Consider the following 57,671-nt stretch of genomic DNA (forward strand, 5'->3'; position numbering starts at 1 on the left):
GCGGCAACGCGTGGAGCTGACGAATACTAATCGGTCGAGGACTTATCCACACAAATCCTTTAGCACATATGCATATCCAGTTTTGAAGGCGCGAAGCTGCATGAATTGCGTTAGTGCCTTTATCATTGTTCCTCGGTAGCTCAGTTGGTAGAGCAATCGGCTGTTAACCGATCGGTCGGGGGTTCGAGTCCCTCCCGAGGAGCCATATGGATGGATGTCCGAGCGGCCGAAGGAGCACGATTGGAAATCGTGTAGACGGGGATAACTCGTCTCGTGGGTTCAAATCCCACTCCATCCGCCATCATGGCCCGTTGGTGAAGCGGTTTAACACAGCAGCCTTTCACGCTGTCATACAGGGGTTCGAATCCCCTACGGGTCACCATACAAGTGCTTCGCAAATTGTCGGGTAACATCCGGAGCTTTGCGAAGGATTCTGGAGGCTTAGCTCAGCTGGGAGAGCATCTGCCTTACAAGCAGAGGGTCGGCGGTTCGATCCCGTCAGCCTCCACCATATACTTCGTTCATAGGCATCGGCTACGGGGATCTCTCCGTACCGGTTCACCCTCATCGTCGCGGGATGGAGCAGTCTGGCAGCTCGTCGGGCTCATAACCCGAAGGTCGCAGGTTCAAATCCTGCTCCCGCAACCAAATTTTCTACTTGATCCTCGTTTGTACATACCATTGCTCAAGTAGATTGGCAGCAGTTTTTCAAGTGCAGCCAAATGTAATCTTATAATGCATGGAGCTGTGGTGAAGTTGGAGTTCACGCCGGTCTGTCACACCGGAGGTCGCGGGTTCGAGTCCCGTCAGCTCCGCCATTTTTGTTATAATGGCAAATATAATTTGGCTCGGTAGCTCAGTCGGTAGAGCAGAGGACTGAAAATCCTCGTGTCGGCGGTTCGATTCCGTCCCGAGCCACCATGTAGGGGCATAGTTTAACGGTAGAACGAAGGTCTCCAAAACCTTTGGTGTGGGTTCGATTCCTACTGCCCCTGCCAACTATGTGGCGGTCGTGGCGAAGTGGTTAACGCATCGGATTGTGGCTCCGACACTCGTGGGTTCGATTCCCATCGATCGCCCCATTTTCAATCACATATTGGGGCATAGCCAAGCGGTAAGGCAACGGACTTTGACTCCGTCATGCCTAGGTTCGAATCCTAGTGCCCCAGCCACTTTGCGGACGTAGCTCAATTGGTAGAGCGTCGCCTTGCCAAGGCGAAGGTCGCGGGTTCGAGCCCCGTCGTCCGCTCCATTGAAACCATAACAGAATTTTATTTATGAAGCATCATTTTGATGCATAATACGGAGGCATAGCCAAGTGGTAAGGCACGGGTCTGCAAAACCCTTATCCCCGGTTCAAATCCGGGTGCCTCCTCCATAGAACAGTGCCGGTATGGCGGAATTGGCAGACGCGCGCGACTCAAAATCGTGAGGGAAACCGTGGGGGTTCAAGTCCCTCTACCGGCACCATATGCTTGACCAAGGAGGAATCCATTATGGGTTCCTCTTTTTTATGTTTCATGATAACTATCACCTGATAACAAAACCTGCGGCAGAGCGGAAACCGTACACTCCGATACAAAAGTATTTTTACACACTTTACTTTGCGTAACGAAACAGCAAAGGGAACCGTCTTTAAAATGAATACGAAATAGGAAAAGAATGGGGTAACACATGGGGAAAGAAAAGAGAAGCGCGTTACGTTTCAAGAACCTGCTCATGGTTGGTTTGTCTCTCGCAGCAGTGGGATGTTCCACTGGGCCACAGGCAGCATTGCATACGGAAAAGCCTGGCGAGATTACCGCAGCTGCAGCAGCTATTTTGAATGATTCACCTGTTCAAAAGGAGGACGCAGCTGAAAAACTGCCCGCTTCGTTTATGATTGAAGCAGGCCAAGTATCGTTTCAAGGCAAAACTGGAGAGACGATCACTTCGCTTCCGCTAAAAGTGATTAAGGCTGAATTTTACATCGATGGGGACCAGCCGCAGACTGTTGGGCCCAAAAAGCCATACCCGGTGATTCCATTATCGATTCCGCAATCAAGCAAGGATGAGCTTGGTGCGTATTGGATGGATGTGTTGGGGGGAGGAAGCGTATTTTTTATCGGACCGCGGGATTGGACCTTAGGGCAAGCTGGTATTGGCGCAAATGGATCGATTGGCATCGAACTGGTTAATCCGCATGATCCGAACCAGAAGCTCAACTACTCCGACAACGCCGGAGGATGCCAAGGATGCGCGATTACCTCGATTGGAACATACTTCCCGGACAAGGAGAAGTGGGCAGAGGAACAAGGATTTCCGATCTCTGCGAAAGTTGCATTTAAAGAAAGGACGCTGGTCTCCCCAACAACCGTACAATATCTCCTCGCCGATTCTCCAGACGGTTATCACATCTCTGGTGTGGCGCATCACCTTTCCCAAGAAGGAAGCCAGAGGTTTTTGAAAATGGAAATTTCCTGCCAAGCGGAACAAGCAAAAACGGCAAAAGATATTCTCGATTTATTTGTGACTACAGGTGCTTCAGCCGCTTCCTTGTTAGAATAAAGCCAAGCAAATGAGCATAATCGCCTTCCTGCAAAATGTGGTCGGGAGCAGATTCACAGATACACATTTCGTCCTCTTATGTTAAAATAACTAGGTCACGAAAAGGATTCCCTGACGCTCTTCAGTGAATGCTATCCTTATTGAAGGCATAGACAAAACGCACGCTTACCATGGCGTGCTTTCTCTTTTCTTTTGAAGGATCGTCGACGCCGTAAGAGTAGGATTCTGCGATGTGATTCAGCAGATGGGAATCGAGAGTAGAGGTGTGAGAAGTGGGATATGGGTTACATGAGAAGCCTCCATTTGGAACGACCATTCTGTCAGCTTTGCAATGGATGATCGTCACTGTCTCCAGCAGTGTCGCCGTACCGTTGGCGATTGGAGACATTTACGGACTTACCCCTGATGAGGTCGGCCTCCTGATGCAGCAGACCATGTTTTTCGTCGGACTGGCGTCCTTCCTGCAAGTATGGATCGGCCATCGATATCCGATGATCGAAGGGCCGGCAGGGCTATGGTGGGGAATCTTTATCATTTTGGCGCAAATCGGAACCAGTGTGGGTATCGCTCCGCGGGAAATCGGGCAGTCGTTCCAGCTTGGGCTGCTGTTGGCCGGTGCGATGTTCTTTTTGTTTGGCCTGCTCGGGTGGATCGGAAAAATCCAACGCTGGTTTACTCCTCTTGTTTCAGGCACATACATGGTGCTTCTGGCAGTGTCCTTATGCAGCAGCATCGTATCGGGCATGCTGGGTATTGGCTATCAGCACGCGAAAGAAGTAAGTCCCGGGATCGCCCTGGTTTCCGTATTAATCGTTGCTCTGGTCCTGATATTTTTGCGAACGAAGCGGTTTGCCAGCTTTGCCGTGCTGCTCGGGATGGCGGCCGGCTGGATCTTGTTTGCTGTGCTAGGCTGGACGGAACCGGTACGCCATACGGATCAATGGATCGTGATGCCAACCCTGTTTTTCTGGGGTGAACCGAGGTGGGACTGGGGCGTGGTGTTGACCAGTCTGTTGACAGGCTTCGTTCTGCTTACCAACCTGGTAACAAGCATGAATGTGATGGGCAAAGCAACCCAAACACCTCCGACAGTGAGCCAGTACAACCGTGGCGGGGTATTTACGGGCGTTTCCCACATGTTGTCCGGTGTATCCGGTGTTGTCGGAATGATTCCGCTTTCGATCGCCGCAGCAGTGATCGAAACGACCAAAATGGCAGCTCGTCTCCCGTTTTTGGTAGCGATGGCAGGGATGATGCTGATCGGCCTTTTGCCGGCCGTATCTCAGTTCCTGGCTGCATTGCCTACGCCTGTCGCATATGCTGGCATGTTTATTACCTACACGCAGCTCCTTGGCTTCGGCTTGAAGGACATCGCCTCCGTCAAGCTGGACACTCGGGCAATTACCGTGGCAGGCAGTTCAATCCTCGTCGGGATCGGCGTTATGTTCGTTCCGACGACAGCTTGGCAGCATCTTCCGTCCCTGGCCAGCTTCCTGTTTGGAAACGGATTGCTGCTTGGCGTGTTGGTCAGCCTGGTTCTGGAGCATGTCGTGTTTCGGCAAAAACCAGAAGAAATAGCGGAAAAAGACGGCCAGTCCGAGTGACGAGCCGTCTTTTTCCTGAGAGTTGCGGGGAACATATCGTGGGATGTTGCTTCAGATCAGCCGGTGACGATGTACGAGGATGAAACGAGGCCTCCGTTGATTTCCGTGAACATTCTGGCTGTCGTCCCCATGATTTCCTCGCGCTCGGGAAGTGTAAGCTGTTCATGGAAAAAGATGACCTGCATCAGCTGCTTGCTTTCTTCGGAAACCGGGGTGCGCTTTGAGTCAACGATCGGACTGCCGAATGCCCCCAGCTCGTCGGCCAGAACCAATTTGCCTTCCATATGTACTTCTCTGCCGTTTAAGCCCTGGTAAACATCCGTGGCCTGTCCCAAGCGGCAGACGACGTCTCCCTGTATCTGTGCTTCATCATATATACCGTAAGGCAGGGCTTGCAGAATGGAGAAAAAATTGTTTACGTCGACAGCGCTGTTGATCCAAAAGAAGGCATTCCCTTGGAGGAGTCTGCGCAGCAGCGCTTCCGAGGAGGGGCGATAGCGGCCCGGATCTATGCCGAGGCGTTTAAATGCCGAGCGCCAGTGCTGAACCCCTGCGATTTCCGTAATTTGCGACAGCTCGTGCTCCAGACGCAGCGACTCCACAAATAGATTAATCCGTCCCTGAAGCATTTTTGGAGAAGTGCTTACGGTAACGTCTGTATAATGAATAACTCCCAGCGAAAACGAAGGAAGAATCCCGGCTACCTCTTTGGCAAGCCGTACCTTCATGGCGATCACTCCCTGCGTACAGCATTTTTTGGTAGTATAGCAAAAAAATTTTGTGATCGCGACTATCCTTCGATACAATAAGAAGAAGACAGGAGGGATTCCCTGACGATGCGTGAAGTTACGATATATACCGACGGAGCATGTTCCGGCAATCCCGGCCCAGGAGGCTGGGGAGCCGTGTTGATGTATGGTGAACATAAAAAGGAGATGTCCGGTGCCGAGCAGGGAACGACCAACAACCGGATGGAGCTGAAGGCCGCGATCGAGGCATTGTCCGTCCTCAAGGAGCCTTGCAAGGTCACTCTATATAGCGATAGCGCTTATTTGGTAAATTGCTTTCAGCAAGGCTGGTACAAGGGATGGCTGCGAAACGGATGGAAGAACAGCAAGAACCAGCCAGTGGAAAACCAGGATTTGTGGAAGGAATTGCTGCGGCTGATGGAGATTCATACCGTTCAGTACGTCAAGGTAAAAGGGCATGCAGACAATGAATGGAACAACCGCTGCGATGAGCTGGCAACAGGAGCGATCAAGAAGCTGTGAACGAGCGCCAATACTGGGAAGACACAAAGCAGGCCATCATCCGCTATGCCAAGGAAATGGGGATAGACAAGATCGGTTTTGCCAGCGCTGACCCGTTTCTTACCTTGAAGCAGCGTCTCGTAGAGCACCGGGAAAAAGGCTATGAATCCGGCTTTGAAGAGCCGGATTTGGACAAACGAACCGAGCCTTCGCTGAGTTTGGAAGGGGCTCGTTCCATCATCTCGATCGCACTGGCTTATCCATCCAAGCTGAAGAATCCGCCCAAGTCTGAGCCGGGGGCGTATCGAGGAATTATGTGCCGAGCAGCCTGGGGGACCGACTACCACCATGTCCTCCGGGAGAAGCTGGACAAGCTTGCTGATTACATCAGACAACTGGAGCCGCATGCCCGGCTTGAGTCCATGGTCGATACCGGAGCGCTTTCGGATCGGGCGGTCGCCGAAAGAGCCGGCCTCGGCTGGGTGGGAAAAAACTGTGCGCTCATTACCCCTGAATTCGGTTCTTGGGTTTATCTAGGCGAGATGCTGACCAATCTTCCGCTGCCACCGGATACACCGGTAGAAGAAGGCTGCGGCGACTGCAATCTTTGTGTGGAGGCGTGCCCGACCGGGGCGCTTGTTCAGGGAGGACAACTGGACTCGCAGAAATGCGTAGCCTTTTTGACACAGGTAAAGGGTTTTATTCCCGATCAGTACCGAAGCAAGATCGGCAATCGATTGTATGGCTGCGATACTTGCCAGACGGTTTGTCCCAAAAACCGGGGCCTGCATTTTGAGCATCATCCCGAGTTTCAGCCGGACCCGGAGCTGGCCAAACCATTGCTGCTGCCCCTGCTGCAGATGAGCAACAAGGAATTCAAGCAAAAGTTCGGCCACTCCTCCTCTTCATGGCGAGGGAAAAAGCCTATTCAGCGAAATGCGATTCTCGCCTTGGCTCACTTTCGGGATCAATCCGCTGTACCGGATCTGATCCGATTGATGCAAAGCGATCCGCGGGAAGTGATCAGAGGTACAGCGGCATGGGCTCTTGGGAAAATTGGCGGTGAAGCAGCAGCAGAGGCTCTTTACAAGGCAGCAGAACAGGAACAATCGGAAGAAGTTATGGCCGAGATTCGGAAGGGAATCTCGATGCTGCAGCAGGTCCATTCTCTGCGGAAAGGGACTGTTTCCCGGGAAAAAACGGAAGAGATCAGTTAGCACACGTTTACAGGAGAAGAAAAAACGGCAAGGGAGGAATGATAAAGTGGGACAAACGATAGGTTACACCACCATGGACTCACCGATCGGACCGTTGTTATTAGCTTCTACAAAGGAAGGGCTGTGCTATATTGAATTTGGAGACGAGGAATCCGCGCTTCCTCTGCTGCAGCGGTGGGCTCGCAAAACCTTTCTCGGCGCAAATCTGGAGAAAGATGCTGCATTGAATCAGGCTGTGCAAACTGAGCTGGAAGAGTATTTTGCCGGAAAGCGGACGCGGTTTGACGTTCCGATTCTACTGTTCGGGACCCCATTTCAAAAAGCTGTGTGGAATGAGCTTACCCGGATCGGGTATGGGGAAACAAGATCGTACAAGGAGATCGCTTTGGCCATCGGGCAGGCAAAAGCGGTCCGGGCGATTGGCGGGGCGAATAACCGCAACCCGATTCCGATCATCGTTCCTTGCCATCGGGTAATCGGTTCAAATGGAGCGCTTGTCGGTTACGGAGGCGGCTTATCCATTAAAGAGCAACTATTAGCTTTGGAAGGAGCAGGAACCCCCGCTCCTTCCATCGAATCAGCAAAAGCTATCCGCTAGTCCGGATAGCTTTTTTATTGGTTTTGCGAGCATCTGGAACATCGAGAATAGAAAGATCCAAGTGTGACTCGGCTTTCCGGCTGTTCCAAAAACAGCCGCGGAGGAGGGCTCCTGCTGGTATCTTTTTCTTCTGAATCAATGTGTCGGATCATATTTTATCAGCATGGAAGGCATGCATGAAATAAAAGGTATGTGGCAGGACGTACAGGTTTGTGACAAGACGCATTGGAGCCTGAGCCTGAAGAGACAACAGACGCCTGACGAGAGATACAGGCTACCTGACAGGACACACAGTAGCTTTACAGGCAGACAGTAGCTTTACAGGCAGACAGTAGCTTTACAGGCAGACAGTAGCTTTACAGGCAGACAGTAGCTTTACAGGCAGACAGTAGCTTTACAGGCACACAGTAGCTTTACAGAACACCCAGGAGCCCGGCAGGAGACACAGGAGCCTGACAGGACGCACAGGAGCCCGGCAGGACAGACTAGAAAGAGGGGAGGAAGTGCATTGGTGAACCGGCAGGATTCAGCGGCGGCTGTGAATCAAGAAGAATGGCAGCAGTTTCTAAAGGACTATCTGGATGACGTTCACCGCTACGGAGTTGATCAGGGTTACGAACGCATCTGGCCGTTTTGGAAAGAAGGGAAAATACGGGAATCGCTCTTTTGGAGACAGTGGCAGCGCTGGGAAGATCAGCTTCAGGAGAGAGGGGCGGTTACTACCGCTGTTCACGGGCGTGCCATCCCCCTCTTCTGGATGGAAAAGGGCAGAGAAATTCAGCTTTGCATGAGCTGGAACGTCCAGCGATGGTATACATTAAAGGGAGAGAGCAGAGTAGAGGAAGCAGAGAGAATTTTGCGTGTCATCCTGAACCGCGCAGACGGAGGATGGCATGTCGATCATATCGAAGAAATCAAAGGTGACGGAGCCTTGTCTGACGAAACGAAAGAAACGCTGTCAACTCTAGAAGAACCCGAGGATAATCTCCTCCCTACTCTTTTCGTGCACGGAGCAGGAGGATACAATTCGGGTCGGGCTATCGCGTATGCGGAGAGATACTGGAATACAGCCAATCCTGCCTATCCGCTCTTTACTGATAACTGTACGAACTTTATCTCGCAATGCTTGCATGCAGGCGGGATTCCGATGCTTTTTTCCCGGGAACAGGGGAAGGGCTGGTGGATGCGGGGCAGCGGAAAAGGTGCCAACTGGAGCTACAGCTGGACGGTGGCACATAGTTTATATTTGCTCTTAAAGTCTGGCCGGCCGCCGATGCGGGCAGTGGCAGTGCCCTCTGTCGAGCAGTTGGAGCCGGGAGATATCATCTGCTATGATTTTAACGGCGACGGACGATTCCAGCACAATACCATCGTCGTGGCAAAAGACGCGAACAACATGCCTCTGGTCAATGCAAATACAACCAACAGCCGCCTGCGTTACTGGGACTACCGCGATTCGACGGCCTATACCCCGCAAATCCGGTACGCTTTTTTTCGCATCCGTGGAACGTGATCGGATGCGGAGTCTGTTGGCTATCCATAAACAAGACAGGGCCTCTCTGTGCGAGAGGCCTTATTCATTTTGTCCGGCGCAAGAAGACGGTTTTTACAAAGGCAATGAGACGAATGGCGACGACAATTCCGGCTATCCACAAAAAATCGCCCGGAGTATGCGGTTCGCCTTTTATCGAATTCACATAGATGAGGGCGTGAAACACGACCAGGACAAATAACAGGAAATTGCTCATGTGGATGCGTTTCCAGCTGGAGCCGCCAAGCAGCTTCTCTGCATAGCGGGAAGACGTAATCCAGAGACAGAACAGGAGGATAAAAGCAATCAGACCCATGTAGTTGGCTATGCCGGTAAAAGTAAAATTGGGAGACAGTCCGCCGCCGTAGACACTGGCGTCCAGGAAGAAAAGACCGAGCCACCCTTTTGCGGTTATATCGCTTTGCAAAAAATGCAGCTGAGGCCCTTTTTCGAAAATAAACAGGACGAGTGCGACGTGGACCAGTGCACACACGCCGCCGATAATGCCCAAGTCTCTTCGGAGCAACAAAAGCTGGGGGGCAAAGCGCGCAAGCCACTGTTTGATTGGACCGAGCAGCAAAGTGAGGCTGATCAGCAGGAATGCCAAATATCCGGAAATCATACTCAGGGCTTCAGGCGTGCGGAAAAAAGAAAATTGCGGCCACTTGATCCAAAATACAGCAAGGAGAAAAAGCAGACTGACGATAAAGGCAAGGAAACGAAACAAACGCATTTGCAAGGCCACTCCCTTTCGGTGCGATACCCGTTTTCTTTTTGATGCAGGACACCTCTGATTTGTTACAGGAAGTGGCGTCTTCAAAAGCAATGTTCGTTACACGCTTGTTGGAAAGTGAAGGTTATTGCGATTGCAAGAGTGGGCGGATTTCCTCCTTCAGAATCGGCTGGATAGGAATGATCCGATAAGAAGATGATCTCCTAAGAGGATGAGATGAATAGCGGATCTTATGAAAAAGGGATGATAAGAAAAACTTGTTTTATGAAAAAGGCGATACGATACAAAACGGATGAAGCGAATCAGTGTTAAACGCGGAGCCTGTTACAAAGCCATTCCAACGGGGCAAACGGGTGGCCTTCCCTATGTCTGTTTATGTATAATAGAGGATGTTTGAAAGTCCGGTAACCAAGGAGATTTTTGATTATGCCGTTACACATCGTCCTTCATGAGCCGCTCATCCCTGCCAACACGGGAAATATTGCCCGTTCCTGTGCTGCTACGGGTGCGCATTTACACTTGATTCATCCGCTCGGCTTTTCCACAGACGACCGCTATTTAAAGCGGGCAGGTCTTGATTACTGGCACGCGGTACAGGTGCATCACTACGATGATTTCGACCATTTCGTCCGCGAGCAGGGGGAAAACGCCGGTACGTTTTACTTCGTGGAAACGTGGGGAGAAAAGCTTTACACGGAGGTTTCCTTCCGTGATGGCGATTATATCATTTTGGGCAAGGAAACAACCGGTCTTCCGGAGGAGTTGACAGACCGATACCGGGAACAGACGATTCGCATTCCGATGAGCGGCGCCACCCGATCCGTCAATTTGTCCAATTGCGCTGCCATTGTCCTGTTTGAAGGGCTCAGACAGCTGGGCTTCCCCGGACTCAAATAACGAGCATGACCCGTAGCCTGACAATCATCCAAACAAGGGAGAGAACGTACATGAACACGACAACGATCCTATTTGACCTCGATGGAACACTGCTGGAAATGAGGACGGACCCGTTCGTAAAAGGATACCTGAAGGAACTGGGGCAGTATATGGGGGATAACTACGATAGTCAGGCGCTGCTCGGGATCATTTGGGAAGCGACCAAAACGATGATCATGAACCAGGACCCCGAAAAAACGAATGAGCAAGTCTTCATCGAATACTTTGCAGAGCACAGCCCTTGGTCAAAGGAAGAGCTGTGGCCGCTGTTCGACAAGTTTTATCAAGAAGTGTTCCCATCGCTCTCCCATCTGACGCATCCGTCCCCTTGGGCGAAAAAAATTATTGAAGCGGCAAAAGAGCAAGGGTATCGTGTAGCTGTCGCCACGAATCCGGTTTTTCCGCGTGATGCCATTCATAGCCGGTTGGCCTGGATTGAACTGTCTCCGGACGATTTTGAGCTGGTCACAGTCTACGAGGAGTCCCATTTTACCAAGCCGAATCCGGGCTACTTCCAGGAGATCTGCAGCAAGCTGGGAGTCAAGCCTGAGGAATGCGTCATGGTCGGCAACCACATGCAGGAAGATATGGTCGCCAGCAAAGTGGGGATGAAGACGTTCCTCGTGACAAATTGGCTGGAGGATCGCGGAGAGCCGCAATATCCAGTCGATCAACAGGGAACGCTCGAGGAGCTTTATACGGCGATCACGGAGCGGACAGGCCTGTTTGCCAAGTAATGCTGAAGGCAGCGATTTATACTGAAAGATTGAGCAGGTACCAGGTGCCTGCTCTTTTTGTGGTGGTTGGACCACCGCCATACTGCGCCGCAATTTAACTCAGAATTGGAGCACGTTCAGATTGCGCCGGCGACGTAGGTCGGAAGGGACGCATGTTCAGATCGCATGGCGAGAAAATCCGAGAGACACACGTACGGTTTTCACCCAGCGACGTACGCCGTAGGAGAAGCGCATGCTCAGATTGCGTATATTGCTGCTGCAGCAGACAAGCCACAATCTTTCATTGTTATCCCATCATTTTCACATAGTTCTTGGCTACTCTATTCCTGCACCAGGAAATCTGGAGATGGCAAGAGTGAAGGAGAGGGTTTTGATGAAAAAATGTGTGTCTTCCATTTTGTCATTGAGCCTGCTTTTGGGAGGCGTATCCGTTGTCAACGCAGCGGAAGTGCCATCCGTGGACAAGGCAGCTCATGCAAAAGCGAGCAAACCTGCAAACACCGGGAAACAGGCAAAGGCTGAAGCGCGCCAGCAGCATCTGGACAAAATCAAAGCGCTCGCAGAAAAATGGGGCATTGATACCACGAACATGACAGTCGAGCAAATGAAAGAGGCCTACAAAGCGAAGCGTGCGGAATTGAACGCGGAGAAATTGGCCAAGCTCAAGGAAAAGGCCCAAAAGTGGGGCATACAGCTCGATGGAAAGACGGCTAAAGAAGTGAAGGCAGCCGTAAAGGCAAAACAAGCGGAAAAGCACGAGCAGCAGCTGGCCAAGCTTGTGGAAAAGGCCGGAAAAGCGGGGGTAGAAACATCTGCTGGCCAGACTCCGAAGGAAATCAAACAGATGATCCAGGCCAAAAAGGCCGAAACCAAACAGCAGCGTCAAGCCAAACAGGCAGAGCATATTGCCAAGCTGCAGGAAAAGGCGGCTCAGCTGGGGACCGATGCAACTGGAAAAACAGCAAAAGAGCTGAAGGAAGCGATCAAAGCGAAAAAGGCCGAAATGAAAGCAGCGAATAAAGCCGAAAAAAAGGCTGAGAAACAAGCAGAGAAGCAAGCGAGCAAAGAGGCAAAGCAAAAGGCGAAGCAAGAAGCAAGGCAACAGGAAAAACAAGCACCAAAACAAGCACCAAAACAAGCAGCTCAGCAACAGAATCAGGTGTAACAACCCTCGTAGTGGGTCTTGGGGAATGGAGTCATCGTGTTTCGATGGCTCCTTTGTTTCGATCAAAAGGATAAGGGAGCGAAGGCTTCGGCGAAAAGCTTGACCTATCCAAGTTTCGCGATCAAAAAAAAACTACGACTGACCAATTAACTAACAAGGATTTCCAAGACCTCTGTCGAAGTTAGTCATTAGCCTATTTGACGGAGGTCTTCTCATGCCTTTACCCAAGAATCGTGTCATTCCTGAAAAGAAAATATACTTTCGGCCAGAGATACAGCATTGCCCGCACTGTGGCACGAAACTCAGGCGACATCATACCGCATGGAAAAAGAATGTCATCACACTTGCCGGTGTTATCCAAGCTTGGAGTATGGCTTATGCTTGCAGCAACGCAGATTGCTCATACCCCAGAACCTATTACAAATCCGCTGAAGCTGAGCTTCTCAGCATGAAACACACTTCCTACGGTTTTGACGTGCTAGCGTTGGTTGGTCAGCTTCGGTTTAAGCAACATATGACAATCGGCGAAATTACGGAAACGTTGAATCAGCGCGGGGTAACCACGTCAGAACGCAATTCTCAGCGGTTGTACGAACGTTATCTTACCTTGCTCCGCGCTAGCGTGACGGATCACGTCAAGCAAGCACTCAAGCAAGTTGTTCAGGACCGTGGCGGTATCATGATTTCCATGGACGGTGTTCAGCCCGAGAAAGGCAATGAGACGCTCTATGTCATACGAGAAGTATTCAGCGGAACGATCCTGTCTGCACAAAATCTAAAGAGTAGCTCCGCAGAAGAACTTAAGAAACTCATCCTGCCTGTTATCGAACTGGGATTTCCCATCATCGGGATCGTTACGGATGGTCAACAATCCATCCGAATGGCCATGGAATCGTTACTGCCGGACGTGCCGTACCAATACTGCCAATACCACTATCTAAAGGACATTGCAAAGCCTGTTGTCGATTTAGACCGCAAGCTCAAGACAGGAATCAAGAAGAGCCTCCGTGGTATTCGCGAAGTCGAGAAGCGAATCGAAAACGATGCCTCTACAGAAGCAGAGGTGGCAAAAGATTACGTGGCGGCCATTCGTTCTGTGCTCCTCGAAGACGGCAATCCCCCACTCGATCTACCGGGCATACGTGTTTATGAAAATGCTAGAGCCATTCAGGCTTCCCTCGAACGATGCCTGAGTAAAAAAGGGGCCCTCTCTGCTCAAAAACCTAATCAGAATTTTCGATAAATTGGATGATTTTGAAGAGCAATATGCTACCGTGATGCGCTGGTCCAAACCGATTCACCACGTTGCCGGGATCTTGAATCCAAGCATAGATAAACGAAGTGAAACGGTTCGATTTCATATGCAGCATCTGTTAGATTGGGTTGAACAGACGTACACCAGCAAAGACGACTTGCCAATGGTTGCAAATCTGAAAAGCTACTCCCGAGGGTTTTGGAAAGGCCTGTTTACGTGTTACGACCATCCGCATGTCCCACGAACGAACAACGACCATGAGCGTTTCTTCCGCCAGACGAAGACCCGGCATCGACGGATGACGGGTCTGAGAAGTTGGAACGAATATATCCTCCGAAGTGGTGAAATGGTCGTATTTGTCGATGACGCACTTCACCAGAGTAATGTGTTAAGTAGACTTCAGTCTGTAAGCTACCTTGATTTTAAAAATGAACGCCTGCGTTGGTCTGCTCGTTTGAGTGAAGCTACCAAACGCAGACGATTCCGAACGAATCCAAGTGTGTACCTGGAACAGGCCGAAAATGCTTACTGTATGTTAATTGGTCAGTCGTAGAAAAAAAAAACTACGACTGACCAATTAACTAACAAGGATTTCCAAGACCTCTGTCGAAGTTAGTCATTAGCCTATTTGACGGAGGTCTTCTCATGCCTTTACCCAAGAATCGTGTCATTCCTGAAAAGAAAATATACTTTCGGCCAGAGATACAGCATTGCCCGCACTGTGGCACGAAACTCAGGCGACATCATACCGCATGGAAAAAGAATGTCATCACACTTGCCGGTGTTATCCAAGCTTGGAGTATGGCTTATGCTTGCAGCAACGCAGATTGCTCATACCCCAGAACCTATTACAAATCCGCTGAAGCTGAGCTTCTCAGCATGAAACACACTTCCTACGGTTTTGACGTGCTAGCGTTGGTTGGTCAGCTTCGGTTTAAGCAACATATGACAATCGGCGAAATTACGGAAACGTTGAATCAGCGCGGGGTAACCACGTCAGAACGCAATTCTCAGCGGTTGTACGAACGTTATCTTACCTTGCTCCGCGCTAGCGTGACGGATCACGTCAAGCAAGCACTCAAGCAAGTTGTTCAGGACCGTGGCGGTATCATGATTTCCATGGACGGTGTTCAGCCCGAGAAAGGCAATGAGACGCTCTATGTCATACGAGAAGTATTCAGCGGAACGATCCTGTCTGCACAAAATCTAAAGAGTAGCTCCGCAGAAGAACTTAAGAAACTCATCCTGCCTGTTATCGAACTGGGATTTCCCATCATCGGGATCGTTACGGATGGTCAACAATCCATCCGAATGGCCATGGAATCGTTACTGCCGGACGTGCCGTACCAATACTGCCAATACCACTATCTAAAGGACATTGCAAAGCCTGTTGTCGATTTAGACCGCAAGCTCAAGACAGGAATCAAGAAGAGCCTCCGTGGTATTCGCGAAGTCGAGAAGCGAATCGAAAACGATGCCTCTACAGAAGCAGAGGTGGCAAAAGATTACGTGGCGGCCATTCGTTCTGTGCTCCTCGAAGACGGCAATCCCCCACTCGATCTACCGGGCATACGTGTTTATGAAAATGCTAGAGCCATTCAGGCTTCCCTCGAACGATGCCTGAGTAAAAAAGGGGCCCTCTCTGCTCAAAAACCTAATCAGAATTTTCGATAAATTGGATGATTTTGAAGAGCAATATGCTACCGTGATGCGCTGGTCCAAACCGATTCACCACGTTGCCGGGATCTTGAATCCAAGCATAGATAAACGAAGTGAAACGGTTCGATTTCATATGCAGCATCTGTTAGATTGGGTTGAACAGACGTACACCAGCAAAGACGACTTGCCAATGGTTGCAAATCTGAAAAGCTACTCCCGAGGGTTTTGGAAAGGCCTGTTTACGTGTTACGACCATCCGCATGTCCCACGAACGAACAACGACCATGAGCGTTTCTTCCGCCAGACGAAGACCCGGCATCGACGGATGACGGGTCTGAGAAGTTGGAACGAATATATCCTCCGAAGTGGTGAAATGGTCGTATTTGTCGATGACGCACTTCACCAGAGTAATGTGTTAAGTAGACTTCAGTCTGTAAGCTACCTTGATTTTAAAAATGAACGCCTGCGTTGGTCTGCTCGTTTGAGTGAAGCTACCAAACGCAGACGATTCCGAACGAATCCAAGTGTGTACCTGGAACAGGCCGAAAATGCTTACTGTATGTTAATTGGTCAGTCGTAGAAAAAAAACAGGATGCCTGTCAAAGGCAGCCTGTTTTTTTCCTGGGAGCGATGTGAAAAGGAAAGCCTCAATTAAGCTTGGCCTTACAGATTCCAGGTCTTGTCTTCGTTATATCCTGCCGTCAGAATGAAAAACAGAAATGCGGCAAAGACCAATCCTACGATAAACGTACCCATGTTGGACTGCTCCTTTCGTTACCAAACTACTCCCATTATAACCTAGCCTTCCCTGTTTGCAAGGGAAATACGGAGAGCGCTTTCTGTCATTCTGATGAATTTTTTGGCGCCGTTTTCCAGAGGGAACGGGCAGCGATACAGGCCCATGCCAAAACGCTTATCCGATCATCAAGTTCGCTGAAACATGTGTCGTCTTCGCGCATACAGATAGGAAAAGACAGCAAAAATGTCGTGTCTTTGGTTGAGAGCAGCTTCGATAAGAATGCGTGGCCGCTGGCGGACATATACATGAAAGTACATGGTCGTTCGCGAAGAGAGAGGGCTTAAGAGGGAGGAGAGACGAGCATGGACATTTTAAAGCGCATCGCCGAGCATCGGGCCCGAGAAGAAAAGATGATGTGGAAAGGCACATTTGCTGAATATCTGGAACTGGTTCGTAAAAATCCGCAGATTGCCCAGACTGCTCACTCACGCGTCTATAATATGATCAAGAGTGCCGGCGTAGAGGAAAACGAGGACGATAGCCGCTCCTATCGTTTTTTTAGTCGGGAGATTTTTGGTCTGGATCGCGCGATTGAACGATTGGTGGAGGAATATTTTCACTCTGCCGCCCGCCGATTGGATGTACGCAAGCGGATTTTGCTATTGATGGGCCCGGTCAGCGGCGGGAAATCGACGATTGTGACGATGCTCAAAAAGGGATTGGAGGAGTATTCCCGGACAGATGAGGGAGCCGTTTATGCACTGGACGGATGCCCGATGCAGGAAGAGCCGCTCCATCTGATTCCGCATGAATTGAGACCGGAAATTGAGGAAGAGCTGGGGATCAAGATCGAAGGGGAATTGACTCCTTATAATCGCATGCGTCTGGAAACCGAGTTCGGAGGGCGTATTGAAGACTTCCCCGTCAGGCGAATCTTTTTCTCGGAGGCGGAGCGTGTCGGGATCGGAACCTTCAGTCCATCTGACCCCAAGTCTCAGGATATTGCTGATTTGACGGGAAGCATCGATTTTTCCACCATCACGAAATACGGCTCGGAATCGGACCCCCGCGCCTACCGCTTCGATGGCGAGCTGAACAAGGCCAACCGGGGCCTTATGGAATTCCAGGAAATGCTGAAGTGCGATGAAAAATTTCTTTGGCACCTGCTCTCGCTCACACAGGAAGGCAATTTCAAGGCTGGACGCTTTGCCTTGATTTCTGCCGATGAGCTAATCGTCGCGCATACGAACGAGTCAGAGTACAAAGCTTTTATTGCCAATAAAAAGAACGAAGCGCTGCAATCCCGCATCATCGTCATGCCGATCCCCTACAATTTGCGGGTGAGCGACGAGGAAAAAATATATGCAAAGCTGATCAAGCAGTCTGATCTGGGACACGTGCATATCGCTCCGCACGCGCTGCGGTCGGCGGCAACCTTCTCCATTTTGACCCGCCTGAAGGAGTCAAAGAAACAAGGAGCCGATCTGCTGAAAAAGATGCGTCTCTACGATGGCGAGTCGGTGGAGGGCTTCAAGGGTTCCGATCTGGACGAACTGAGAAACGAGCATGCTGACGAAGGGATGTCAGGCATCGATCCCCGCTACGTGATCAACCGTATCTCCAGCGCGCTGATCCGACGGGATACGGAGTGCATCAACGCGCTCGATATTCTGCGCGCGCTGAAGGAAGGCTTTGACCAGCATCCGTCCATCACCAAGGAGCAGCGGGAGCGTTATCTCAACTTTATTTCCATGGCTCGCAAGGAATACGACGAATTGGCCAAAAAAGAGGTTCAGAAGGCGTTCGTCTACAGCTACGAGGAGTCCGCCAAAACGCTGATGGACAATTACCTCGACAATGTGGAAGCCTACGCCAACATGAATAAGCTCCGCGACCCGGTCACCGGCGAGGAGATGGACCCGGATGAGCGCTTGATGCGTTCCATTGAAGAGCAGATCGGCATCTCGGAAAATGCGAAGCGGGCATTCCGTGAAGAAATTTTGATCCGGATTTCCGCGTACGCCCGCAAAGGAAAGCGATTTGACTACAGCACGCATGACCGGCTCCGCGAAGCGATCGAGAAAAAGCTGTTTACCGATTTGAAGGACGTCGTCAAAATTACGACCTCCAACAAAACGCCGGATGAACATCAATTGAAAAAGATCAATGAAGTAACCCGAAGGTTGATCGATGAGCATCACTATTGCCCTGTTTGTGCCAACGAGCTGCTGCGATATGTAGGCAGTCTGCTGAATAGGTAAAAGGGGGCACCCAAAGGGCACTTTTGGATCTGGCTTGACGATGAAGTAATTCGGCGCAGCTGCGCCAGTAGGAGGCACCCAAAGGGCACTTTGGATCTGGCTTGACGAAGGAGTAATTCGGCGCAGCTGCGCCAGTAGGAGGGGACCCTATGGAGGATTCGGTACCGTTTGTCGTCTCCAGGGAAGACTGGTCGCTGCACCGCAAAGGGTACCAGGACCAAACCCGCCACCAGGAAAAGGTGAAGGAAGCGATCAAGAAGAACTTGCCTGACCTGGTCAGCGAAGAAAATATCATCATGTCAAACGGGCGTGACGTGATTAAAATTCCGATTCGCTCTCTGGATGAATACCGGCTGCGGTACAACTTCCAAAAAGGAAAGCATGCCGGGCAAGGAAAAGGGGACACCAGAGTAGGGGATGTCATTGCCAAGGACGGCGATCACGCCCAAGGGGCCGGGAAGGGCCAGGGCGCCGGCGACCAGCCGGGCGTCGACTATTTCGAAGCGGAAATCACCGTGGAAGAGCTTGAGGAAATGCTCTTTTCGGAGCTGGAGCTGCCGAATCTCCAGCGCAAGGACGAAGACCAGATCGTGATCGAAGAGACGCGGTTTAACGACGTTCGCAAAAAAGGCTTGATGGGCAATATTGACAAAAAGCGGACATTGATCGCGGCGATTCGTCGCAATGCGCTGGCCGGGTACAGCGACATGGAGCTGGGGATCAGCGACGACGACCTGCGATTCAAAACGTGGGAGGAGATCATCAAGCCGCACTCCAATGCTGTGATCATTGCGATGATGGATACGTCGGGAAGTATGGGGGTTTTTGAAAAGTACATCGCCCGCAGCTTCTTTTTCTGGATGGTTCGCTTTCTGCGGACCAAGTACGAGAAGGTGGACATTGCTTTTATCGCCCATCATACAGATGCCAAGGAAGTGCCGGAAGAAGTGTTTTTCTCCAAGGGCGAAAGCGGGGGAACGATTTGTTCGTCGGCCTACAGAAAGGCGCTGGAAATCATCGACAGCCGCTACCCGCCCTCACAGTACAACATATATCCGTTTCACTTTTCCGACGGCGACAACCTGACTTCAGACAATGAACGCTGCGTCAAGCTGGTCAAGGAATTGATGGAGCGTTGCAATATGTTCGGGTATGGGGAGGTCAACCAATACAACAGGCACTCCACTTTGATGTCCGCTTATCGGCACATCAAGGACCCGAAGTTCATGCATTGCGTGATCAGGGAAAAAGGCGAGGTATACAAAGCGCTGCGGACGTTTTTTGGGAAGAAGGAAGAGATTGTGAGGTAGCGGGAGAAGTAATACGTCAAGGTATCCAAAGTAAATGCATCTCTGCAAGAGGTAATAAAAACGCCTTTTCTCAAATGGGGGGAGGCGTTTTTTCATGGGGAGCTGCTGTTTCGGCTCCCTTTTTCCCTGAACGGGTAGGCAGTCAACCTTCGATAGCAGACGCGGATTCCATGCTGTTGTATGCTTTGTTTTGCCCGTTGTACATTGTCTTCTGATCCGTTGATAGAACGCTGTGTGCGATGAAAGTCGCCCGCACGGTGTAGGTTGTCATTACAGGTGGAAAGAACGAAGGTGAATCAAATGTGATTACTCACACTGTCATGTAATCCATCAACGGCCCTCGGGAAGTCCCGGCGGCATTTATTAACGCCAGGACGATGAGCCGGCCTCGAACCTGATCGGGGACGACGTTAAGCGATGACTGGACAAAAAAGAGCGGCAGCTAGGAGTAAGAATGACGTCCTAGAATGCCGTTTGTCCCGTTAAACGGTCGTTCTCGTCTGCATGAATGATGTATTTCTTGAGTGAATTATTCAATGTATTCGGCGAGGTTCTCCAGGCTAGATCTTAAACCAACGTCGTGATCTTCCTTTCGAATACCTTCAGGTACGTTCTCACATTGAATGGTAACAGCAGTGCCTTCTGGAACGGCTGCTAAAGTCCATGTCATGATCATCTCCCCTGAAAATTGGGGGTCGTCGGACTGAAAAATTACTGCTTGTACAATTCGCTCATCTGGGGTAAGCTCTAAAAATTTACCATTGACGACATCGGCATGTTCCGAGGTTTTACCACGGGTTGAATGGTCTTTATCGAGATAGGTTAGAGACATTTGATAAGATCCACCGACACGAGCCTCAAACTTTAAGATTTGGCCACTCATCCCCTTTGGGGGCAGCCACGAAATCAGAGCCACCGGGTCCACGAGGGCCTCATAGATTTTGCTTGGGGATGCCTTGATGATTCTCGAAGCAGTGTCGGTTCTCCTCTTGCTCGATGGGGTTGTCACTGCTTTCAACCTCCTTTTTTAGATGTCATGGTCAGTAAATTACTATGTGTAATATACTAGCACACAGATTGTGTTCTCATTTCTTTTGAATTGCTTAGTTTTCGTATGAGAGTATCGTGCCCTGGCACATTTCGATTTCTTTATCCTGACCGTTCGTTTTGCAGCTTTTGATGAAGTTTCTCCCCAATATCTGGAAACACCGGAGGCCGCGTCAGTGAACACGAAATATTCACATCGCTCCAAGAAGCAATAAAAACGCCTTTTCTCAATTCGAGAGAGGCGTTTTTACATGGAGAGAAATATACATCAACATCCATTCCGTTACTTGACTGTCAACCTAACATCCATCGTCTTGCTTCTATGCTGATTCCATGTTGCCAACGTTTCAAATGTGTAATCTGCTGTGCCGGGTATCTCGGTTTTCAACGTTGTGTCATTTGCCCAATCCAGCGAAATGATCGGGATTGTAAACTCCGGTGCAGTCAACATGCTGGCCAATTCGTTTTTGCTTTGAAATTCTGCCAAGGTAAATGGCTCTGTGCGAATCACCATGACACTGTTTCTGACAACCTCCGTCCCTTCATTTCTCCCCAATAGGACAGCTACATAGTTGCCGTCGGGGGAAAAAATATGTCTCTGAAAAATGCTGCCGGAATGCAAGTGGATAACCTTCTGTTCATCGTTTTTAATCTGGACCAATGCGTGGTCACAAAGCTTTGCACCGCAGGAGTAGCGAATATCTGCGTAGATATCCCCGGATTTTGACGTGAATGCATGTGTCTGTACGCGTTTGAATTCAATTTCCCGCTCCGTTTGATCAACCTGATGGAGGTAGTCGTTGAGTGGGTTTTGGATGGTTGCCTGATTGAAAGGTTCACCAGCATCGGGAGCACAGCCTGAAATCAGCAGGAGAGCTAAGGACATTGTCAAACAGGATTGACGTATTTTTCTCATGAACATAGCTCCCTTAGGTTTTTAAAACTTGTCGTTCAAGAGAGACCTATTGCTTCTTTGCTTTCCACAACTGCACCAGATTCAGACCATAATAAGAAATAAACAGGCCTAGAATAAAGAAAGCCATGACGATGCCGTAGTCATCGCCGGAAACCTCGTAACTGACAACAGTCCGTACTCCATACCTTATTGCCATGTAGGCTAAGACAAAGAGAAGCACAAACCCGTATCGCAGCCATTTGCTCTTATTTTGCATGCTCTCTTTTTTCAGCTTCATCAGATAGCGCAAGTATCCGACGATTATGCCAATAACGAATATCACGACAAACAGATAGCGCAGTGGGTGCACGTCGATAAAAGTTTTGGCAATGGTCGGTATGGCACACGCCAACAGGATCAACACGGCAATGATGTAAAAATTGATCGAGCGATTATTCAAGGGACAGAAAGCCTCCCATCAAAATTTTTTTAATCAGATGTAATAATACCATAAAATAGGAGTCATATGAACCTTGCCTGAATTTACATAAACAGTCCGAGGAACGACAGCAAGAAAAACTGGATTCTGCGCATCAGGTTGATTGCATTCTTCAGCAGAAGCGGACAGTCGCGGAGTGAATATTTTTCCCCTCCAATGGAAAATATGGCTAATAGCAAGTCAACAAAAAGTTTGGGGGGCTCTTCATGTTTAAAAAGATGAACGTTTTGGCACTGGCTTTGGTCCTGGCAGCAACTATGGGACTGACCGCTAACGCGGAAACCGGAGGCACAGGGAATGTAGGGGGAACCAATGCTCCCGGGAATATGACCGGAGCAGGTGGGCCCGGTAATGCGGGCGTCAATAATGTAAACCAGGGCACGTACAGAACAGCCGCTGCCGACAATGATACGGACTGGGGCTGGATTGGTTTGCTGGGCCTGGCTGGTCTTGCAGGCTTAATGGGCAGAAACAGAAATCGCGAACCTCAAAGATAGTAATAGGAACCTGCCTTGCAGCTATGAAAGCGCGCCTCTTAAAGCAGGCATTGGAGATCGCAAATGAAATCCAATGCTGCTTTAGGAGGTGTATTTTATTTTACGGTGCAGATTTGCTCCCGGACCGTGATCAGTTCAAACTGTGATGCCTGGCCGGAACCGGTGAGATAAAGAACAGCTTTTCCATTTTCTGGATAAATCAGGCAACGATTTTTTCAGTATTGTATTGATTTTACATTTTGATTACTATCGAACTATGAATGCAGGATGCGGATGTCTCTGCAGCTTGCTTTTAGAATAGTATAAAATCGCTTCGGTTCATGTCGAAGTGTGCATGCAATGTGAAGGAGGAGTGCAGAAGTGAATTCAAGTCCGGATATTGTCGAAGTCGCTTCGCTGATCGGAGAACCGTCCCGTGTAGCGATCCTGATCAGTCTGATCGGGGGAAAAGCATTGCCTGCCAGCGAATTGGCCCGCATAGCCCGAATTACTCCGCAGACAGCCAGCTCTCATCTTGCCAAGCTGGTAGAAGGCGGTCTTCTGAGCCAGGAGTCTTATGGGCGCCATCGTTATTACCGGCTCGCCAATCCCGAGGTGGCGCATGCACTGGAAGCCTTGCAAGCAATTGCCGTGCCGAAACCGGTACGCTCGCTGCGGGAATCGGACCAGATGAAGGCCTTGCAATACGCACGCACTTGCTACGATCACCTCGCGGGCAAGATCGGCGTGGCCTTGACGGACAGGCTTCTCGAATTGGGGTTGATCCAGGAGTCGGGAAAGGACTTTCTGTTGAGTGCAGAAGGCAAAGCAAAGCTGCAGGCCCTGGGGGTTGAGGTCGATCCTCCCCCAAAAAGCCGCCGCCATTTTGCCCGTCAATGCCTGGACTGGAGTGAACGCCGCCATCACGTAGCGGGAAGCTTGGGGGCTTCGCTGACCAAACGGCTGTTTGAGCTGGGCTGGATCGAGCGACTTCCGGATGGGCGGGCTGTTCGCGTGACGGCTGCAGGCATCAGCGGGCTGTCAGAAGAATTTGGATTGAAGCTCTAATGAAACAAGGAGAGAAGAGGCGGGTCATGCCTTGTATGCCAATTCCGGCGTTGTCAAAATGGAGCTGCTGAAGAGAGAGGTATGACGATAATAACTTTTGTCAATTCGTACACTTTTCGTAACTTACCTCCGATTTGGTTGTCAACCTGTATAGATATGGTAAGGTAAAATGAAGCATCTCAATAATTTGCTCTTGTATACCCGCCGGAGCATTCGTTTTGCGCTGGCGCATCCAATAAAAAGAATCGGTGATAAAACATGAGTACGGACGCATTTTCTGTGAAACAGGGGGAGCCAAAGGAGCTTTCACGGGAACAAACCGACAAACTGAAAGAGGTGGAGCGAGAGCTTGCCGATGTGAAGTACGCTCTCGACCAGTCCTCGATCGTTGCGATTACAGATCGCCGGGGAACGATTCTTCACGCGAATGATCAATTTTGCAAGATTTCCGGTTATTTGCGGGAGGAATTGATCGGCCAGGATCATCGCATCCTGAACGCGGGTTTTCACCCCAAGGAATTTTTCAAAGACATGTGGGCAACCATCGGATCGGGTGAGATCTGGCGCGGAGAGATTCAAAATCGGGCCAAGGACGGCTCGTTCTACTGGGTAGATACGACGATTGTTCCGTTTCTGGATGAAGAGGGCAAACCGTATCAGTACGTCTCCATTCGAAACGACATTACCGCACGCAAAAAAATGGAGGAGGAAGTCCGACAGAGTGAGGAAAAGTACCGGCTGATCACGGAGAATACGACTGACATGATCTCCGTGATTGATCGGGAAGGAAATTTTCTATACCTGTCCCCCTCGCATGAAACGGTGCTCGGCTACGATATCCGTAATGTCGGGGTCAACAATCTGCTCGCCTGGATCGAAGAAGAAGACCGCGAGATTATGGTCGAAGCCATTCAACATACGTTTTCGGCCCGAAAGAGCAGGCAGATTGAATACCGCCTCCGCACGCTCGAGCAGAAATGTATCTGGGTCGAAACGACGATCACTCCCGTAATGAGCGAGTCAGGAAATGTAAGAAAACTGGTTTTGGTTTGCCGTGAAATTACGGAGAGAAAGAAGTCGGAACAGACGATTCATCACCTGGCTTACCATGATACGTTGACTGACTTGCCAAATCGCAGACTGTTTGTGCAGTATCTCAGCAAGGAGCTGAACCAAGCCAAACGGGTCGGCTCCAAGCTCGCAGTGCTGTTCCTGGATTTGGATCGATTGAAGGACATCAATGACACATGGGGGCACGACGTCGGCGATTTGATTCTGCTGGAGGCGTCGAAACGGCTGAAAAGCTGTACACGCAAGCATGACATGGTGGCCCGCCTGGGCGGTGACGAGTTCACGATTGTCCTGCCCAATATCACGGGGCGCGATGAGGTGGAAGGGATTGTCTTTCGACTGCAAAGCGAGCTGCGCAAGCCTCTGGAGGTAGCCGGTCAGAGCTTTACCTTGTCCATGAGCATCGGGATCGCCATGTTCCCGGAAGACGGGGAACAGACGGATGATCTCCTGAAGCGCTCGGACACTGCTCTCTACGTAGTGAAATCGAGGGGACGAAATGGGTACGAGTTCTTCGATCCGACGATGGAGGTTAAGACGCTGGAGCGAATTCTGATGGAAAATGAACTGCGCAAAGCGATAGCGCAGGAGCATTTTGAAATCTATTACCAGCCGAAAAAAGACTTGTCTACAGGGAAGCTGACCGGGATGGAGGCGCTCGTGCGCTGGATTCATCCTGAACTGGGTGTGATTCCGCCCAACCGCTTTATCCCGATCGCTGAAGAAACGGGTATGATTATCGAGCTTGGCGAATGGATTTTGCGCCGTGCCTGTCAGCAAAATAAACGCTGGCAGGAGGAAGGATTTCCTCCGCTAAAAGTATCGGTAAACCTGTCGGCCCGCCAGCTTCACCAGAAAAATCTGGTCGAGGTGATCGAAGCCATCCTTCAGGAAACAGGTCTTGATCCGCAGTGGCTGGAGCTGGAGATCACGGAAAGTGTACTGGTCAAATTGGAAGAAGCCATCACCATTTTGCATGCGATACGCGAATCAGGCGTTCAAATTTCCATTGATGATTTCGGTACAGGCTATAATTCATTTAGTTATATTAAACATTTGCCAATCGATACGATTAAAATCGATGCTTCATTTATTCAGGATATCCATCAAAATCAGGAAAGCCAGGCGATTGTGAAAGCCATCGTGACGATTGCGGAAAGCCTCAATCTCAACGTCATCGCCGAAGGTGTCGAGCTGCTCGATCAGGTAGCGGCGCTAAGCGAGAACGGGTGTGATCAAGGTCAGGGCTATTTGTTCAGCAAGCCTCTTCCGACGCGGGATTTTGAACATTACTTGCTTGCTGTTCAAAACAACTGACTGGCTCTTGGAAGGGACGCAGCGGACAGGATGGCTAAAGGGGGCGGAAGCGTAGGGAACGCAATCCTTTCGCGAGAGCATAGTTGGGCGCACCACCTCTTGGGCGCGACATAAGCTATGGTATAAACACCTATACCGTCTGGAGGTAGAAGGCATGTACGGATACCCCGTCAACTATGTTCATTGGCCCTTGCCTGTCCAGGATGGCGGAAGACGCAGGGCTGTTGATACAACAGATCGCTCGCTGGCTGCGGAAATCCTGCAGGCAGTCCATCGGGAGGAGAGGGCTGGAAATTTCTACACGCGCCTGGCAGAACTAGCCCCTACGGAAAATGTGAAAGTTTTGATTACGATCATCAAGGACGAACGGATCAAGCATCTGCAAAACTTTTCGCAGCTGTATTCTCGGTTGACCGGTCGAGAACCGCAGCTTTTGCGTGAGCCTGTCCCGGCCCCGGAGTCATTTCAACGAGGCGTAGAGCTGGCCATCCGCGACGAGCTGGAGGCGGTCGATTCTTATCGGGATATCGTTGAGCGAGCTACCGATCCCCGCATCAGAAGGGCTTTTCAGCGGGCAGCAGAGGATGAGCAGCGGCATTCCACCTGGTACGCCAATATTTTGCTTTCCCAGGGAAGCTCATAAAAAGATATTTTTCATAGTTCATGAGAGCCAAATCAGTTGCTGATTTGGTTTTTTGTTGCATATGCGCCGGATTTGTCCCACGTCCAGCAACAATTCACTGCAAGCGATTTCTGGTTGGCCCTATGCATTGTTGAAAAAAACGGAAGCTTGTTCAATGCTTATAAACAAAGGGATGTGAAGGGGGATGGAAGAGACTCCCAGGCAACCCTTTGTTGACAACAGCCCGAGAACTTTTTATAATCTGAGACATTCCCGAAATGCAAAGATGAACACCACATATCGCTTGGAAAAGGAAGAGTAAAAGAGGGCACTGACGCCCAGAGAGCCTGCCTGAATGCTGTGAAGGCGGCCGTCACCTCTCTTTGAAGCCGCCTTGGAGCTCTGCTTTTGAACCGTTCAGTAGAAAGCAGCGGACAGGACTCCGTTATCAGTCGCAAGTCTATGGAAGACTTCATGAGTCTGTTTTTCGTGAGGAAAACAGAAAGCTGAGTGGTACCGCGAACAGATCGCCTCAGCAACCGACAATCCGGATAAAGCCGGGTCGGTTGCCGGGGCGTTTTTTATTCACGGGCACACAACATGAATGGAATGGAGTGGAAAGGAAATGGATCGACAGAAGCAACGCGAGCTGCTGCGGCTCCTGGAAGAGGACAGCCGTCGCAGCGCCGAACAGATCGCCAGATTGATGGGAGTATCGCAGGCGGAGGTGGAAGAGGCAATCGCCGCGCTGGAAAACGAAAAAGTGATCGTGAAATACCCGGCGCTGATCAACTGGGAGCTGGTCGAGGACCATCCGTACGTCACGGCTATGATCGATGTCAAGGTAACGCCGAAGCGCGATGTCGGCTTTGACGAGGTGGCGGATCGCATCTGTCGCTTTCCTGAGGTCCAGGCTGTCTACCTGATGTCCGGAGCCAGCTACGATTTGTCTGTCGTGCTGGAGGGCAAAACGATGCGGGAAGTGGCTGCATTCGTTTCGCAGAAGCTGGCGACGATGGATTCGGTCGTATCGACAGCGACGCACTTTATTTTGAAAAGATACAAGCATGACGGCATCCAGTTTGAGGACCGGGATGAGGACCGCAGGATGGTGGTCACCCCATGAGTCAGCACACTGTGTTACGAAACCGCCTGTCGCAAACTGTTGCTTCGCTCAAGCCGTCCGGCATCCGCCGCTTCTTTGATCTGGCGGCTTCGATGGAGGGCGTCATCTCGCTCGGCGTAGGGGAGCCGGACTTTGTCACTCCTTGGCGTGTCCGGGAAGCATGCATCTCATCGCTGGAGCGGGGCTATACGGCCTACACGTCCAATGCCGGGCTGTTGGAGCTCAGAAAAGAAATTCACAAATACCTGGAGGAGCGCTTCTTTGTTTCGTATCATCCGGAGACAGAAATGCTGATCACTGTCGGGGCCAGTGAAGCGATTGACATCGCGCTGCGCGCCATCATCGACCCGGGCGACGAGGTGCTGGTGGTCGAGCCCTGCTACGTATCATACGAGCCGGTTATCCGGCTGGCTGGCGGGGAGCCTGTCTTCCTGCGGACGAACGCTGAGCAGCAATTCAAGCTGACGCCGGAGGAGCTGGAAGCCCACATCAGCCCGCGGACCAAAGCGATTATCTTCTGCTACCCGAACAACCCGACGGGCAGCACGATGACTGCCGAGGAGTGGAGCAAGCTGCTTCCGGTGATTGAAAAGCACGATCTGCTGGTCATCTCCGACGAGATTTACGCCGAGCTGACCTATGGAAGAATGCACGACAGCATCGCGGCTCTGCCGGGGATGAAGGACCGGACGATCTTGATTTCCGGCTTTTCCAAGGCATTTGCGATGACGGGATGGCGGCTCGGCTATGTCTGCGCTTCTCCCGACCTGCTTGCGGGGATGCTGAAAATCCATCAGTACACGATGCTGTGCGCGCCGGTAATGGCTCAAATGGCTGCCTTGGAAGCGCTGCGTCACGGACAGGCAGACATGGAGCGGATGGTGGAGAGCTACCGTCAGCGCCGCAATTTCGTCGTTCAAGGGTTTCAGGACATCGGCCTGGCCTGCCATGAGCCGGAGGGAGCCTTCTACGCGTTTCCTTCCATTCGCTCTACGGGCCTGGAGGCAGCCGAATTTGCCGAACGCCTGCTGATGGAGGAAAAGGTGGCAGTGGTGCCGGGTGATGTGTTTGGCGACTGCGGCAAGGGCCATATTCGCTGCTCCTATGCGACTTCGCTGGAACAGCTGCAAAAGGCGCTGGAGCGGATGGGACGTTTTGTCCAAAAGGTTTCTGCCAAATAAGATTGGCGTGCATGGAAAAAGGCCGGGAGCTGATCCCGGCCTTGCCTGTTGGATGGTGAGCACATCATTGCAGGAGAGCAGGAGAGCCGCCGCTTATGATTGCTCGTTGGTCAAATCCACTTTGTGCAGCGGAACGACCTTGGTTTTTTTCGTGTATTTGTAGCCCAGCCAGACGAGGATGAAGAGCGGCAGGCCGATGTACGATACAAGTGCGCCGCCCCAGTCGATCGTCTCGCCGGTAAAGGCGGTGTAGTTTTGGCCAAGCACGACGATGAGGCAGATGATGAAGGCGAGGATCGGTCCAAACGGGAACCATTTCGCCCGGTAAGGCAGCTGCTTCAGATCGTAGCCTTGTGCCAGATACGCCTTGCGGAAGCGGTAGTGGCTCACCGCAATCCCGAGCCAGGCGATAAAGCCGGACATCCCGGAAGCATTCAAGAGCCAGACGTAGACGGTGCCATCCCCGAACAGCGAGGACAGAAAGGCAAACATCCCGATAAGCGTTGTCAGCAGGAGGGCGTTGGTCGGCACGCCGCGGCTGTTCACTTTGGCAAAAAGCTTGGGAGCTCTTCCTTCTTTGGCGAGAACATACAGCATCCGCGTAGACGCGTACATCCCGGAGTTGCCCGCCGAGAGGACGGATGTCAAAATGACGGCGTTCATGACAGAAGCGGCAAAGGCAAACCCCGCTTTTTCAAACACCAGCGTGAACGGGCTGACTGCAATGTCCGTAATGTCGCTGTTTATGAGATTCGGATTGTCGTACGGGATCAGCATCCCGATGACGAAGATCGCAAAAATATAGAACAGCAGGATGCGCCAAAAGATTTGCTTGATGGCTTTCGGAATGTTGCGGGCCGGGTCCTCGCTCTCGCCTGCGGCAATCCCGACCAGCTCGGTTCCCTGGAAGGAAAAGCCGGCGATCATGAAGACGCCGAGCATCGCCATAAAGCCGCCGCTGAACGGCGCATCTCCCTTGGTAAAGTTGTGGAAGCCGACTGCTTCGCCGCCCATAATGCCAAAAATCATCAATACGCCGACGATGATAAAGATGATGACCGTACTTACTTTGATCAAGGAAAACCAATATTCGGATTCGCCGTATCCTTTTACTGATAACATATTTAAGCCAAACATAAGGACGAGGAAAAGCGCGCTCCAGAGAATGGACGGCGTGTCCGGGAACCAGTATTTCATGATGAGCGCACCGGCTGAAAGCTCGACGGCAATCGTGATCGCCCAGTTGTACCAGTAATTCCATCCGAGCGCGAAGCCGAGGGACGGATCGACAAATTTGGACGCATAAGTGCTGAAGGAGCCGGATACCGGCATGAACGCCGCCATCTCACCGAGGCTCGTCATCAGGAAAAAGACCATCAGGCTGATCGCTATATAGGCAACCAAAGCACCGCCCGGACCGGCAGAGTGAATGGAGCCGCCGCTCGCCAGGAAAAGTCCGGTACCGATCGATCCGCCGATGGCGATCATCGTCAAGTGACGGGCTTTCAATCCGCGTTGCAATTGATTGGAAGACATAAAATAAAAACACGACCTTTCTCTTGATTTGCGGGAAGGAAGGCCGGAAATAAAAATACCACCACAAGCCAAAAACGGCAAAAGGGCGGTATGATCCAATCCCCACCAAGCCTTCACGGAAGATAGCACACCACGCTTGCTCGGCTGGCAAACGTGACAGTTCTGTCCCTTGTCGGGTACAGCCCCAGCCTGTGTGTACAGAGAATACACGGCAGACTTCGGCAGCTTTTCCTTCTTCTGGAGTCATCAATCTTCTCTGGATCTCGTACAGAATAATATAAAAGCCGCGACCTCTATCCTCATCGTGTCTGATGAGGATAATTGCTATGAGATTATGTTATGGTTCAAGTATATGGGTTTTTCCTTTAAAATCAAGTGTGATTTTGTGGCAGTGAGGTCCGGGACATCGCGACGGTCTATTATTTTTGGTTTATCGAAGCTGGAGAAGGGTACGAAGGAAAAGAGGGCCATGCTCTGACAGTATGAAGATTATGGTGTGGATATGACAGCTAATGGGATCGCAGGCTGCAAAAAAATGTGTAACAGATGCTACAAAAACCATCTAGTCATCTGAGTCTTTATTCATGGTAAAATAGTACCATAATTAGGAATGTTAGATGTCTTCCCTTCAAAGACACTGCATAGCTCGAACGCAAATAAAGGAAAGAGGTGAGCCGTTTTCATGAAGCGGAGTCTGCATCGACTGTTTTTGATGTGCCTCGCATTTCTGATCTGCTTTACCGGTTTTTCGCTGGAATGGACAAGCAGTCCTGCTATGGCTGCGTCGGCGGTAAATCGCACGAACGATCCGTTAAACGGGGATTGGTCCAAGCCGTATGCCGTAAAGTACGATACGACAGAGGCCGATCTGATGGTCCGGGTCGGGGATATCGACAATCTGGGCGGAGGCTGGCCGAACGGCTACGATCCATTTTCGGGAAAAAGCACAGGGGCCCCATATCCGAAAGTAACTCACCAGCCGACCGATCCGGCAGGAACGGACCAGCTGATGGTGATCAGCTCCTTTCAATATCCGGATTTGCGGAACCCCAAAAATGATGCCAATGATCATGTGGCGGACGGCTATACCCGAAACAATTACAGCAAGACAGCCAATCCGGTCGTTCCCATCAAGGTAACCTTTGACACGAAAAACACCCCGATCGAAGGGGCCATTCTCCAGATGTTCATCAATGACTATCAGCCGCGGAAGTATCCGGGGCGGGTCAAATATACAGCCGAGCTGAACGGCGTCCGGGCGCCGTTTCTGGAGAACGTTATCAACTCGCTCAACCAGCATGGGCCGATCGGAAAGCTGATCAGCGTCCAAATTCCGGATGAATACCTGCCGCTCTTGAAGGACGGAAGCCTGACCATCCTTCTCGATGACAAGACGACGCGAAATCCGTACGGAGACGGCGCAGCCATCGATTTTGTCAAGCTGCTGATCAATCTCGGAGAGTACAAGCACACCGGTACGATCAAAGGCAAGGTTACGGATTCGGGCTCGCCTCCCAAGCCGCTCGCGGGTGCTGTCGTATCTGCCGGGGGAATTGTTTCGGCAGTGACGAATGCGAAAGGCGAGTACATCCTCCAGGATGTCCCCGCAGGTCTGGTCTCTGTGGAAGCGGCCAAGGACGGGTACATCCCGCAGCTCAAGCTGATTGAAAACTTTGAGGCAGGAGACACCGCTATACTGGACTTTCAGCTCGCCCCGCAGCCAAGCGACAACGCCTACCTGCAAAATCTGACGGTAAAAGGGGAGACACTGGTCCCGCTTGAGCCCGGCTTTGACAGGTCGCAAGGCAGCTATGACGTTCATTTGAACAGCCATGTCCAAACTGTTGCGATCACCCCCACGCTCGAAGACAGCAGGGCGAGCATGACCGTAAACGGAGAGGGTCATCAGAGCGGCACCCCCAAGGTGATCCCGGTCAAGCCGGGTGCGACCAAGGTCACGATCGTCGTCACGGCGCAGGACGGAAAGACGAAACGCACATACGAGGTGACGGTCCATACGCCGCTCACATCGGTGGACCTCGCCCGTTCCCTGTCCGAATCGGCGATCAAGCTGGGGGAAACGAGTGTAATCCGCTACACGGTCACGCCCAAGTCCTTTTCGGCTGAAGGATTGGCCGACAAACCCGCCGGCAGAGCAACGGGGATTCGTCCGTTCTTTTTGCTGAATCAGCCGTTTGTCTACGGAAAAGTCTATGACATCGGTTATGAACTGGACAAAGTGAAGGTGAACGGAAAGGGGAATTCGAACAACGGCGGACTTGCTTTGGGTGGAAGAGGAAAAAGCCATTTTCTCAGTGTGATGAGATCGGGCTATAGCGGCGAAGTGTCTGTCAACCAACAGCTCACTGCGGAACCGAGCGCAAAGCAGGATGACATTTTGGACACGCTGAAAGATTTGATCCGCTCGGGAGTCAAGGAAATCACCATTCCCCTGGTAGACGAAAGCCAGCTCGCCGATATGCTGAAGGGCCGCGATTCGGTCACGGTCAACGCCTTTGCCACTTTTGGGTTGTCTGTAGTCAACAACAGGGTAATCGCTAATTTTGCGGGCTATGGTCCGTTGCCGGAGACATTCGCCGTCACGGACGTTACGCTGACCGAGCCGTTCCCTGCGGAGGTGCCAATCGAGAGCATCGATAAGTCGTGGAGCAAGCGAAGCGACAATGGGACGCTGACGCTGAAGCTTCCGGACATCACCTACGAGCGCAAAGGGGATGTGTATCAGGCTGCGCCCGTTTCGTTTGGCATAACCGTGAAGCCGACCAGGACCGGCACGTACCTGCTGTCCGACTCGCAGCTGACGTACCGGGAAGGAAACGCGGTCAACAGCCGTTTCTTCAACAATTTGACACTGCAGGTGGATACGAATATTCCGCCAGTGACAGGACTGAAGGTCACCCCGGAAAAAGCCTCGATCCTCGTAGGGGAGACGGTCGGCTTGAAGGCCAGAATTACGCCTGACAACGCCGATCAAAGCGTGATCTGGACGTCTGCTGACAGCAAGGTCGCTACAGTCTCCTCCAACGGCATCGTCACGGGGGTGAAGCCAGGGCGTGCGGTCATTACCGCCAGAACACCGGACGGCAAATTCTCCTCCTCAAGTGAGATTACGGTAACGAGCAAGCCAGTCCTCGACCTTGCTGCGAACAATGGCTGGGATGCGATGTATCCGGAAAAAGCGGTTGTAACGGCGGAAGTCATCGATTTTCCAGAGTCGTTCCCGATGAAGCTGACAGTCAAGGTTGGCGGTGCTGAGCTCCCCGCCTCAGCGCTGTATGAAGCAAAGCCGTCTTCTTTGGGAGATGGGCGACAAAAGGTCACCTATACATTTGAAGTGGAAGCGGCTCGCAAGAAAAGCGGCGAGGAAATCGGCGAAGTGCTGAGAGTGGGGCCGACGCCTGTCCAGGCAGAGGCGAAAAACGCCAGCGGCAAATCGGCCGATCCTGTGAGCAATACCTTGCTGCTGAATCCCGTAACGGCATTTGCAGCGACACTGGAGCGAGAGGGTTCGCCATTGAATCAAAAGGGCAGCTTGAAGGCAGAGCCGACAACGCTGGTCATGGAAGACGTGAAGTTTTTCTGGATGCCCGGTGTCGACCTTTCGGAGGTGGGCGCATCCTCCCCGTGGGTTCCTTTTAATCTGGGCAACAAGGCGACCGGCATTCCCTTGAATCCCTCCGGTCCGACCACGCTTGTCGTCGGGATGTTTCAGGACTTTAACCGCGATGGAAACTATGCCCAACCGGATGGGACACCGGATGAAAATGAAATTGTCGTTCGCGAGGTGTCATTGGGACAACCTATCGTTCCGCCTGATTTTGAACTGAGCCAGGGCTTGACGCTGCCGGACAGCGCAAAAGTCATTGTCACCCCTGTCATGGATACCGTTGACGAGCATACGCAATGGTTTTACAGAGTAGGGACGGGCGAGTGGCAGTCTTTCCCGGTGGCTTTCGACAAGAACGACAAGGGGAAGGCAAGAGGAGAGTTTTTGGTCGATTACGTAAAAGTGAACGGCAAATACGTGGATACGCCGGTTGCTGTAAAGGCGGTAAATCCGCTGAATGGCGACATCCATTTGGGGATTCCCACCGTAAAAACGGCGATCATAGAAGTGCCCAAACCGGGAAGCGGCGGCGGTGGGGGTGACCCGGATTATGATGATTTGCCCAACCTTTACGTTAGAGTGAACAACGGTACAGCAGCTTTGGAAAACAGGGCTGTTCAAGTGGAGATCGGGTATTCGTTCCGAGCAGAGAAGGATCTGGAGCTGGCTGCAGCGAGATATGCGATTGGCGATTCCGATGGGGATGCGGACTTGCTGAGAGAAATCGTTGCGGGTAAAGGAACCAGTATTCTGAACGGGAAGCAAAACAAAATCGTCAAAAACCTGAAGACAAGCTCCGGTCAAAGTCAAACGTATCAGATCGCGATCTTTGTGAAGGTGAATATTTATCACTCTTTAACAGGCGAGCTATTGGAGAGCAGGCCGTATCAGAAGATCGAAACGGTCACCGTCAAAGCGAAAAACAACTTGAACTAGCAAAAAGAACCTGGAGCTGTGAAAGGCTTCAGGTTCTTTTTGGCTTGATAGGGTCGTTTCTATTTTTGGCCCGTACGGGGAGGGGCGAGACGAGGGGGAAGGCCGAAAAAGCCGAGCATCCCCGGACTCGCTCAGGATATCACTGAACGTTTACGGAACGAGCTCCACCTCGTCGGGGTGGGGACTGTACTGAAGATCGTACAGATCGACGAAGAACTCCTCGGCAACAGGCAGGCCGGGGGTCTCCTGCTCGAAAATCCTGCGGTTGAACTGAATGGCCAGACGGGAGGCGAGACGGTCGTCCTCGTTTCGTTTGGTGTTCAGCTCGATGTAGGAGGACGGGCCGCCAGTCGCAATGCCGCCCTGGATGCGGTTAAAGGAGGCAACCGAGTAGATTTCCATCGACTTTTCCGAATAGAGAAAGGCCGAGATGGGCGGAAGCGATTTCCACGCATCGACGCTGCTCGTATGATCGGTCTCCTCGGTGTAACGGGAGGTCAGGCTGATCTTGCCGGTTGCGACGATCGCCAGATTCTTGTCGTCCAGGTTGGTAATCTCCCGGATCAGCACATCGCCATCGACAAAAATGGTGCCGTTGATGCGGATGTCACCGACGATGTCCAGATTTCCTTTGATATAGATCGTTCCCTCAAAGGTGAAGGGCTCTCCGCTGTTTCTCTCGGAGGCGTCCGCATCCGGGATGAAGGAGCCCAGTCTGCCCATTTCAACCGTAGCCAAAGAATCCTCGTCCGAAGAGGCAGGTGCGATATACAGCTTGCGCACAGATCCCCCGGCCAATTCATCCCCGGTCAAGCGGGCGGTCAGGGATACGGCGGAGGAGCCGTCCAAGCCTTCCTTGCTGTCTTCGGCCAGAATCGCGATGGATTCGCTTCCGGTAGGAATGTCGATGAGGCGAAACCCTTCATTCAGATACGCGTAGTCCCCGCTGTGCTCTTCCAATTGAACGGACTCGTCTGCTGCTACTCTTTCTTCGTGCGAGCTTGCTTTTCCCTCACGTATCATTTGAGAGATGTATTGTTTCGTCGACTCTCCTCCAGGGAAGGACAGAGACCTGGCCGAATCGATTGTATTTTGCACGACGGGCGGCTCATAGCCGGGCTCGTACGGCCTGTCCGATGGCGCGGAGAGAAGCGTCTCTTTGCTGTCTTTGGGCAGCGTCTTGGGAGAAAAAAGCGACGCCAGGCTTTGCCGGTCAGAGATGAGTGCCTGGTCGGCTTCGTCTGCGAGCGTTGCAGCGGAAGGAGCCTCCTCCTCCAGTCTTTCAAGCTGATACAGTCCGCTTACAAGTCCGCCGGAACGATTCGCATTCTGTGAAAGCGACAGTACGCCTTCCAGATATGGGAGGTTCTTTTCAAAAGAGCCTGATGTCCACTCGGCGCCTTGCCCATCGGGGGTCTCCTCGCTGTACCGGTAGTGTGTCGCAGTGACCACATGGTGAGCCGTCACATTGCCGATGATGTTGGAGCCGCCGAACAGGCGCAGCTCTCCGGGAGTGCTGACTGCATAATGAAACGGTGCGGCGATCGTGTTTATGTACACGGTAGAATCCAGGCGAACCCGGCTTTTCACTACGGACAGGTCTTCGCTTCCGCGAGCCGGAATGCCGATCACGGAGACCTTCAGCTTCAGCACGTATGGCTGTCCGGGATCTTTCTGCAAACGGATTTCGTCCAGAATGCGGTAACCGATGGCGAAGCCTTGGGCTGTCCCGTCCGGCAGGGGAGGGAGCATGGTTTGCTTGTAAGGGCCCTTCTCCCAGTCGGTGTCGTTCATTTCAGCGGCGATATTGCTTAGGACGTTCTTGATTTTTTCCTGGCCGCTCCCATCTTCCAGCGCTTGTGCAAGTTCCTCATCGTCAAAGGAAAGGTTTTGCTCGGCGTATTTTTGAAAGTAGGCCAGGCCCATGTCAGCCAGCATTTTCCCTTGAATCTCGTCTTCGGAGAATACGTGCTGCCGGGAGCTTTGCGCGACGTAGCTGAGGATGGACAGCCCGAGCACCGTAAACAGCACGACGATAAACAGGACGATCAAGAGCGCGCTTCCGCGTTCGTTGTTGAGGCGGTTCATCTACTCACTCCTCTGCAGATTGGAGACGGCGAATTCCGTTTTGACCAGGCGAATGTAGCTGTTGACTTTGCCGGATGCTTCTGTTCGCTCCAGCTCGGCCCTGACCTCCTCCAGATTTGGAAACCTCATCTGCTGCCCGTCGCGGTCGACAACCCTTTCTCCGTACGGTGCGACCACCAGATAGAGAGACAAGGTCTTGTTGTCCGCCGAGGTCGAAAAGAGTCCGCGGACGAGATAACCCGGTTCAAAGCGAAATGACTTGACCAGCCCGTCTGAAGGATCAGAGGGAGTAAAGCGGTAGACATTTCGTTTTACAAAGGATTGCGTGCTGCCGGACTCGGCATCGGAAGAGTCTTGATCGGAAGGGACATAGACAGTCGAGCTGGTGAAAACGACAAGGCCAGTAGAGAACTGGGGCGATACGCCGATTTCTCGGGTGCCTTCTTCCGCGTCTATTGCTCCGTTACTCCCCGCTCCCGCTCCTCCCTGTTCGGCCAAAAGCAGCTCGCCGGCCTTTTTGCTCTGCATGATCTGGCGCAAAGTGTCCATTTCCTCGTTTTCGGAATCGAGTGAACCGCCGTCTTTTTCCAGTTCAAAATAAGTCGCTCCCTGCACAGTCCGCATCACTTCACCGATGGCAAAGTCAGCGACATTGCGCAGGTCGGTCTGTTCCCGCGTCTGGTTGAAGACCTGGACGCCTGAGACGTAGACAGAGGTTAACGGGATCAGGATGATCAGAAAGATGAACAGGGAGGCGAGCGTTTCCAGCAGCGTCATCCCCGATTGATCACGCAGGAGGCGAGAGATTCGAGTCCTCAGCTTCATGGCGTTGTTCCTCCTGTCCGGGGATCGGCGACGGCGGTCTGCAGCATGGCAAGCTGCTGTCCCTCGGGAGAAGTGACGCGAACTGTGATGAGGATCATCGTTTGATCGTCAAGCCTGTATCCGCCGTTGTGCTTGTCCAGAAAAGAAAGAGAGAGCTTTGGCTGATAGATTCGTTCGTTTACCTCCACATCGGGAAAGGAAATCTCCCTGTTTTTCAGGTGGTCGGTTAATGCCGCAAGCTTTGGATAAGTAAGCTTGTCGGAGGCATAGTCTCGGAGGGAATCATCCGGGAGCGCTGCAGTCTTCAAGTCTCCGTTCCCTGATCGCCAGCTTTCTGCCAGCTGCCTTGCCAGATTCATCGCAACCAGCTTGCTGTCCTCTTTTCCGGAAAGCTCCAGACCGCGCACGAGAAAATTGCTCAGCAATAGGAAAGCGATGGAGAGTATGACAATGGAAGCGAGCACTTCGATCAGCGTCATCCCGTTTTCATTTCTGCTTTGTTCCCACACGATCGCAATTCCTCCTTTCTTACTAATTCTCGTATTTCATGATAATCGGTTGAAAGCGTATTCCAATATGGATAAAAGGTGACATTTCGAGGGAGGGAGAATATTTTTCGACAAAATTTTAGAGGAGATGCATGAAACCTGTCGAAATTAAGTTATTGCATAAAAATGGATGCAACCAAAGAACTATGCTAATCTACTACTAATGTACTATGATCTACGCCTTTTGGCTATAAAACAGGTGATCCTATGCTTCTATCAGGTTTAAGCGGCTATTACATTGTGTACCTGCTTCTAACCCTTCTGTTGTACCTGCTGCTCCGTCGCCGCCTCTTTTCTCGTAAACGGCTGTCCGTGATGACAGCTTCCGGGGGTGCCTTCCTGCTCGGAGCGCTCCTGCCATTTTCCCTGTCTCTTTTCGGGAGGTTGGAAACGGCTGTTGCAACCATCCTGATCACGCTGCTCCTTTCCTATTTCATTGCGAGAGACTTTGCCAAAAATGACTTTACGGAAAACACCGGGATTCTCGCTGCTCAAGTATTTGCCGATACTGCTGCTCAGCAGGGGCTGCCTGGTGGCGGAAACGCTGCTGCTTCCAAAGATTTGACTGCTCCTGATCAGCGTGGAGAGCGGCTTTACTGGTATGAGCAGGGACAGAGCATAGCGTTCCAGGAGATTGCGGCTGCCATGGAGCAGGAAGCGGACGGCGTCGAGGCTGGGCGGTGGACCGAATCGGAGACTGCATTAGAGCCTGAATCAGAGCTTAAACCGTGGCCTGAACCGGAACGTAAACCGGCAGATGAATCTGAATGGGCCGAAAAACAGGAAAGCCCCGCTGAAGCGTTCCCGTACTACCACGCTGCTGATCCAGCTTTTGCGGAGTTTGGCAGCTTCGAAGACACGGGAATAGATACGAGAAGACAATCCGGTTTGAAAACGGATGATGCAGCGGATGAAACGAAAGCGGATTGCTTATCACCCTTGCCGTTCTTTGAGTTTGAGGAGGAGGACACGGGAAGCGGAAAGATAGAGAGGATAGCGAAGGCAGAGAAGATAGAGAAGATCGAGAAGATAGAAATGGCAGAGATAAAAGCAGGTTCTGAAATGACGGCAGAATCGGCGGAGCAGGACTTGGACGATTTCGGGTGGAGATTTTCGGATGAGCCGATAAACGCTGATTTCTTTTCGCAGGACGCAGATTCACCCGGAACGGAGCCGGGGGAGCCGCCGACGTCCCCTGATGGACAACGTTTTTGGGAGGAGCTCTCCCTGGTCGGGTCTTTGCATGATGAATCCGGCAGGCTGTTGAGCCGGTTCGAGGAAGAACTGGACCGTGTGGATGATCCTTCTTTGACAGGTGCCGGAACATTGACAGGCACTGGAACATCGCCGGGCCATGCCTCGGGAGCAAAGCATGAGCAGGACACATCAAATCGGAAGTGAGCGGGATCGTGTTGGAAAAAAAACAGTACAAGTTGTTTGGCGGGGCCTTTGCGCTCCTGCTTATCCAATCATGTGTGTTCGGGGCGGTCTCCCTGCTCGCCTCCGGCTTGTGGGACCAACCGGATTCGGAGGCGGGCGGGAGGCTGTCCGATGTACAGGTAGCCGGCCTTTCGCTAGCCGGGCTGACGATAGAAGAAGCGCGGGCCAGCGTGAAACGAAAGGTTGAGGACCTCTCCGGAATGCCCGCCGTGCTTACCCTCGAAGATCGCACCTATTTACTTGACAAGGAAAAGCTGGGATTGCGTTTCGAGGCAGAAGAGACGATCCGGCAAGCCGTTGAGCGCTCTCGCGATTCTGCGGGATTGACAGGATGGTTTCAGCGGCTGGCAGGGAAACAAGCGGACGGCACAGTACCGCTGGCCGTTCACTACGACCGCTCCGAGCTGGTTCGGCAGGTGGAGCGCATCGCCGGCGAAATTGACCGGAAAGCGGTCGCGGCTACACTCCGAATCGAAAACAATAAAGCAGTCGTGATACTGGATCAGGCTGGTTATCAGGTCGATGTGGAAGAGACTGTTTCGGCTGTCGAAACAGAGTTTCGCACCCTGCGCTACGGTCTGCGCATACCGATCAAGGCGAAAAAGGACGAGCCGGCAATCACACGAAAGGATCTGGAGAAAAGCGTGGATTTGCTGGGCGAGTGGAACGGGACGATTGGCACGGAGGGGCCTTCTCGCCTGGTGAACGTGAAAAGGGCTGCCGAACTGCTCAATGGCACCATCCTGATGCCGGACCAGGTGTTTTCCTTCAATGAAGCTGCCGGGCCGTTTACGACAGCAAAAGGCTACCAGCTTATAGATGAACGGCAGGCAATACCCGACGGCCTTGGCGGAAGCGCCGTACAGGTAGCCTCTGCGTTGTACGAAACGGCGCTCACCAGCTCTCTGAGCGTGGTGGAGCGGCACAGCGCGAAACGCCCGGTCGATTTTCAAAGGATCGGACTGGAAGCATTCGTAAACGGACGGGATATGGATTTGCGCTTGGCCAATCGAATGAAGACGCCGGTCTATATCCATGCAGCGGTTGAGCAGGGCCGTCTACGGGTCGCTCTCTACGGAAGCGGTCAGTCATTGGAGAAGGGCAAGCCGCAGCTCATGGCGGAAACGACCGAAACCTTTAGCCCCGGTACGATCGTTCGGGTAGACCGCGATATGAAACCGAATCAGGAGCGGATCGTGCGCGTCGGAGAAAAAGGGCTGCGGGCAAAGGTGTTCCTCTACGATCCGGGTTCGAATAAAAAGGTGCTCGTCTCGGACAACCTGTATCAGCCTGTCCCGAACGTGATCGCTGTCGGTCCGAGAGAAGTGGGAGCGGTCGGAACGAAAAGCCGGGAGGACGACTGGCCGACAGAAGCGGAAGCGGAGCCATGGGTCGGCAGCGAAGCGGAAGAGGAATTGCCGCCGGAAATCATCTACGGAAGCGTGAAGCCATACGGGGATAGCTACGCGCCTGCCGATACAGGCAGCAGCGCAAGACCTCCCGATATAGCCCCTTTGCCGGAAAACGCAGGGGCTGCCGTTCCTCAAGGCTCAGCTTCGGTTGGTGCGGGAGCAGCGGTAAAGGTCGAGAAAAACAACGGCGTCATTATTTTGCATGACGCGCCTGAGAGGTGACGGGCATGGGTAGGAAACGGCTGGGGGACATCCTCGTCGAAAGCGGCCTGATCAGCGAAGAGCAGCTACAGGAGGCGCTGGTCGAGCAGAAAAAGTCGAAGCTGAAGCTGGGGGATCATTTGCTGCAGCAGGGCTACATTACGGAGCAGCAGCTGATCGAGATTTTGGAATTCCAGTTGGGAATCCCTCACGTCAGCCTGTATCGCGTCAAGATAGACCCGTCCTTGTCCAGCATCGTTTCGGAAGAGGTGGCGAAACGATATTCTCTCATTCCGTTGAAAAAAGAGGGAAACAAGCTGACCGTGGCGATGATCGATCCGCTCGACTACTTTGCGATCGATGAGCTGCGGCTCAGCACAGGCTTTGTCATCGAGCCGGTCATTGCTACCCGGGACGAGGTCCAGCGGGCGATTTCCCGGATGTACAGCATGCAGGGCTCGGTGAAGGAGCTGATGGAAAAGATCGAGGCGGACGAGATTGAAGAATCTCGCATCGTCGATGAAGATTCCCCGATCGTTCGCCTGGTCAACCAGATGTTTGAACAGGCAGTCCAACTGCGTGCCAGCGACATCCATATCGATCCGCAGGAGGACGGGGTCCGCATCCGCTATCGGGTAGACGGCGTCTTGCGGACCGAGCGCGTGCTGCCGCGCCACATGATCGGCATTTTGACAGCGCGGATCAAAATCATGTCCAACCTCAACATCGCGGAGCGGCGCACTCCCCAGGACGGCCGGATTCAGATGCATGTGGACTACAAGGAGATCGACGTTCGGGTATCGACACTTCCGACCATTTACGGCGAGAAAATCGTCATGCGCCTCCTGGATGTGTCCAATGCCTTGATCGAAATAGACAAGCTGGGCTTGACCAATCGAAATCTCTCCTATTTCCGGAATTTGATCAACCGGCCAAACGGCATCATGCTGGTGACGGGACCGACGGGAAGCGGGAAGACGACCACGCTGTACGCGGCACTCAACCACCTCAACCAGGAGGATGTCAATATCATTACGGTGGAAGACCCGGTCGAGTATCAGTTGGACGGAATCAATCAAGTGCACGTAAACGACGGAATCGGCATGAGCTTCGCATCCGTGCTGCGCTCCATCCTGCGTCAGGACCCGGATATTATCATGGTCGGGGAGATTCGCGACAAAGATACGGCCGAGATCGCGATCCGGGCAGCATTGACAGGGCATCAGGTGCTAAGCACGCTGCATACCAACGACGCCGTGAGCAGCGTTACGCGCTTGCTGGATATGGGCATTCCTCCGTTTTTGCTGGCTTCTTCGCTCAACGGAGTCGTAGCCCAGCGGCTCGTCCGGCGTATCTGCAAGGAATGCAAAAAAGAGATGCCGGCCACCGAGCAGGAAAAAGCGATCTTTTCCCAGCGCGGACTGCGCATTGAGACGATTTGGCGCGGCGTGGGATGCGGCAGTTGCAGCATGACAGGGTATCGCGGCAGGCTGGCGGTCCACGAAAGCTTCGTCATGGACGATGCGTTTCGGCAGATGATTATTCAGCGTCTCCCCGCTGTCGAATACAAGCGACACGCCGTAAAAAACGGGATGGTGCTGATGTTTGACGATGCCCTGTTGAAGGTGAGACAGGGATTGACTACCCTGGAAGAAATCTACCGGATCGCACTGCCGGAATAGTGGCCGGATCAATGCCAAGGAGGGTAAGAACGGATGGCTGGCGTCGAAATCAAAAAGCTGCTCAGATACGCTTTTGAAAAAAAGGCATCGGACCTGCATGTGACAGTAGGCACCTCTCCCGTATTCCGAATTGACGGGGAACTGCGCCGGCTCGACATTTCTCCGCTTGCGCCAAGCGACACCGAGGAAATGGCCAAGGAGCTGATCCCGCAGCATTTGTATCCGTCCTTTCTGGAAAAGGGAGAATTGGATTTCTCCTACGGACTGCCGGGCATCTCGCGTTTCCGCGTCAATGCGTACCACCAGCGCGGGTGCATCGGGCTTGTCGCCCGGGTCATTCCGACAGGCATCCCGTCACTGGAAGAGCTGGGACTGCCGGAGGTAATCCGGAAGCTTTGCCACAAGCCCCAAGGGTTACTGCTCGTTACAGGGCCGACGGGAAGCGGCAAGTCGACTACATTGGCGGCGATGATCGACTACATGAACAGGACGATGAGAAAGCATATCGTTACGCTGGAAGACCCGATCGAGTATTTGCACAAGCATCAGCTCTCCATGGTCAATCAGCGGGAGATCGGCTTTGATACCAAAGATTTTGCCAGCGGACTGCGGGCTTCGCTGCGGCAGGACCCTGACGTCATATTGGTCGGCGAGATGCGGGATCTGGAGACGATCTCGACAGCAGTCACAGCGGCGGAGACGGGACATTTGGTGCTCGCGACGCTGCATACAACCGATGCGCCCAAGACCATCGACCGGATTATCGATGTCTTTCCGGGCGACAAGCAATCCCAGATTCGGATGCAGTTGTCTTCCGTTCTGGTCGGGATCGTCTCGCAGCGCCTGTTTCCGAAGGTCGGGGGCGGCCGGGCAGTCGCCACTGAGATTCTCGTTCATACACATGCTGTCGCCAACCTGATACGCAGCGAGAAGAATCATCAAATCAAAAGCTTGATGCAGACGGGACGCGAACTGGGAATGCACATGATGGAAAGCTCCGTCAAAGAGCTAGTGGACAAGGGACAGATTACTCCCGAAGCCGCGCAACACTATTTGAATGAAAGGGCGCTAGAGTAGATGCCGACGTTTATTTACGAAGCGAAGGACCGCACAGGCAGGCGCAAGCGCGGGAAGATCGAGGCTGCCGCCAAGCCAGTCGCCATCGTTGAGCTGAAGCGTCAAGGGCTGGCCCCGCTTTCGATTGAACAGGAAGCGAAAGGCTTCCTGCAGCGCGAAATCCATTTCGGCAAGCCGGTGAAGTCGCAGGAGTTCGTCGTATTTCTGCGCCAGCTTGCCACCCTGATCAGGGCGGGGATCGGGATTGTCGATTCCGTCCATATTCTTGCCCAGCAAAGCGAGAGTAAAGTCTTGCGCAAGATACTGGAGGAGGTAGAAGCGGAGATTCGCAAGGGCGGACAGCTGTCTGAGGCGTTCGGCAAGCATCCGAAGGTCTTTGAAGCAATGTTTCTCAGCATGATTCGGGCCGGGGAAGCGTCGGGAAGTCTGGAAATCGTCCTGGACAGGCTTGCTACCTACTACGAAAAGTCGCACTACACGCGGGAAAAAATCAAGTCGGCGATGATGTACCCGATCACGGTCGGGATTTTGTCTATTGCCGTAACGATGTACCTTTTGATCAACATCGTGCCTACCTTTGTCTCGATGTTCGCCAGCTTTCACGCCGAGCTCCCTGCGATGACACGGATGGTCATGGCAGCTAGTGAAAGTGTAGTTAGTTCTTGGTACCTATATGCTATAGGTATAATTGGCATATATTTTGTATTTCGCATTATTGTCAATACTTCTTATGGACGATATTTTGCGGATTATGCTACACTGAGATTGCCGATATTTGGCAAACTTATGCAGAAAGGCGCACTGGCCCGCATGAGCCGGACGTTGAGTACGCTGTTTTCCAGCTCGGTGCCGATTTTGCAAGCACTCACGATTGTAGAAGATGTCGTTGGCAACAAGATTATCAGTCAAGCCGTGCATGAATCAAAAACCAGCTTGCGCGAGGGCAGGCCGCTATCCGAGCCGCTGAAGCGGGCGTGGGTAATCCCGCCGCTCGTCTCACGCATGATCGCCATCGGAGAAGAGACCGGATCACTGGATCAGATGCTGGAAAAGGTAGCTGATTTCTACGAGGCGGAGGTGGACAGTGCCGTTGACAAAATCAAGTCGCTGATCGAACCATTGATGATCGTCCTGCTTGCGGCGATTGTGGGTACGATTGTACTCGCCATCATGATTCCGATGTTTGAAATTTTTGGTAAAGTACGCTAGGCATGAAGGATATTGTGGGGAGGAACTTATATGTTTACACGTTATTTGAAGGATCAACGAGGCCTTACGCTGGTCGAACTGCTCGCCGTTGTGGTGATTTTGGGGATTATTGCGGCGATTGCGATTCCGTCAGTAGGAAATATCATTGAAAATAGCCGCAAGGATGCGCACATCGCGAATGCGCAAATGTTGGCAAATGCGGCGAGAATGGCAGCTACTGCTGAAGGGAAAGCGACTGGGGATTATACCTTGGAAGAGTTGCAAAAAGAAGGATTTATTAGTGACATTCAGGTTCCAGGGGAAGATAAAACTTACGATGTTAAGAAAAGCGAAGTCACAATTACCGCTAAAGAGGACAATGATACAAAAATTACGAAGCAAGTAATTAAAGTAAAGTTGCAGGAAGGAGATAGGGTTTTTGTAGATGAAGATATTAGTGCCTTGGATCGAGACAAAGTATACCTTGATGGTAAAAAGTAAAAAATCAACTCAAGATTTATAAGAGAGTATATATCTATTGAGAAAACAAACGCTCGCCGAAGAAGCCTGTTTCCTGATGTACGACTTGTCCAGCCTGGCTCAGCAGAGCAGCGAGTCGCAGGAAACAGGAGCGTCACCTCTGAGTGACCCTGCCCCTAAAGCTGTCCGACTTTGACGCTCCTACGCGAATCGCCTCGGCGCGTACAGGCCCCGCTTCTATGCAGGGCGGAACCGGAGGGAGCCTGGAAACAGGCTTCTTCCACTACAGCCACGGCTACGAGCGCTTTTTAAAACACGGGCAACAAAATGAACCAATAAAAACTTCCTACATCCCAATGCGGTGCAGGAAGTTTTTTCCTGAATCAAAGCAAACTATACCCGTTCCACCAACTAGGAGAGAAGCCATGGAGTACCTGATCACGGCCGTCCTGTTTGTATTCGGCCTCGTATTCGGTTCATTTTTCAACGTCGTCGGTCTGCGAGTCCCGCAGGGGGAATCCATTGTCCAACCGCCGTCTCATTGCAAAAGCTGCGACACCAGGCTGCGTCCCCTCGATCTGATCCCTGTTCTTTCCTATTTGCTGAATAGGGGGGCATGCCGCTATTGTCGGACAAAAGTCTCGCTGCTTTATCCAGTCATGGAAGGCATCTGCGGTATCTCATTTGCCCTTGTCTATCTCACCTACGGCTGGAGCGCCGAGATGTTTATGGGTTTGCTGTTTGTCTCGCTGCTCGTCATTGTGAGCGTGGCTGACCTCGCCTATCGGCTTATCCCGGACAAGGTGACTCTGCCTGCGCTGGCTCTGTTTCTCATACTCCGGCTGCTCGTCCACCCGACACAGCCCTACTGGATGCACTTGATCGCCATGGCAGTCGGATTTGGCCTGTTCTTCCTGCTCACCGTACTGTCCCGCGGCGGTGTAGGGGGAGGCGACATCAAGCTGTTTGCCGTAGTGGGTCTGTTTCTGGGCCTGCCTTTGCTGGCGCTTTCCATCTTTTTGTCAGCTCTGTTGGGAACGCTGTTTGGCATCATACTTATGCTCTTTCGAGGGACGGGGAGGAAAACGCAGGTGCCATTTGGACCATTCATCGCTGCCGGGTCACTGCTTGCCTATCTCAAAGGAGATGCGATCATCGGCTGGTATGTGGATGTGTTCTTCTGACAGCAAATGAAATAGCAATTTCCTTTTCCGCTGAGCAGAAGGTTGACCGGGAGGGTGTGTCGAAAAATAAGTGAGTGATAGAAGAAATGTGTCGAAAAATGAAGAATTTCGTCAAGTGGCAAGCTTCCTATAACACAATAATCATCGACAGGGCGAAAGCTTGCGCATGCATTAAGGAACCGGATTTCCCAAACACAGGAACTGGAATTGCATCAGCTCTGGGGCTGACAGAAAGGAAAAGAGGCGGATGAAACTGCGCATCCCTTTTATGACGAATCCCGTTCGTATCGGCATTGCCGTGGAAGAAGACGGGCTTCGCTTTACAGAAGCACGGCGAACGGACACAGGCGTGGAGATACGGCAGGCAGGTCTGATCCCGCTGGAGGAAGGAACCTTCGAGAACGGGCGGATCACGGATATCGAGCGGGTAAAAATACAGCTGACTCTAGCCAAGAAGGAGCTGCGGCTTTCCAAAAAGAAGGCGGTTCTCTCCGTTCCGACGTCAACCGTGGTGATTCGAAAAACCATTCAGCCCAAGCTGACGACGGACGATATTCGTTCTTTGCTCGAAATCGAGCTGGGGACGACCATTCACCTTCCTTTTGCAAGGCCCTATTTTGACTTTCACAAGATCAGAGAAGTGCCGCCGTCGCTGGAGATGGACGAGCTGGGAGAGTACAGCCTCGCGGAGGAGCCGCAGCCGGAGGATGAATACTTGGTGATTGCCGCTCCTGGTGATTTGATCGACCAATATATCGAATTGTTGAAGGTACTCGATATCGAAGTAACGGCTGTTGATATCGAACCGCTTGCTCTGTACCGGCTGCTGGAGGAGAGCGGGGAAGTCCACAAAACCGACTTCATGTTCCTGCAGCTCGGACGGCATTCGGTCAACGTCAGCATTTTTCAAAGCGATATTCCGGAGTTTTTGCGAAACATTCCGATCCATCTCGCCCATTATGAGCAGGCTTCCGCATCCGGGGGGACAGACGGTGCTGCTGCCGTCCATGCATTATTTGTAGCTGATCTGGTCAGGGAAGTCGACCGCGTGATCAACTTCTATCAGTTCAGCATGAAAAATGACGGGACCCGTATTCAGACGATCTATGTAACCGGTGAAGATGACGATTTGGAGCACACCATCCAGCTTCTTAAAAATCGCATGACGAGCTTTGAGATCGTTCCTCTGCCCATCCACCATATCCGCCTTCAGCATACGCAACCGCTGAATGTTCAGGCCTTTACGGCAGCGGCGGGACTAACCTTGAGAGGTTGACGCAAGTGGTAACCATTAACCTATTACCAAAAAAGAAAAAGGTTAGAGGCGGAGTCCTGTTGCTCTCCGCGACAGGGCTGCTTTGGCTTATCGGGGCGGCTTGGATGGGCTTTGCCTACTATGCCGATCAGGCAACGGTGGAAAGATTGCAGCAGGAAATCGCGCAGCAAAAACAAATGGTCCAGGCAGCGGAAAAGCGGATCGGCTTGAAAGCAAATACAGCGACTTTGCAAGACTATGTAGAGCTGTCGGAGAAGATGCAGCATCTGTTCTACCCGACAACGCTCCTGCTCGACAATTTTTCCGAAAACCTGCCGGAGATGGGAAAGCTGCTGAAAATCAGTTATGCCCTGGATGGCACGGTGCAGCTCACCGGCCGCTTTGAGCAATATGACGATGTGGCCGCCTATCTGCACAATTTGCAGGCTTCGCCATACGTACGGGAAGCGCAGATAAAAACAATCGCTTCCGTACCCGTGAAGTGGACCGGGCCGGTGGACGAGAAAGGCAGGCCCCATTCGGCAGCGTTGAGTGCGGTGGGCGGAGACATCCTGCCCCGCTACACGGCTACATTTGAAGTGAAGGTACTCACCCTGGACCTGGGCGTGCTGAACAAGCAGCTTGCTGCACGTACACAAGAGCAGAAGAAGTAGGAGAGTGAACATGGCTGAGAAAACACGTCAATACCTGTTCTTGTTTGTTGCTTTGCTGTTTGCCCTGCTCGCTGTCTTCTACTATATCTATCTCACGCCGTTGCAGGCAAAAAAGAGCAAGCTAACGGTAGAACTGGCTCAGCTGCAAGCGACGGTGCAAGGGCTGAGCAGCAGGAATACAGAGAAAAAGAAGGATGATACCGTTTCCGAGGAAGCATTGGCAAAGGTTACGGAGGCAATCCCCGTCTCTCCCTATACAGATCAGCTCGTGAAGGATTTGGGCAAGCTCCAGACGATCAGCAAGGTCGAGATCCTTACGGCCAGCTTTACCCAGCCAAAAGTGCTGTCGACGAAAGACATGGTGGAGCAGATCATTTCGAAAGAAGAGCAGGGGGCGGATACAGCAGCCGAAGAGTCAACTGGAGCCAAAGAGCCGAAAACAAACTCAGATACGGACAAAAAGGAAACAGGTACAGCGGAAGCAACAGGAATAGCATCTGAACCCAATGCCAAGGACCGCAGCGCTGCACTTGCCATGCCCACGGCAGACACGCTCAGGAGACTGCTGCCGGAAACCGCATTGGGAAGCGTGGAGATCACGCTTTCTGTAAAGGGAGGATACGATGAGCTGTACCTCTTCCTCAAGGAGGTACAGGGATTGTCCCGATATTTGCGGGTAGATGAATTCACTGTCGCTGCGGCGGAGAAGGATGAATTTACCGTCCCCAAAGACAGCAGGATGACGGCGACAATCAAGCTGACCAGCTATTACGCCCCTGAATTCAAGCAGGTAGTCGACAAGCTTCCGGCCGTTGAGGTAGAGGCTCCATCGGGCAAAGGCAACCCGTTTCAGTATGGAATCACACCGAAGCCCGGTGATCCGATCAATGAAAGCAAAGAAGGATCGCCTTACTAAAAGCAGAGGGCGATTTCCTTCATTTACGAATGAAAGCCGTTGCTGTCGCGAGCAACGGCTTTTCTTCATTTCTTAGTCTTTTCCTGCCGCTCCCGCACCAAGGCCAATAGCGCCAGAAAGTCTCCGATTAATACAATCACAGCCGCCAATAAAGCAAGATCGTCAGCCGACAAACCTTCGGACTTTTGACTCATGGAATCGCCTCGCTCCGATGAACTTCCCTACAATGTATGAGGGCATAGCCGGGCGGGTTTGGGTATTTGTCTAAGAAGCGGATTCTTAATCAAAAGACCTGCGTGCGGGCCAGGTGCCTTGCAGTTTGCGAATCTGCACAATCTGTCCGGTATGAAACGCATCGTGCATGATGATGCTGAATACGCTCAGCCCCAAAGGCTTTGAAGGCGACGGCTGATCGAAGGAGGTCTCCGGAATGGAAGCGAGCACGTCTCTCAGTTCATAGTGGAGAGTCTCCATCCGCTTGACGTCCGCTTGCCAGGCCTCCTCGTCCTCTGGTCCTCCGGATGGGGCAAAGGTGTCGTCGTTGGTGGAAGCTGTAGAAGGCTGTTCGGTGCCCTTCAAACGGTGAAGCAGCCGTTCCTTGTAAAACAGCAAGTGGCTCAGATTCTCCCAAATGGTGTTGGCAGCTTCGCCAGGCGGCCGCCAGCTTGCTTCGGCTGCGGTGAGTCCTGCCAAGGCGTCTTTCAAGGGGGGATACCAATCTTCTTTGGCGAATGTACAATCCCACTCGTGCAACAGCAACTCCATACGGTTCATGCAAGTCCTCCTCATCTGGGAAAGAGTGATTAACGGCAGTATAATGAAGGTAGAATCTGGAGAAGAATACTGTCTGTAACTACTTAAATACATTTTGGTGGTTACAAACAATACCTTACCATATTTTGGCGAGTGGTTCAAGAGAGGAGAAAAAACTCCGTGGAGTGGATATGTCTTGATTTTATCAACAGCGATTGCAGAGACTGGCGAGGGTCCGGACAGCGGGATGACCGGCTTGGCAAGCCTGAATGGTGGCAGTATTTTTCGACGAAGTGGGAGCTGAAAGTCCCCCTTCCTACAGACCCTATGCTGCTCCAGAGCTTGAGAGAACTGCGGCAGCAGATGCGAAATGTCACGGAAGCGGTGGCAACAGGACAAGCACCTGATCCAAGCGATCTGGTCGGCATCAATCAGGTGCTTGCGGCTGTGCCCAGCTGCCGCCGCATCGTTCATCGGCCGGATGGCTTTCAAATAGAGGAGGTTGTACGAGGCGAAGAATGGGACCTGGTCATAGGGAAAATCGCACTTTCCTTCGCCGAGCTTCTGGCTGGTACCGATTTGCGGCGATTGAAGATCTGCGAAAACGCCAATTGCCTCTGGGTGTATTACGACGAGAGCCGCAACCGCTCCAGCCGTTGGTGCGACGATAAGGCGTGCGGCAACCTGATGAAAGTGCGGCGCTTTCGCGAGCGGCAAAAAAAGGAGAGGAAAGACACATAAATCCAGGAAGATCGGGAGAAAGGGAGAAGAAAAGAACATGACTGTCAGCAAACGGCACGAATTGAGGTTGGACGAGCTTGCCAGCGGGGATATTCCGGGGCTGATCGAGCTGTCTGCCTCGGTAGGCTGGGATTACCATGAAGCAGAGCTGGCAACCCTCATTGCTGCAGGGAGAGTATTCGGACACCGTGATGACCAGGGAAAAGTGTACTCAAGCGCCGCGATTGTTCCATACGGCGAAACGCTTGCCTCCATCGGCATGGTCATCGTTCATCCTGAATGCAGAGGGATGGGGCTGGGGAAACAAGTAACACAGGCTTGTATCGATGCCGCCTCGACTTCAGCGGATACAGCCCTGATGCTGATCGCCACACCGGAGGGAAAGCCGATGTACGAAAGCATGGGCTTTGTGTCCGTAGATTGCGTGCACAAATACTTATGCGAAGCGTACCAGCGGCATCGAGCATCGTTTGATACAGGAGATACATTTGTAGAGAAGCTGACCGGGGAGCATCTGGAGCAAATCGTGGAGCTGGACAAGGCCGCAGTCGGCGCGGACCGCAGAAGATTTTTGATTCATCGCATCCAGCAGGCGCAAAATGGCGTCGTCTTGAAGCGGCAGGATGGAGCTGTCATTGGCTATGGCCTGTCTGTAGAGGGGCCGGTCAACCTGATACTCGGCCCGATCGTCGCTTTTGACCTGCAGGGAGCGAAACAAATCGTGGAACAGCTTGCGAGCGGATATCAAGGCAAGCTGCGGATCGATGTACCGTCTGGACATGAAGAATTCCTGGCTTTTCTGGAGCAGTGCGGATTTCAAAAGGCGAGCCAGCCTCCGATCATGATCAGGAATGCGGAAAAGCTGCCGGAGAGGAACGGCCGCTTGTACGCAATTGCTGCACAGGCGTTCGGGTAGGGGAAAGGCTGGAAGCGGGAAAGCGGAAAAGCCGAAAAGCCGAAAAGCCGGAAAGCCGGAAAGCCGACATATCCTGACAGTCGGCAGAACCAAAAACCCAAAAACCCAAAAACCCAAAAACCGGAACTCTTCCGGCAGGATACAAAAAACCACGCAGGTGCAATTCTCCCGCGTGGTTTCATTTTGTCATTCAACAGGTTCAACCGGAAGCTTCTTGTTCCGAACCTGCTTGCGACCGCAAAAGCGGTACGATGAAGAGCAGGCCGACAATGAACAGAAGCGCAGCCATCTCGAAAACAGAGACGAGTGAGAGCAGTTTTTTCAATGGACCCGCGATACTCATCGTCAAAACCATGGCTCCGGTGAAGAGAGGGCTCAGGATTCCCATCACGCGGCCGACAAAAGCGCCCTCGGTATGCTTCAAGATCATCGTATTGATCCCGATCTGAATGCAAGGCATAAACAGGCCGTTGAACAACTGGGCCGTCAACGTCAGCCAGAGGTTGGTCGATAAGCCCGCGATGCTCATGGCTACTGCATTGACCAGCATGCCGATGACCAACAGCTTTTGCGGAGAGGCTTTTTTGGCAACGGTCATGGTCAGCGCACCCCCGACAATCATGCCGATCCCGTTGACTGTCATCAGCCATTTGAGGGATTCCATAGGCAAGCCCAATCGCTCCGTCACGAGAAAAATGCTCAGAGGCTGGATGAGTCCGATGCTTAGGCCCGCTGCCAAAAAGCATAAGCCCAGCTTTGTCAGAATGTTGCTTTTCAACACATAACGGATGCCGTCGACCATTTCCTGCCATAGAGTTGTCGGCTGCTGCCCGTTTTCCTCTACGTGGTCGGCGGGCAGCCGCACAAGAACGGCGCCGGAGAGCAGGAAAGCGACACCGGTCACCGCGATTGCTACACCGATCCCAAATGTCTGAAACACAAACGTCCCGAGGGCAGGGCCAAGGATCATGAAAATGGCAAAAAGCGTTTGATAGATGGACATACCCGCTTGCATCTGCTCGGCAGGAAGGTGCATTTTGAACAGCTTCATGCCGGACGGCTGCGAAAACTGGGACAAAATGGCCGAGATCAGCGTCGCGAAGAAGACCGCTTTCCAGGTTCCGAACACAAAAGCAAGCAGGACTCCGAAGATAGACAGCGCGCTTAAAATATCACACCAGACCATCGTTCGCTTGGGGCGCCAACGGTCAGCGAACGTCCCGCCAATAAAGGAAAAAATAAAGATCGGAGCGTATTCCGCCACGTAAATCATCGAGACAGCCAAAGGATCGCCGTTTGTTTGCTGCATGACAAACAGCAGGATCGCGAAGTTGCGGACCCATACGCCGATTTGCAAAAACAGCGCAGACAGCAGGATCGTTTGTATGACTTTATTGCGAAAGATTCCTTTTTCTCGCATAAAAAAACCTCCTCATCCAAGTTCCTGGACAGGAGGCGAAGAGATCGTGATCGCAAGGAAGACAAAACATAAGCCCAAAAACAGCTCAAAGGGGCTTCCTTCTATCCAAAGGAATGTGCCATGCTTCTGAGATTCTGGGAAGCAAGTTCACCCTTCAGGAGTGCATCCTCATACCGACAACAAAGCAAGCTGTCGACACCGAAAAAAGATGCATGCGACTATGAACATCCATACCAATCCTATCCAGAAACCGTTTCGTTTCCCACAGACATGGTTATTTTCAAACGGTTGTTTTCATGGAGACAGGATTAGATGTCCATTGTTCATAAGTCACCCTTCCGATTTCGTATGGGTTAGATATTATCACGCTGAAAAAGCGGAGTCAAGAAGGATTTAACAAATTTTCCGGACGTTTCCCAAAAAGACCTGCAAGCATGTTGCGCGCGGCCTTGAGCGCCATCTTCTCCCGGGTTTCCCTCGTGGCGCTGCCAATATGAGGGAGTGTGACCACGTGGGGCAAGGAAAGCAGCGGATTGTCTTTTGGCGTCGGCTCCATCTGGAAGACGTCCAGGCCGGCTCCGCCTATCCGGCGCTCCGTCAGAGAACGGATCAAGGCCTGTTCATCGACGACACGTCCCCGGGAGGTATTGATCAAAATGGCGTCGCTTTTCATCAGAGCCAGCTCGCGTTCTCCGATGAGGCCCTCTGTTTCCGGGGTCAATGGCGTCATCACCACCACGTAGTCGGACCGGGACAACAGATCGTCAAGCGAGGTGAACTGTACCCCCAGAGCTTTTTCCGCTTCCGGCTTGCGGGAGCGGTTGAAGTACAGAATGTTCATGTCAAAGCCTTTGGCTCGCCGGGCGACAGCTTCTCCGATCCTGCCCATCCCGACGATCCCGATGGTCGCGCCGTGCACGTCTTTTCCGAGCATCAGACTGGGGAGCCATTCATTCCATTGGCCGTTTTTCACAAACCGGTCAGCCTCCGGTACACGTCTGGCAGCCGCCATCAGCAGGGCAAAGGTCAGATCGGCGGTTGTCTCGGTCAAGACGTCCGGGGTATTCGTCGCGAGGATGCCGCGGGCTGTCAATGCGGGAAGGTCCAGATTGTCGTAACCGACCGCGATATTGCTGACGACCCGCAGACGGGGAGCCTTTTCCAGGACGGAGGCATTGATTTTGTGCCGGGAGTAGATCATCAACCCGTCGGCCCGCTGCAGACCGGCTGCAAACGATGCGTCGTCCAGCTTTTCCTCGATGTCGCGATAATCCACTTCGCAGCGCTCGCGTAGCAGGGCAAGCGCTGATTCAGCGATGCGGTGAGGGACAAAAACAAGCGGTTTTGTCATCTGTTTCGACTCCTCTCTAGGATCGCGCTGCCTTGACGATCTCGACGAATTGGCGCGCTGTTTGGGTCAGACTGTTCAGATACGCCTCGTCCACCGCTCCCTTGAAGCTGACGAGAGAGCTTCCTACGCCAACGGCGACCGCGCCGGCCTTGATATAGGAGGCTGCATTGGAGAGATCGACGCCTCCGGTCGGCATCAGCGGAATGTGCGGAAGCGGACCGTGCACGTCTTTCAAGTAGCCGGGGCCAAATACGTTGGCCGGAAATACTTTGATCACGTCTGCGCCGTGCTCATACGCCGTCAAAATCTCGGTCGGTGTCAGGGCGCCGGGAATGCTCACGACACCGTAGCGCTTGGCCATCTGGATCGTTTGCGGATTCACGGTCGGGGAAAAGATGAACTGGGCCCCGGCCATGATGGCGGCGCGGGCTGTTTCCGGGTCCAACACTGTTCCCGCACCGATAACCAGCTTGTCTCCGTACTCGCTGGCAACCTGTTCGATCAAAGAGAGCACTTTCGGCGTTTCCACCGTAATCTCCAGTGTAGTCACGCCCCCTTCGTAGAGCGCTTTTGCCACCGCCATGATCTTCTCCGGCTTCGCTCCGCGAATCACAGCTACGACACCGCTGTCGAGGATTTTCTCTAGTTTGGTCATCTCACATTCTCCTTCCCATTATCGAAAACGAGCTTTTAGCGCATCACTTCTTCGCCGGGCGATTCCACGAACCGTTTCAAATCGGAGCGTTCCGGCAGGCCTTCGACATCGCCGTTCACCATCGTGACGATGGCACCGACAGCATTGGCCCGTTTGACCGCTTCGGGAAGCGGAAGGCCATCCAGCAGACCGGAGACAAACCCGGCCGCGAATCCGTCACCGGCACCGACAGGGTCAACCATCTGCTCGACATGAAAGCCGGGAATGTGCAGGTTTTCCTCTGGCGTAAAGTAGTGGGCTCCTTTTTCGCCCAGCTTCAAAACGACAATTTTGGCGCCAAGGCTGAGGAATCGCTCTCCCAGTTTGACAGGATCGGTTTCTCCAAAGAGAAACGTCCCTTCGGACAGTCCGGGCAAAATAATGTCGGACTGGGCGGCGATGGCAAGCAGCGTTTCGCGGGCCTGTTCTTCCGTCCACAGCTTTTTCCGCAGGTTCGGGTCGAAGACGACAGTCAATCCGCTTGCTTTTGCCATGCGAATCGCTTCAAACACCATCTCGCGGCACGATTCGCTCAGCGCAGGCGTGATCCCCGACACGAACAAATAGCGGGCTTGCGCGAGATAGGCTTCGTCGAGGTCGGCAGCGGTCATCCGGCTGGCAGCGGAGCCCTTGCGGTAGTAGTACACGTTGACATCGCTGGCGTTGCGGATTTCCTTGAAATAAAGGCCGGTAGGCGCATCGGGATCAAGGCGGACGCAGCTCGTGTCCACCCCTTCTCCCCGGACAAACGAGAGCATCGCTTTGCCCAGCTCATCGTTGCCTACCCTGCTGATCCAGCCGACAGAATGGCCGAGGCGGGCAAGCCCAATGGCAAAATTGGTTTCCGAGCCTCCAAATTTTCTCGTATAGGTGTGCGCATAGCGCATCAGTCCAGTGCTCTCCGGAGTAAACAGTACCATCGTTTCTCCAAAAGTGACTACGTCCATCATGATTTCCTCCAGGCTGCGTTATTGATGAGCGCGTTTTCTCTGCTGCCAAATGGCTTTTACGATCGGAGTGAGCAGGGTAATGACCGACAGCAGCAAAAGAATGAGCGGAATGGGCCGCGTATAAAAAATATCGTAGCTGCCGCTGGAAAGCGCTAGCGCTCTGCGGAACTGGCTTTCTGCCATCGGGCCGAGAATCAGAGCCAGCACGATCGGCGAAGCCGGGAAGTCGTGTTTTTGCATAAAGAAGCCGATCACACCCGCTACCGCCATGATCAACACATCAAAGAAGCTGTTGTTGATCGCATATGATCCGACAATGCATAGAACCAGGATGACTGGGGTCAAAATCTCTTTCGGAATTTGCACAACCTTGGCAAAGTAGCGAGCCGTGAACAATCCGAGCAAGCACATGACCACGTAGCAGATGATCATCCCGATAAACAGGGTGTAGACGAGGTCGCCGTTGTTTTTAAACAGAAGCGGACCTGGCTGCAGTCCCTGGACCATCAGAGCGCCGAGCATGACAGCAGTAACGGCATCTCCGGGAATTCCCAGTGTCAAAAGCGGCACCAGAGCGCCGCCGGTACATGCATTGGCACCTGATTCGCATGCGGCAACGCCAGCCATCCTGCTTTTGTCCGTAGGCTCTTTGTCTTTGTTGAACCGTTTCGTTTCGTTGTACGCCACGAAGGCTGCGATATCGGCGCCCGCTCCCGGAATAATTCCGATAAAGGTTCCAAGCCCGGTCGAACGGAGGATCGTCGGGATAATGCCGCGGAATTCGCCCCAGCTCGGTACGATTTTTTCGATTTTCACTTTGACCTTTTCTTTTACATTCATGTCAGAGAGCGACTTGAACGCCTCCGAGGCGGCGAATAGGCCGATCATGATCGGAATGAACGGGACGCCGTTCAAAAGCTGTTCGCTGCCGC

Annotated in this window: 50 protein-coding genes, 13 tRNA genes, 1 rRNA gene, 1 riboswitch and 1 other annotated feature (2 of these 66 running past the window's edge); of the genes, 48 read left to right on the top strand and 16 right to left on the bottom strand. The window is 52.3% G+C overall.

Annotated features, from left to right (window positions below; genetic code table 11):
- The 16 genes from NST96_RS06430 to NST96_RS06505 all read left to right on the top strand — a co-directional run.
- A 23S ribosomal RNA gene (locus NST96_RS06430) occupies positions 1–50 on the top strand (it extends 2,957 nt beyond the left edge of the window).
- A 79-nt stretch (positions 51–129) separates the two neighbouring features.
- Positions 130–205: transfer RNA gene (locus NST96_RS06435), tRNA-Asn, on the top strand.
- A gap of 3 nt (positions 206–208) precedes the next feature.
- Positions 209–301 (top strand) — tRNA-Ser (locus NST96_RS06440).
- Between the two features lie 4 nt (positions 302–305).
- Positions 306–382, top strand: a tRNA-Glu gene (locus NST96_RS06445).
- 53 nt (positions 383–435) lie between these two features.
- Positions 436–511 (top strand) — tRNA-Val (locus NST96_RS06450).
- Positions 512–571: 60 nt separating this feature from the next.
- Positions 572–648, top strand: a tRNA-Met gene (locus tag NST96_RS06455).
- 93 nt (positions 649–741) lie between these two features.
- Positions 742–818 (top strand) — tRNA-Asp (locus tag NST96_RS06460).
- 27 nt (positions 819–845) lie between these two features.
- A tRNA-Phe gene (locus NST96_RS06465) sits at positions 846–921 on the top strand.
- A 3-nt stretch (positions 922–924) separates the two neighbouring features.
- A tRNA-Trp gene (locus NST96_RS06470) sits at positions 925–998 on the top strand.
- A gap of 8 nt (positions 999–1,006) precedes the next feature.
- A tRNA-His gene (locus tag NST96_RS06475) sits at positions 1,007–1,082 on the top strand.
- A gap of 15 nt (positions 1,083–1,097) precedes the next feature.
- Positions 1,098–1,172, top strand: a tRNA-Gln gene (locus NST96_RS06480).
- A gap of 4 nt (positions 1,173–1,176) precedes the next feature.
- Positions 1,177–1,252 (top strand) — tRNA-Gly (locus NST96_RS06485).
- Between the two features lie 52 nt (positions 1,253–1,304).
- A tRNA-Cys gene (locus NST96_RS06490) sits at positions 1,305–1,378 on the top strand.
- Between the two features lie 9 nt (positions 1,379–1,387).
- A tRNA-Leu gene (locus NST96_RS06495) sits at positions 1,388–1,470 on the top strand.
- Between the two features lie 204 nt (positions 1,471–1,674).
- The gene (locus NST96_RS06500; protein ID WP_003392231.1) at positions 1,675–2,547 is read left to right on the top strand and encodes a DUF4850 domain-containing protein; all 873 of its coding nucleotides are present in this window, start codon (positions 1,675–1,677) and stop codon (positions 2,545–2,547) included.
- Positions 2,548–2,819: 272 nt separating this feature from the next.
- Positions 2,820–4,151 (top strand): purine/pyrimidine permease, encoded by a 1,332-nt coding sequence (locus NST96_RS06505; RefSeq protein WP_024985499.1) that lies wholly within the window; start codon positions 2,820–2,822, stop codon positions 4,149–4,151.
- A gap of 56 nt (positions 4,152–4,207) precedes the next feature.
- Here the strand turns inward: NST96_RS06505 and NST96_RS06510 are convergent, their stop codons facing one another.
- Complete coding sequence (locus NST96_RS06510) at positions 4,208–4,879, bottom strand: phenylalanine--tRNA ligase beta subunit-related protein (protein WP_031933505.1); 672 nt, start codon at positions 4,877–4,879, stop codon at positions 4,208–4,210.
- A gap of 108 nt (positions 4,880–4,987) precedes the next feature.
- On the opposite strand from NST96_RS06510, the gene rnhA reads away from it, so the two are divergent.
- From rnhA to NST96_RS06530, 4 genes are all read left to right on the top strand, one after another.
- Positions 4,988–5,422 carry a ribonuclease HI gene (gene rnhA, locus NST96_RS06515; protein WP_003392226.1) on the top strand — a complete coding sequence of 145 codons (435 nt, stop codon included), beginning with the start codon at positions 4,988–4,990 and terminating at the stop codon, positions 5,420–5,422.
- Entirely contained in the window at positions 5,419–6,618 is a 1,200-nt protein-coding gene (gene queG / locus NST96_RS06520; RefSeq protein ID WP_342405804.1) for a tRNA epoxyqueuosine(34) reductase QueG, read from the top strand. The genes rnhA and queG overlap by 4 nt, the downstream gene beginning before the upstream one ends.
- Positions 6,619–6,664: 46 nt before the next feature.
- Positions 6,665–7,216 carry a methylated-DNA--[protein]-cysteine S-methyltransferase gene (locus NST96_RS06525; RefSeq protein ID WP_003392223.1) on the top strand — a complete coding sequence of 184 codons (552 nt, stop codon included), beginning with the start codon at positions 6,665–6,667 and terminating at the stop codon, positions 7,214–7,216.
- A 511-nt stretch (positions 7,217–7,727) separates the two neighbouring features.
- Positions 7,728–8,729 carry an amidase domain-containing protein gene (locus tag NST96_RS06530; RefSeq protein WP_003392221.1) on the top strand — a complete coding sequence of 334 codons (1,002 nt, stop codon included), beginning with the start codon at positions 7,728–7,730 and terminating at the stop codon, positions 8,727–8,729.
- A 64-nt stretch (positions 8,730–8,793) separates the two neighbouring features.
- On the opposite strand, the gene NST96_RS06535 is transcribed toward NST96_RS06530, so the two are convergent.
- A complete protein-coding gene (locus NST96_RS06535) occupies positions 8,794–9,480 on the bottom strand; it encodes a ferric reductase-like transmembrane domain-containing protein (RefSeq protein WP_003392219.1) in 687 nt (228 codons plus the stop codon).
- 426 nt (positions 9,481–9,906) lie between these two features.
- On the opposite strand from NST96_RS06535, the gene trmL reads away from it, so the two are divergent.
- From trmL to yhbH, 9 genes are all read left to right on the top strand, one after another.
- Positions 9,907–10,377 (top strand): tRNA (uridine(34)/cytosine(34)/5-carboxymethylaminomethyluridine(34)-2'-O)-methyltransferase TrmL, encoded by a 471-nt coding sequence (trmL, locus tag NST96_RS06540; RefSeq protein WP_003392216.1) that lies wholly within the window; start codon positions 9,907–9,909, stop codon positions 10,375–10,377.
- 50 nt (positions 10,378–10,427) lie between these two features.
- On the top strand, positions 10,428–11,153 hold the full coding sequence (locus tag NST96_RS06545) for an HAD family hydrolase (protein ID WP_003392214.1): 726 nt from the start codon (positions 10,428–10,430) through the stop codon (positions 11,151–11,153).
- Positions 11,154–11,526: 373 nt separating this feature from the next.
- The gene (locus tag NST96_RS06550; RefSeq protein WP_003392212.1) at positions 11,527–12,318 is read left to right on the top strand and encodes a hypothetical protein; all 792 of its coding nucleotides are present in this window, start codon (positions 11,527–11,529) and stop codon (positions 12,316–12,318) included.
- A gap of 448 nt (positions 12,319–12,766) precedes the next feature.
- Complete coding sequence (locus tag NST96_RS06555) at positions 12,767–13,561, top strand: transposase (protein ID WP_251873633.1); 795 nt, start codon at positions 12,767–12,769, stop codon at positions 13,559–13,561.
- A gap of 1 nt (position 13,562) precedes the next feature.
- Positions 13,563–14,126, top strand: coding sequence for a hypothetical protein (locus NST96_RS06560; RefSeq protein WP_342405527.1), 564 nt, complete (start codon positions 13,563–13,565; stop codon positions 14,124–14,126).
- Between the two features lie 326 nt (positions 14,127–14,452).
- A complete protein-coding gene (locus NST96_RS06565) occupies positions 14,453–15,247 on the top strand; it encodes a transposase (protein ID WP_251873633.1) in 795 nt (264 codons plus the stop codon).
- 1 nt (position 15,248) lies between these two features.
- Complete coding sequence (locus NST96_RS06570; RefSeq protein ID WP_342405527.1) at positions 15,249–15,812, top strand: hypothetical protein; 564 nt, start codon at positions 15,249–15,251, stop codon at positions 15,810–15,812.
- Between the two features lie 521 nt (positions 15,813–16,333).
- Positions 16,334–18,232: a PrkA family serine protein kinase gene (locus NST96_RS06575; protein WP_003392210.1), complete on the top strand. Its 1,899-nt coding sequence runs from the start codon at positions 16,334–16,336 to the stop codon at positions 18,230–18,232.
- A 149-nt stretch (positions 18,233–18,381) separates the two neighbouring features.
- Positions 18,382–19,542 carry a sporulation protein YhbH gene (yhbH, locus tag NST96_RS06580; protein WP_122958340.1) on the top strand — a complete coding sequence of 387 codons (1,161 nt, stop codon included), beginning with the start codon at positions 18,382–18,384 and terminating at the stop codon, positions 19,540–19,542.
- Between the two features lie 529 nt (positions 19,543–20,071).
- Here yhbH and NST96_RS06585 read toward each other — a convergent pair.
- From NST96_RS06585 to NST96_RS06595, 3 genes are all read right to left on the bottom strand, one after another.
- Entirely contained in the window at positions 20,072–20,551 is a 480-nt protein-coding gene (locus tag NST96_RS06585; RefSeq protein ID WP_024985504.1) for an SRPBCC family protein, read from the bottom strand.
- Between the two features lie 321 nt (positions 20,552–20,872).
- Positions 20,873–21,505: a hypothetical protein gene (locus NST96_RS06590; protein ID WP_342405805.1), complete on the bottom strand. Its 633-nt coding sequence runs from the start codon at positions 21,503–21,505 to the stop codon at positions 20,873–20,875.
- A 46-nt stretch (positions 21,506–21,551) separates the two neighbouring features.
- Positions 21,552–21,944 (bottom strand): hypothetical protein, encoded by a 393-nt coding sequence (locus NST96_RS06595; RefSeq protein ID WP_031933502.1) that lies wholly within the window; start codon positions 21,942–21,944, stop codon positions 21,552–21,554.
- Positions 21,945–22,189: 245 nt separating this feature from the next.
- Between NST96_RS06595 and NST96_RS06600 the strand changes: the two genes are divergently transcribed.
- The 6 genes from NST96_RS06600 (at position 22,190) to NST96_RS06625 (ending at position 28,844) form a co-directional block, all read left to right on the top strand.
- A complete protein-coding gene (locus tag NST96_RS06600; protein ID WP_003392197.1) occupies positions 22,190–22,480 on the top strand; it encodes a WGxxGxxG family protein in 291 nt (96 codons plus the stop codon).
- A gap of 360 nt (positions 22,481–22,840) precedes the next feature.
- Positions 22,841–23,527, top strand: a complete 687-nt coding sequence (locus NST96_RS06605) for a winged helix-turn-helix domain-containing protein (RefSeq protein WP_003392195.1) — start codon at positions 22,841–22,843, stop codon at positions 23,525–23,527.
- 258 nt (positions 23,528–23,785) lie between these two features.
- Positions 23,786–25,915: a bifunctional diguanylate cyclase/phosphodiesterase gene (locus NST96_RS06610; RefSeq protein WP_031933501.1), complete on the top strand. Its 2,130-nt coding sequence runs from the start codon at positions 23,786–23,788 to the stop codon at positions 25,913–25,915.
- Positions 25,916–26,069: 154 nt separating this feature from the next.
- Complete coding sequence (locus NST96_RS06615; RefSeq protein ID WP_024985507.1) at positions 26,070–26,558, top strand: ferritin-like domain-containing protein; 489 nt, start codon at positions 26,070–26,072, stop codon at positions 26,556–26,558.
- Between the two features lie 275 nt (positions 26,559–26,833).
- Positions 26,834–27,075, top strand: a binding site (T-box leader).
- Positions 27,076–27,162: 87 nt separating this feature from the next.
- Entirely contained in the window at positions 27,163–27,663 is a 501-nt protein-coding gene (locus NST96_RS06620) for an Lrp/AsnC family transcriptional regulator (RefSeq protein WP_003392188.1), read from the top strand.
- Positions 27,660–28,844, top strand: a complete 1,185-nt coding sequence (locus tag NST96_RS06625; RefSeq protein ID WP_003392186.1) for an aminotransferase — start codon at positions 27,660–27,662, stop codon at positions 28,842–28,844. Before NST96_RS06620 ends, NST96_RS06625 begins: the two co-directional genes overlap by 4 nt.
- A gap of 93 nt (positions 28,845–28,937) precedes the next feature.
- Here NST96_RS06625 and NST96_RS06630 read toward each other — a convergent pair whose 3' ends face one another.
- Complete coding sequence (locus NST96_RS06630) at positions 28,938–30,380, bottom strand: amino acid permease (RefSeq protein ID WP_003392184.1); 1,443 nt, start codon at positions 30,378–30,380, stop codon at positions 28,938–28,940.
- A gap of 115 nt (positions 30,381–30,495) precedes the next feature.
- A riboswitch (Lysine riboswitch) is annotated at positions 30,496–30,684 on the bottom strand.
- Between the two features lie 378 nt (positions 30,685–31,062).
- Here NST96_RS06630 and NST96_RS06635 point away from each other — a divergent pair.
- A complete protein-coding gene (locus tag NST96_RS06635; RefSeq protein ID WP_227277856.1) occupies positions 31,063–34,944 on the top strand; it encodes a cadherin-like beta sandwich domain-containing protein in 3,882 nt (1,293 codons plus the stop codon).
- Positions 34,945–35,094: 150 nt separating this feature from the next.
- Here the strand turns inward: NST96_RS06635 and NST96_RS06640 are convergent, their stop codons facing one another.
- Genes NST96_RS06640 through NST96_RS06650 form a run of 3 tightly spaced genes read right to left on the bottom strand, consistent with a single transcriptional unit; the run spans position 35,095 to position 38,366 of the window.
- Positions 35,095–37,032 carry a hypothetical protein gene (locus NST96_RS06640; RefSeq protein ID WP_172920650.1) on the bottom strand — a complete coding sequence of 646 codons (1,938 nt, stop codon included), beginning with the start codon at positions 37,030–37,032 and terminating at the stop codon, positions 35,095–35,097.
- Positions 37,033–37,857 (bottom strand): prepilin-type N-terminal cleavage/methylation domain-containing protein, encoded by an 825-nt coding sequence (locus NST96_RS06645; RefSeq protein ID WP_003392175.1) that lies wholly within the window; start codon positions 37,855–37,857, stop codon positions 37,033–37,035.
- Positions 37,854–38,366, bottom strand: a complete 513-nt coding sequence (locus NST96_RS06650) for a type II secretion system protein (RefSeq protein WP_039071507.1) — start codon at positions 38,364–38,366, stop codon at positions 37,854–37,856. The genes NST96_RS06645 and NST96_RS06650 overlap by 4 nt, the downstream gene beginning before the upstream one ends.
- 246 nt (positions 38,367–38,612) lie before the next feature.
- Between NST96_RS06650 and NST96_RS06655 the strand changes: the two genes are divergently transcribed.
- The 10 genes from NST96_RS06655 to NST96_RS06700 all read left to right on the top strand — a co-directional run bounded on the left by NST96_RS06655 (position 38,613) and on the right by NST96_RS06700 (position 49,914).
- Complete coding sequence (locus NST96_RS06655) at positions 38,613–39,806, top strand: hypothetical protein (RefSeq protein ID WP_171506705.1); 1,194 nt, start codon at positions 38,613–38,615, stop codon at positions 39,804–39,806.
- 8 nt (positions 39,807–39,814) lie between these two features.
- Entirely contained in the window at positions 39,815–41,479 is a 1,665-nt protein-coding gene (locus NST96_RS06660; protein WP_342405806.1) for a VanW family protein, read from the top strand.
- A 5-nt stretch (positions 41,480–41,484) separates the two neighbouring features.
- Positions 41,485–43,140, top strand: coding sequence for an ATPase, T2SS/T4P/T4SS family (locus tag NST96_RS06665; protein WP_024985513.1), 1,656 nt, complete (start codon positions 41,485–41,487; stop codon positions 43,138–43,140).
- A 33-nt stretch (positions 43,141–43,173) separates the two neighbouring features.
- Entirely contained in the window at positions 43,174–44,217 is a 1,044-nt protein-coding gene (locus NST96_RS06670; RefSeq protein ID WP_122958348.1) for a type IV pilus twitching motility protein PilT, read from the top strand.
- Positions 44,218–45,426 (top strand): type II secretion system F family protein, encoded by a 1,209-nt coding sequence (locus tag NST96_RS06675; RefSeq protein ID WP_122958349.1) that lies wholly within the window; start codon positions 44,218–44,220, stop codon positions 45,424–45,426. It abuts the gene before it with no gap.
- A gap of 30 nt (positions 45,427–45,456) precedes the next feature.
- Positions 45,457–45,906: a prepilin-type N-terminal cleavage/methylation domain-containing protein gene (locus NST96_RS06680; protein WP_024985514.1), complete on the top strand. Its 450-nt coding sequence runs from the start codon at positions 45,457–45,459 to the stop codon at positions 45,904–45,906.
- A 404-nt stretch (positions 45,907–46,310) separates the two neighbouring features.
- Complete coding sequence (locus NST96_RS06685) at positions 46,311–47,069, top strand: A24 family peptidase (protein ID WP_122958350.1); 759 nt, start codon at positions 46,311–46,313, stop codon at positions 47,067–47,069.
- A gap of 247 nt (positions 47,070–47,316) precedes the next feature.
- Positions 47,317–48,345 (top strand): pilus assembly protein PilM, encoded by a 1,029-nt coding sequence (gene pilM / locus NST96_RS06690; protein WP_003392157.1) that lies wholly within the window; start codon positions 47,317–47,319, stop codon positions 48,343–48,345.
- A 5-nt stretch (positions 48,346–48,350) separates the two neighbouring features.
- Positions 48,351–48,998 (top strand): PilN domain-containing protein, encoded by a 648-nt coding sequence (locus tag NST96_RS06695; protein ID WP_003392153.1) that lies wholly within the window; start codon positions 48,351–48,353, stop codon positions 48,996–48,998.
- Positions 48,999–49,008: 10 nt separating this feature from the next.
- Positions 49,009–49,914, top strand: coding sequence for a hypothetical protein (locus tag NST96_RS06700; RefSeq protein WP_031933490.1), 906 nt, complete (start codon positions 49,009–49,011; stop codon positions 49,912–49,914).
- A 65-nt stretch (positions 49,915–49,979) separates the two neighbouring features.
- Here the strand turns inward: NST96_RS06700 and NST96_RS06705 are convergent, their stop codons facing one another.
- Both NST96_RS06705 and NST96_RS06710 read right to left on the bottom strand, forming a co-directional pair.
- Complete coding sequence (locus NST96_RS06705; protein ID WP_264484502.1) at positions 49,980–50,108, bottom strand: hypothetical protein; 129 nt, start codon at positions 50,106–50,108, stop codon at positions 49,980–49,982.
- An 85-nt stretch (positions 50,109–50,193) separates the two neighbouring features.
- Positions 50,194–50,688 (bottom strand): DinB family protein, encoded by a 495-nt coding sequence (locus NST96_RS06710; protein ID WP_003392147.1) that lies wholly within the window; start codon positions 50,686–50,688, stop codon positions 50,194–50,196.
- Between the two features lie 159 nt (positions 50,689–50,847).
- Between NST96_RS06710 and NST96_RS06715 the strand changes: the two genes are divergently transcribed.
- Positions 50,848–51,408: an ABATE domain-containing protein gene (locus NST96_RS06715; RefSeq protein WP_003392145.1), complete on the top strand. Its 561-nt coding sequence runs from the start codon at positions 50,848–50,850 to the stop codon at positions 51,406–51,408.
- Between the two features lie 37 nt (positions 51,409–51,445).
- Complete coding sequence (locus tag NST96_RS06720) at positions 51,446–52,324, top strand: GNAT family N-acetyltransferase (protein ID WP_342405807.1); 879 nt, start codon at positions 51,446–51,448, stop codon at positions 52,322–52,324.
- Between the two features lie 199 nt (positions 52,325–52,523).
- Here NST96_RS06720 and NST96_RS06725 read toward each other — a convergent pair whose 3' ends face one another.
- The 5 genes from NST96_RS06725 to NST96_RS06745 all read right to left on the bottom strand — a co-directional run.
- Positions 52,524–53,744, bottom strand: coding sequence for an MFS transporter (locus tag NST96_RS06725; RefSeq protein WP_003392138.1), 1,221 nt, complete (start codon positions 53,742–53,744; stop codon positions 52,524–52,526).
- A gap of 382 nt (positions 53,745–54,126) precedes the next feature.
- A complete protein-coding gene (locus tag NST96_RS06730) occupies positions 54,127–55,095 on the bottom strand; it encodes a D-glycerate dehydrogenase (RefSeq protein WP_024985519.1) in 969 nt (322 codons plus the stop codon).
- A 16-nt stretch (positions 55,096–55,111) separates the two neighbouring features.
- Entirely contained in the window at positions 55,112–55,750 is a 639-nt protein-coding gene (locus tag NST96_RS06735) for a bifunctional 4-hydroxy-2-oxoglutarate aldolase/2-dehydro-3-deoxy-phosphogluconate aldolase (RefSeq protein ID WP_024985520.1), read from the bottom strand.
- A 35-nt stretch (positions 55,751–55,785) separates the two neighbouring features.
- Positions 55,786–56,736, bottom strand: coding sequence for a sugar kinase (locus NST96_RS06740; RefSeq protein WP_003392130.1), 951 nt, complete (start codon positions 56,734–56,736; stop codon positions 55,786–55,788).
- A 21-nt stretch (positions 56,737–56,757) separates the two neighbouring features.
- A protein-coding gene (locus NST96_RS06745) for a tripartite tricarboxylate transporter permease (RefSeq protein WP_003392128.1) crosses the window boundary here: on the bottom strand, positions 56,758–57,671 show its 3' portion. Its footprint extends 580 nt past the window's final position; the window shows 914 of its 1,494 coding nt (coding positions 581–1,494); the start codon falls outside the window, past its right edge — the gene reads right to left on this strand; it ends in the stop codon at positions 56,758–56,760.

The organism is Brevibacillus sp. FSL K6-2834 (assembly GCF_038592925.1).
GTDB classification, from domain to species: domain Bacteria; phylum Bacillota; class Bacilli; order Brevibacillales; family Brevibacillaceae; genus Brevibacillus; species Brevibacillus borstelensis.

Excerpts from the sequence above, each read along its gene's own strand:
- NST96_RS06500 (WP_003392231.1), top strand. The coding sequence starts at position 1,675 with ATGGGGAAAGAAAAGAGAAGCGCGTTACGTTTCAAGAACCTGCTCATG.
- NST96_RS06510 (WP_031933505.1), bottom strand. The coding sequence starts at position 4,879 with ATGAAGGTACGGCTTGCCAAAGAGGTAGCCGGGATTCTTCCTTCGTTT.
- rnhA (WP_003392226.1), top strand. The coding sequence starts at position 4,988 with ATGCGTGAAGTTACGATATATACCGACGGAGCATGTTCCGGCAATCCC.
- NST96_RS06535 (WP_003392219.1), bottom strand. The coding sequence starts at position 9,480 with ATGCGTTTGTTTCGTTTCCTTGCCTTTATCGTCAGTCTGCTTTTTCTC.
- trmL (WP_003392216.1), top strand. The coding sequence starts at position 9,907 with ATGCCGTTACACATCGTCCTTCATGAGCCGCTCATCCCTGCCAACACG.
- NST96_RS06545 (WP_003392214.1), top strand. The coding sequence starts at position 10,428 with ATGAACACGACAACGATCCTATTTGACCTCGATGGAACACTGCTGGAA.
- NST96_RS06550 (WP_003392212.1), top strand. The coding sequence starts at position 11,527 with ATGAAAAAATGTGTGTCTTCCATTTTGTCATTGAGCCTGCTTTTGGGA.
- NST96_RS06555 (WP_251873633.1), top strand. The coding sequence starts at position 12,767 with ATGAAACACACTTCCTACGGTTTTGACGTGCTAGCGTTGGTTGGTCAG.
- NST96_RS06565 (WP_251873633.1), top strand. The coding sequence starts at position 14,453 with ATGAAACACACTTCCTACGGTTTTGACGTGCTAGCGTTGGTTGGTCAG.
- NST96_RS06575 (WP_003392210.1), top strand. The coding sequence starts at position 16,334 with ATGGACATTTTAAAGCGCATCGCCGAGCATCGGGCCCGAGAAGAAAAG.
- yhbH (WP_122958340.1), top strand. The coding sequence starts at position 18,382 with ATGGAGGATTCGGTACCGTTTGTCGTCTCCAGGGAAGACTGGTCGCTG.
- NST96_RS06590 (WP_342405805.1), bottom strand. The coding sequence starts at position 21,505 with ATGAGAAAAATACGTCAATCCTGTTTGACAATGTCCTTAGCTCTCCTG.
- NST96_RS06600 (WP_003392197.1), top strand. The coding sequence starts at position 22,190 with ATGTTTAAAAAGATGAACGTTTTGGCACTGGCTTTGGTCCTGGCAGCA.
- NST96_RS06610 (WP_031933501.1), top strand. The coding sequence starts at position 23,786 with ATGAGTACGGACGCATTTTCTGTGAAACAGGGGGAGCCAAAGGAGCTT.
- NST96_RS06615 (WP_024985507.1), top strand. The coding sequence starts at position 26,070 with ATGTACGGATACCCCGTCAACTATGTTCATTGGCCCTTGCCTGTCCAG.
- NST96_RS06620 (WP_003392188.1), top strand. The coding sequence starts at position 27,163 with ATGGATCGACAGAAGCAACGCGAGCTGCTGCGGCTCCTGGAAGAGGAC.
- NST96_RS06625 (WP_003392186.1), top strand. The coding sequence starts at position 27,660 with ATGAGTCAGCACACTGTGTTACGAAACCGCCTGTCGCAAACTGTTGCT.
- NST96_RS06630 (WP_003392184.1), bottom strand. The coding sequence starts at position 30,380 with ATGTCTTCCAATCAATTGCAACGCGGATTGAAAGCCCGTCACTTGACG.
- NST96_RS06635 (WP_227277856.1), top strand. The coding sequence starts at position 31,063 with ATGAAGCGGAGTCTGCATCGACTGTTTTTGATGTGCCTCGCATTTCTG.
- NST96_RS06640 (WP_172920650.1), bottom strand. The coding sequence starts at position 37,032 with ATGAACCGCCTCAACAACGAACGCGGAAGCGCGCTCTTGATCGTCCTG.
- NST96_RS06645 (WP_003392175.1), bottom strand. The coding sequence starts at position 37,857 with ATGAAGCTGAGGACTCGAATCTCTCGCCTCCTGCGTGATCAATCGGGG.
- NST96_RS06655 (WP_171506705.1), top strand. The coding sequence starts at position 38,613 with ATGCTTCTATCAGGTTTAAGCGGCTATTACATTGTGTACCTGCTTCTA.
- NST96_RS06665 (WP_024985513.1), top strand. The coding sequence starts at position 41,485 with ATGGGTAGGAAACGGCTGGGGGACATCCTCGTCGAAAGCGGCCTGATC.
- NST96_RS06670 (WP_122958348.1), top strand. The coding sequence starts at position 43,174 with ATGGCTGGCGTCGAAATCAAAAAGCTGCTCAGATACGCTTTTGAAAAA.
- NST96_RS06675 (WP_122958349.1), top strand. The coding sequence starts at position 44,218 with ATGCCGACGTTTATTTACGAAGCGAAGGACCGCACAGGCAGGCGCAAG.
- NST96_RS06680 (WP_024985514.1), top strand. The coding sequence starts at position 45,457 with ATGTTTACACGTTATTTGAAGGATCAACGAGGCCTTACGCTGGTCGAA.
- NST96_RS06685 (WP_122958350.1), top strand. The coding sequence starts at position 46,311 with ATGGAGTACCTGATCACGGCCGTCCTGTTTGTATTCGGCCTCGTATTC.
- pilM (WP_003392157.1), top strand. The coding sequence starts at position 47,317 with ATGAAACTGCGCATCCCTTTTATGACGAATCCCGTTCGTATCGGCATT.
- NST96_RS06700 (WP_031933490.1), top strand. The coding sequence starts at position 49,009 with ATGGCTGAGAAAACACGTCAATACCTGTTCTTGTTTGTTGCTTTGCTG.
- NST96_RS06705 (WP_264484502.1), bottom strand. The coding sequence starts at position 50,108 with ATGAGTCAAAAGTCCGAAGGTTTGTCGGCTGACGATCTTGCTTTATTG.
- NST96_RS06710 (WP_003392147.1), bottom strand. The coding sequence starts at position 50,688 with ATGAACCGTATGGAGTTGCTGTTGCACGAGTGGGATTGTACATTCGCC.
- NST96_RS06720 (WP_342405807.1), top strand. The coding sequence starts at position 51,446 with ATGACTGTCAGCAAACGGCACGAATTGAGGTTGGACGAGCTTGCCAGC.
- NST96_RS06725 (WP_003392138.1), bottom strand. The coding sequence starts at position 53,744 with ATGCGAGAAAAAGGAATCTTTCGCAATAAAGTCATACAAACGATCCTG.
- NST96_RS06730 (WP_024985519.1), bottom strand. The coding sequence starts at position 55,095 with ATGACAAAACCGCTTGTTTTTGTCCCTCACCGCATCGCTGAATCAGCG.
- NST96_RS06735 (WP_024985520.1), bottom strand. The coding sequence starts at position 55,750 with ATGACCAAACTAGAGAAAATCCTCGACAGCGGTGTCGTAGCTGTGATT.
- NST96_RS06740 (WP_003392130.1), bottom strand. The coding sequence starts at position 56,736 with ATGGACGTAGTCACTTTTGGAGAAACGATGGTACTGTTTACTCCGGAG.